Source organism: Pseudomonas sp. S3_A03 (genome assembly GCF_054668275.1).
This window is the reverse complement of the sequence record NZ_CP162753.1, coordinates 1,266,522-1,324,192: the sequence shown is the minus strand read 5'-3', so window position 1 is coordinate 1,324,192 and position 57,671 is coordinate 1,266,522. Positions and strand designations below refer to the sequence as shown.

The following is a 57,671-nucleotide window of genomic DNA, read 5'->3' as shown; positions in this document are numbered from 1 at the left end:
GCTTTTTGTTGTGCTTGCCGGTCAAGGATGATCCCCAGGCGTGCGGCATTGCCTTTATGGCGGTGCAGGCCGGTTGCCGCCGACAGGGCGTGGCGCGGGGCATGATGCAGGACGTGCTCGCGCGCTACCCCCATGCCGAACTGGCCTGTGCGGTGGAAAAGGTCGCGGCCTTCGAAGCCATGGGTTTCAGGTACGCGCTGCGCGCGGCACCCAAGTGCTGATGAACACCCGCGACTACGCCACCGATGGCTTGATGGGCGTGCTGGATGTCGCGCCGATCTACAGCTCGCTGGAGGTGCGCCAGATCCACACCTACCTGCTGCAGAAACACGGCAAGCGCGCCATGGTGGACGCTGAGAAACAGCGGGATCGGCACCTGGATCAGTTGACGCGTAAAGCCCGGTTGTTCGTGCAGTCTCGCGGTTGAGCGCGTCTGGTCAACGCGCTCAAGCCCCGCCGCGTTTTACTCAGCGATTGAAACGTTCTACCAGCGCGTATTGAGTGGCGGCGGTGTTGGTCAGCTCTTTGCTCAACCCGGTGGATTGATGGGCTTGCAGCGAGGTCTGGTCGGCCAACTCGGCGATGGTGGTGATGTTGCGGCTGATCTCCTCGGCGACGGCACTTTGTTCTTCGGTGGCGGCGGCGATCTGGGTGGTCATCTCCGTAATGTGCGACACCGCTTCGCTGATGCCCACCAACGCCTGATCCGCTTCCAGCACCCAGGCCACGCCTTCCTGGGCCTGGCGTTGGCCGTTTTCCATGCTGAGCACGGCATTGTTGGAAGACGCTTGCAATTGGGTGATCAGGGCGTGGATCTGCGTCGTGGACTGCGAGGTGCGCTGTGCCAGTTGGCGCACTTCATCGGCCACCACGGCAAAGCCACGGCCTTGTTCGCCCGCGCGGGCGGCTTCGATGGCGGCGTTGAGCGCCAGCAGGTTGGTCTGATCGGCGATGCCTTTGATCACGTCCACCACGCTGCCGATTTCATCGCTGTCGCGGGCCAGTTGCGCCACGGTGGCGCCCGTCTCGCCGACCACGGTAGACAATCGCTCGATGGCCTCGCGGGTATCGCGCGCCACTTCGCGGCCGCGGCCGGTCAGCACGTTGGCTTGCTGGGTGGCGTCGGCGGTACGTTGCACATGGCTCGCGACTTCCTGGGTGGTGGCCGCCATCTGGTTGACCGCCGCCGAGACCTGTTCGGTTTCGACGCGCTGACGGTCAAGGCCCCTGGAACTGGCGGTCGCCAATTGATCGGATTGCCCGGCCAGCGCGCTGAGTTGTTCGGCACTGTCCTGTAGGCGCGTGAGGCAGGTTTTCAGGCGTGCATGCTGGCTGAGGAATGCTGTTTCCAACCGCGCTTGAGGGCCGCGTGCGTCGCTGTACATCTGGGCGATCAAGGCATCCGACGTCGAGGGTTCGACCCCCTCCAACAAACGCAAGGTGCTGCCTTGGCGCCAGCGTGCGCAGAGCATGCCCACCGGTACCGCGACGGCCACCGCCACGGCGATGGCGGCCGGTGCGCTGAGGAACAGCCCGCCGAGGGCGCCGGCAACACCGGTGACGGCATAGGGCGCGCAGCCTAAAAGCGCCGGCAGCCAGGCATCCTGCAGCGAAACGCCGGATTTGCCTTGGCCCAGGCGTCGATACAGCGCCTGGGCGCGACGGATTTCGTCGGCGCTGGGCTTGACCCGCACCGACTCGAAACCCACCACCCGGCTGCCTTCGAAGATCGGCGTAACGTACGCGTTGACCCAGTAATGGTCGCCGTTTTTCGAGCGGTTCTTGACGATCCCCATCCACGGCAGGCCTTTTTTCAGCGCACTCCACATGTGCGCAAAGACGGCCGGGGGTACGTCGGGGTGACGCACGATGTTCTGCGGGGCGCCGATCAGGTCGGCTCGTTCAAAGCCACTGATCTCGACAAAAGCATCGTTACAGTAGGTGATGCCACCCTGCGTATCGGTGGCAGAGATAAGTTTTTGCGATGGTGCGAGTGAAATTTCGCGTTGTGTTACGGGCTGGTTATTGCGCATTCCGACTACTCCCTGGTTGCACCCAGTGCATCGGCACTAACCGGCAGAAGATTAATGCACATGGGCTATTTCGCCCGCCATTGGTCAAAAGCCTGAAATCAGTCGACGAAAAACCTCATAATGGCCGCCATTTTTGTTTAGCCCGTATTCTGGTGTGCCCCCATGGAAATCAAGGTCAACTTTCTCGACAACCTCCGGCTTGAAGCCAAGTTCGATGACTTCACGGTGATTGCCGACCAACCCATTCGCTACAAGGGCGATGGTTCGGCGCCGGGGCCATTCGACTATTTCCTCGCTTCGTCGGCGTTGTGCGCGGCGTACTTTGTGAAGTTGTACTGCCAGACCCGCAATATCCCCACCGACAATATTCGCCTGTCGCAGAACAATATCGTCGACCCGGAAAACCGCTATAACCAGATCTTCAAAATCCAGGTGGAGTTGCCGGCGGATATCTCCGATAAGGACCGCCAGGGCATCCTGCGCTCCATCGACCGTTGCACCGTGAAGAAAGTGGTGCAGGCCGGGCCGGAGTTTGTGATCGAGGAAGTGGAAAACCTCGACGCCGATGCCCAGGCCTTGTTGATGCCCGGCAGTACCTCGCAAGGGGGGCACGTACATTGCCGGCAAGGACCTGCCGCTGGAGCAGACCATCGCCAATATGTCGGGGATCCTCGCCGGCCTGGGGATGAAGATCGAGATCGCCTCGTGGCGCAATATCGTGCCTAACGTGTGGTCGCTGCATATTCGCGATGCGCACTCGCCGATGTGCTTCACCAACGGCAAGGGCGCGACCAAAGAGGGCGCCTTGGCGTCGGCGCTGGGCGAGTTTATCGAGCGGCTCAATTGCAACTTCTTCTATAACGACCAGTTCTGGGGTGAGGAACTGGCCAACGCGCCGTTCGTTCACTATCCGGATGAGCGCTGGTTCCAACCGGGACCCAACGACGAATTGCCCAGCGAAATCCTCGACGCCTACTGCCGCAAGGTCTACGACCGCGAAGGCGAGTTGCGCGGCTCGCACCTGTTCGACACCAACTCGGGCAACGAAGCGCGTGGCATTGTTTCGCTGCCGTTCGTGCGCCAGTCGGATGGCGAGGTGGTGTACTTCCCGTCCAACCTGATCGAAAACCTTTACCTGAGCAACGGTATGAGCGCGGGCAACACCTTGGCCGAAGCCCAGGTGCAATGCCTGTCGGAGATCTTCGAGCGGGCGGTCAAGCGCGAAATCATCGAAGGGGAATTTGCCCTGCCGGACGTGCCGGCCGAGGTGCTGGCCAAGTACCCAGGCATTGTGGCGGGCATTGAGGGCTTGCAGGCCCAGGGCTTCCCGGTACTGGTCAAGGACGCGTCGCTGGGCGGTGAATTCCCGGTGATGTGCGTGACCTTGATGAACCCGCGCACCGGCGGCGTGTTTGCCTCGTTCGGCGCTCACCCAAGCCTGGAAGTGGCGCTGGAGCGCAGCCTTACCGAACTGCTGCAAGGCCGCAGTTTCGAAGGCTTGAACGACTTGCCGCAGCCGACCTTCGAAGCCCAGGCCGTGACTGAGCCGAACAACTTCGTCGAACACTTCATCGATTCCAGCGGCGTGGTGTCGTGGCGTTTTTTCAGCGCGCAGTCGGAATATGAATTTGTCGAATGGGACTTCTCGGGCGAGGGCGAAGACTCCAACGCCCAAGAGGCCGCGACCTTGTTCGGCATTCTCCAAGGCATGGGCAAAGAAACCTATATGGCGGTGTACGAACACCTCGGCGCCACCGCCTGCCGCATCCTGGTACCGGATTACTCGGAAATCTACCCGGTGGACGATCTGATCTGGGACAACACCAACAAAGCGCTGTTCTTCCGCGCCGATATCCTCAACCTGCACAGCCTTGACGAGGATGAGCTGCAAGCGTTGGTCGAGCGCCTGATCGAAAGCGAGCTGGACGACTACACCGACATCACCACGCTGATCGGCATCGAGTTCGACGACAACACGGCGTGGGGCCAACTGACCATCCTGGAGTTGAAGCTGCTGATTTTCCTGGCCTTGAAGCAGTATGAAGAAGCCAAGGAATGCGTAGAGATGTTCCTGCAGTACAACGACAATACCGCCGAACGTGGGCTGTTCTATCAGGCGATGAACGCGGTGCTGGAGATAGAACTGGACGACGACCTAGAACGGGCGGATTACGCGGTCAACTTGCGCCGCATGTTCGGCGATGAGCGCATGGACGCAGTGATGGGGTCGGTGGACGGCAGCGTGCGGTTCTACGGCTTGACGCCGACCAGCATCAAGCTGGAAGGGCTGGACCGGCATCTGCGTTTGATCGAGAGCTACAAAAAGCTGCACAGCGCGCGGGCTCGCGTCACCTCGGCAGGCTGATGTAGGCGTTTCAACAATGTGGGAGGACGCAAACCCCTCCCACATGGGTTCCTGGTTGCCCGCGGGGCTAGCTGAGCAGGCTGTTCAGTTGAGTCCGGGTCGCGTCGCTGGCGCTTTGCAGCGGTGCCCGCAACTCGCTGCCGATCAAGCCCTGTAACGCCAGGGCGGCCTTCACGGGGGCCGGGTTGGGTTCAATGAACAAGGTGTTGATCAGCGGCAACAATGCGAAGAACGTGGCCCGCGCTTGGACCCATTGGTTATCCCGTACTTGCTGGCACAGCACCACGAACTCTTCGGTGCGCACATGGGCCGACGCCGCAATCGCCCCCGTGGCACCCAGGCACAGGGCGTTGAAGATCTGCACATCCTCGCCGCACAACACGTCCACTTCACTACTGGCCAACAGCGCCAAGGTATTACCCAGGTTGCCGCCACAGTCCTTGATCGCCACGATGCGCTCATGGGCGACGATGCTCAGCAAGGTGGCCTGCTCAAAGGTCGCGCCGGTGCGGTAGGGAATATCGTAGAGAATGATCGGCACGCTGGACGCATCCGCCACGGTGCGAAAGAACGCCGCAAGGCCGGCCTGGGACGGGCGGATGTAACTTGGCGCCGGCACCAGCAAGCCCGCCACCGGGCGCTTGAGGATTTCGCTCTGAAACCCCAACAACTCAATCTGATTATTGCCTGCCAGGCCCATCACCACACGGTGCGCGGGCGCCACTTGCAACACCGCATCCAGCACCGCCAGTTGTTCCTCTCGGCTGAGCGCGGCAGCTTCGCCGGTGGTGGTGCACACCATGATCCCGGCCACGTGCTTTTCCAGCAGATGGCCGACCAGCCGGCGCAGGCCGATGAAGTCGATGGCGCCGTGATTGAACGGTGTGACTACGGGAACCCAGATACCTTGAAACGATGACATGCATTTTCTCCTGAGGATGGACCAGTCAAGTCACCGTCAGAAGGGCAGGGGCAATTGTGCAAGGGGGAGGGAGTCCGCGCTCAATGTCCTGTCAGCTCATCTGACGGGACAGCGCGCCCCGGTCACATGAGCGACTGTTTCTTCGATTTGAGGGCGTGCGCCACGCAACCTTGCGCCTTGGCAACCGAGCCAATGACGTAAAGGTTAACCCACGTGGTTGCGGACATAAGCTGACACACCCTGAAGAAGGGCTCCATCTTCAGGGGATGTCAGCAAATGTGTCAAGTATGACCTGCTGAATGCCCAGCCACGGCGGCTTCGATGGCGGCAATGTCGATTTTTGTCATGGTCATCATCGCTTCAAACGCACGCCGAGCTATTTGCGGATCGGTGTGTGCCACCGCATCCGTCAACACGCGAGGCGTGATTTGCCACGACAACCCCCACTTGTCCTTGCACCAGCCGCAAGCGCTGGGCTGGCCGCCGTTGTCGATAATGGCGTTCCAGTATCGATCCGTTTCGGCCTGATCATCGGTGGCGATCTGGAACGAGAACGCCTCGCTATGGGTAAACATCGGGCCGCCGTTCAAGCCGATGCAAGGGATGCCCAGTACGGTGAATTCGACGGTCAGTACGTCGCCTCGTTTGCCGGACGGGAAATCACTCGGCGCCCGGCGTACGGCGTTCACCGCGCTGTCGGGGAAGGTCTTGGCGTAAAAGTTGGCAGCCTCCTCGGCGGTGCCGTTGTACCAGAGGCAGAGGGTGTTTTTAGCAGTCATGTTGGCTCTCCACGGAGTGAGTGGTCCCAGGAGTCTAGTTTTTTCAGGTCCTTCGTGGCATCAAGTGGCGTGAGGCGGCTGGACAATGCGCGCGTTGGCTCTGCAAGCGACTTCGCGTTGAAACCACAGGCATAACCCCGCGTAAATGCCGGGCGTCCATTTGAGCAAACACAGCTAGGCGCGGGTCGATGCAATCGCCCAAGCTAGTGCCTGGCGTATATCCAGGAGCCTTTATCCAGTGTCTGACTTGCCGAGCAATGCCGCCTACAGCAAACGTTTCGATGCGGTACTCGCCTTTATCGAGGCGAACCTTGAAGGCGACCTGTGCGTGAAGACGTTGAGCCGTGTGGCGAATTTTTCGACGTTTCACTTTCACCGGCAATTCACCGCGTTCGTGGGCGTGCCGGTTTCACGTTATGTGCAACTGATGCGACTACGGCGCGCGGCGCACGGCTTGTCTTCCAGGGGCTGATTATTCGGTGCTGGACGCCGCCGTTGGGGCGGGCTTCGAAAGCCCCGAAGCGTTTTCCAGAGCATTCAGGCGGGCGTTCGGTATGGCGCCGAGCGCCTTTCGAAAACGACCGGATTGGCACGTGTGGAACGCGGTATTCGCCATCCCTCATTTTTCCAGGAGCGTTGTCATGCAGGTAAGAATTGTAGAGTTTCAAGCCGTCAGGGTTGCCGTCCTCGAGCACTGCGGTGCGCCAGCGCGGGTGAGTGAAAGCGTGGGTCAATTTATCCAGTGGCGCCTGCGCAGTGGACAGTCGCCGGTGGCATCCAGTCGCAGTTTTGGTATTGCGTTCGGTAACCCTGATACGACCCCGGCCGATGAGTTCCGGTTTGCGATCTGCGGCGAAGTGCGCGAGGCGGTAAGCGCGAATGAGTTTGGCGTGACTGAGCGCGTTATCCCCGGCGGGCGTTGCGTCGTGGTGCGGCATACGGGCTCGCCGGATCACATCGCAGAATCGATTTATCCGATCTATCGCGATTGGCTGCCCGGCAGTGGCGAGGAGCTTCGCGACCACCCGCTGTTCTTCGATTACCTGAGTGTTTTCCCCGAGACACCGCAGGATCAGTGGCAGACCGATATTTACGTGCCGTTGCAATCGCTTTGAGCTTGCAAATGACACAATGTGTCATTAGTATGCGCCTTGTGTCTTTCCGGGCTGGTCGGATAAGGCATTGACCCCTGGTAGCCGTGCGGCCTGCGCTCATTTTAAAGGTGAAGAATTGAACGTCCATTTTCTGGTGCATGAGTCTTACGAAGCCCCTGGTGCATTTGAAGGCTGGGTAACCGCTCGCGGTTATCAAGCGACGTATTCGCGCGTCTACCCTGAATGAAGCGCTGCCGGCCGATGCGGGCTCATTCGACCTGTTGGTGGTGCTGGGTGGCCCACAAGACCCGGCGACTACGCCCGCACAATGCGCGCATTTCGACGCCGCGGCCGAGTGTCAGCTCATTCACACCGCCATTTTGTCGCGACGCGCTGTGGTTGGGGTTTGCCTGGGGTCGCAATTGATAGGCGAGGCATTGGGGGCCGCTTTCGACCACAGCCCCGAGAAGGAAATCGGCAAATTTGCGATTTCCCTGACCGCTGAGGGGTTGGCTAATCCAAAGTTTTCGCACTTTGGAAGCACCTTGGACGTCGGCCATTGGCACAACGACATGCCAGGGCTTACCCCGGATGCCAAAGTCATTGCCCACAGCGAGGGTTGCCCGCGTCAGATCGTCGAATACACGCCTTTGGTGTATGGCTTTCAATGCCATATGGAACTCACCAGAGACGTCGTGGAATTGTTGATCCAGGCCTCTGAAGCGCAATTGCGAACGCTCACCGACCACCGCTTTGTTCAGCAGCCCGCCGAGTTGCGAGATAACGATTACGCTGAAATGAACCAGAAGCTGTTTGTGTTTTTGGACAAGCTGGTCGCCGATTACCAGGCAGGATGAAACCAGGGGTAGGTCGCGCAGTCTCGCCGGTGTTCGACATCGTTGAGCGGCAACGCGCGAACCTAACGCAAGGGCAACGGCGCTGCGCCTTTTTCCTCCGAGCCCACGTCATGCAGGGAAATTCTCGACGTCTCCGGCAACGCCAACCCGCCGGCCAGCGCCAGCAACGCCACCGCGATCAGATAAAACGCCGGTGACAGGTTGCTGCCCGTGGTGCTGATCAACCAGGTCGCCATCAGCGGCGCGGTGCCGCCGAAGATCGTATAGGCCATGTTGTAGGTGATCGCCGAGGCGGTATATCGCGTACGGGTGGGGAAAGTTTCCGACAGCAACGCCGCCGTGACCACCCCACATAACACCGCACCCACCGCCAGCAACATCACGCCGACGACCGACGCCGCGAACGAACCGGAACTGGCCATCAAGAACGAGGGGTACACCACCACCATCAACAATACGCACGCTGTCATCACCGTGACCCGACGCCCCACTCGGTCCGAATACAGCCCGGCCAGCGGGCAAATGGCCGCTGCGAAAATCAGGGCAATCAGCGACACCAGCAACGCAACCGCCCGACTCAGCCCGCCCGCCACTTGCAGGTACGTCGCGAAGTAGGTGGTGAACATATAAAACGACAGCGCCGTCAGCGATACAAAAGCGCCCAGGCAGCAGATCGCCGCAGCATGGTGACGCAGGGTGTCCTTGAGCGGCGAATGGGCGACCGAGTGTTCCTGTTTCACGGCCTGGAAGGCGGGCGTCTCATCCAGTTTCCAACGCAGGTAAAGCCCCACCAGACCCAACGGTGCGGCGATTAGGAACGGCAGGCGCCAGCCCCAACTGCCCATCGCTTCGCCAGACAATGACGCTTCAAGGGCATACGCCACCACTGCTGCGGCGGCGAAGGCCGAGAACGTCGACACCGGCACGAAGCTGCCGTACCAGGCGCGTTTGTCGCTGGGCGCGTGCTCCATCAGATAGGCACAGGCCCCGGCGTATTCGCCCCCGGCCGAGAAGCCCTGAGCGCAGCGGATCAGCGACAACAGAATCGGCGCCGTGACACCGATGGCAGCGTAGGTGGGGAGCAGGCCGATCAAGGTTGTGGCGCCGGCCATCAGCAGGATCGTCATGGCCAGGGTGCGCTTGCGGCCAATGCGGTCGCCGAGCATGCCGAAAAATCCCGCCCAGGGGCCGAAAGGCGAAGGCCACGGCAAATACCGCGAAGGTCTTGAGCAGCGCCGCGCTGGCATCGCCGCTGGGGAAGAACTGCTGGGCGATGGTGGTGGCGAGGAAACCGTAGACGGCGAAGTCAAACCATTCGACGAAGTTACCGATGCCGGCGGCGATGATCACCTTTCGCAAGGTTTGGGGGCTGACCTGTTCGGTGGAAGGGCTCGTCATGGGGGAACGCCTCGGGATGCGCCAATAGAGCGCTGATTATCCGAGGCGGCGCTCAGGTGGCGACGTTCAAAAGAGGCCTCTGCATAGTCAGCAGCGACCTGATGGGCTCGATCCAGGCAAGACCTGCGCCTTGACGGGCGGGCGGGGCGACGTGCGATAAGTCAGCAGCACGATGGCCGTCACCACAATGACACCCCCCAGCATCTGCCCGACGCTGAGCAGTTGGTCGAGCACGATCCAGCCCATCAGCAGCGTCGCCAGCGGCTCAATGTTCATGACCGGCGCGTTTCGCGGCATATCCAGGCGAGGTACCGACATGAACAACACGATAAAGGCGGTGCCATACAGCACCACCAACGTGGCCAGCGCCAGCCAGCCGGTCGCGGTTGCCGGCGTGTCGAGGCCGCCGGGCAGCGCGCCACTCAGGCCCGCAAAGTTGACGCTGGCGAACACGATGAAGATCGTCAGCAGGCTGCGCACGGAACCGCGTACCTGGGACAACTTGTGGTCGGTGATCCACAGCGCGCAGGTAAATACCCAGGCGGCGCAGAAGGCCAGGGCGACGCCGACCAGCCATTGCGGGCCATTGCCGGCCTCGCTCGACAGGCGCCCGGGCACGTCCAGTACAAACACCAGCCCCACCAGGATCAACCCCATCAGCAACGCAGTGCGAGCAGTGGGGCGCGGGCCACCAATGCCCAGGTAAGCAGTGCCAGCAACATCGGAAACACGTTGGCTACCAGCAACGCCAGCGCGACCGGTATACGGGCTACGGCGGAATACAGGCACAGGCTTTGAGTGGCGATGAGCAGGCCCAACAGCACTTGCCAACGCCAGGCACCCGGCGGCAGGCGCAGACTTTGGCGTTGCCACAGCACCCACCCGGCCAGCACCAGCAACGTGCCGCCGGAGCGCAGCAAAATCGCCAGCAGCACACCGGCGCCATCGTCAAAGGCAACGCGCGCAGCGACATGATTGCCGGCGAAGGCGCAGCCCATGCAGAGCAGAATCAATACCGCGATAGGTCGGGAGAAGAGAGCGGGGGCAGGGGTGTCATGATCAGAACTCGGGCAATGGCGCCATTGTCGAGAATGGCTATTTATTGTTAGGTTGTCGTATGACTTGAGGGGCTTTTTTTAGCGCGTTTGGAGGGCAGGGGCAAGGAGGAATTTTAGAGTGCGGCCTTAATGCTGGGCATTTTCGGCTTTTTTTGCTGGGTTTTATGCGTGGTTTGTTTGGCGGGGATAGATAAGGCTGAGCCAGTTCTGTCCTAGAGGTCGTACGACTTCAAGAACTGGCTCTTACCGCGTGGCTAGACCTCCTTGAACCTCGCCGTCTGGATTCCGGGTGCGCCCTGGGCAATGCAGATGACCGAGATCTGTGGTCGATTCCCGTCTCTGAGGAGGTAACGATCATTCACCGTAGGCCCGGTCAGGGGAAGGCAGTTTGGAACATCCCAAAGAAGCGTGCCTGCACTTACGTAAGGTCCGCCGTTGGCAACGACTGTGTTGGTCGCTGAGCTATACACTTGCGTCATAGTGGTATCCATCCCTTTTGCGTTATTAAGAAGCGGGGCCCAGTGCCGAACCCACCGTTGCAGGCTATGACGGGCGGTCGAATGTCGGTAAGTATCGTTACCGTAACGCTACTTGGGATAAGGGCCCAGGGAGAACGCATTGATGGACGTATCAAAGTGAATGCCAGCCTGATTCTGTGCATCGAACGGTACTTGCAGGTATCGACTGAGTTGGAACGTTGAGCTCACGCCAACCGAGGCGTAGGAATACGATGAGTAAGCGAATAGAGGGTGAATACGCTGGTCGGCAACACACTGCCGCTACTGATATCGCTGCCTACCAACGCCCATACAACCGCTGTTGGCTGTGAAATATAGCGAGTCTGAAAGCGGTTCAGCGTGAAGAGGTTGAGCGCTGACGGCGTGTCGGGTTTGCCGGATGCGCTGTCGTAAATATAGAGCGCCAACCCCGTGATCAACGCCTGCGAGTCGGGGGGAGCATCGTAGTAGATACCGATACTGCCGTCCTTGCCTTTGCCGTTTCCATTAATTTGCACGCCGTTGAAGACATAGCTGTTGCCATAGGCGACGGGGCTTGTCATGCCCATATTAATCACCTCGACAGAGGCGACGGTGCCATTGGCTATATAAAGGTTGGCGTCCTGTTCAATCACCAGGTTCATCGAGTCGCCGATGGGGGGCGGTAAAGTGATCGCAATGACGGTGTTATTCGCCTCGGAGGCCGGGTTGGGCACGGCGATGACAATCGATTGATTATTGGCATTCAAAAACTTCCTCGCATCGGTATCCAGGTAGAGGGTGAGCTGTAATGTCCCCGCCTGGCTAATGAGGGCAAACAAGCCTGCTGCAACGCCTGCGCATAACCGAAGCCACGGCTTGTATCGAGCCACGGGACACCTCTACAGGAATAAAAAACCCGTTTGCGCTGAAACGCAAACGGGCGATACTCAGTCATTAATCCCGATCAGCCGCCCGAGTTAATAATGGTGCCAATGGTCGACCCTGAGCTGACCGGAGACACCGACGGCGTCCCGGCCAGGTTGGTAATGGTGTAAGTGCTCGCCAACACTTGCAGATCGTATTCGATGGTACTGGCGGAAAAAGAGAAGGTGCAGCCCGGCGCCGAGACTACGGCCTGTACGTTACCCGACTGCAGGTTTTGCTGTGCGGCTACCAGCAGGATGTTTTCCAGTGGTTTCATCACGATCGAGCCCTGAGGGTTCAACGTGAAGGCACAGAACGGCAGGTATTGGGTGCCCGAGGGAGTGGTCACGAGGCCCGCAAGGCCCACCGTCAGGGGCGGGGTACCCGAAGGGCGATTATTGAACAGCCCCAGGCTGTCGGCGGGCACGCTGGCGACGCCGCCAGAAACGAAGGTGCCGTCCTGATTGAAGGTTTGCGCACTGCCAAGTGGCAACGCGGTGGAGATCGACTGCATTTGAATCGTCGTATCGGCCGCGATGTTACCTTGGGTGGTGACGTACAGCTTGTACATAGGCTGGTAGTCGATATCGACTAACCCGAACATAGTGCCGAACGGTACAGCGAACCACGTCGGTACACCCGTGGTGAGTTGGTTAGGACCTACTGCGCCCTTATAGGCCAACAGGTTGTAACCCTGGGTCTGCAACTCCTTGAGTACGGCCTTTTGATCGGCTGAGTTGAAGTCAAACTCTATCGTGAACGTCGTCATTTTTTCACCGTTAATCCCTAACGCATTAAAGTTTGTCAGCCGCTTGATCCGCGCGACTGTTTAGTTGAATCACCGGACTGTTTTGCGCATCCCGGTGATTCAATTCGCAGGTTAGGGAGAGGTGTCAGCAAGGGTAAGTATCGTTACCGTAACAATGCGTCGCCGTTAAGTGGCCACGGCGCGCCCTGGTGTTACACCGCCGTCTACCGCAAGAAAACCCTGGAGGGCATGACAGATTGACGACGCCAGTTCCTGTTGATGGGCGATCGCGGTGTAGGCCGCGCGATTGAATTGTTCCGACCAGGCCACATAGCCGGTTGTCACGTCGATCAAACGCACGGACGTTCTAACGCGCTCTGAATCAACATGAACGCTGCCTTCCAGGCGGTGACCAATGCCCTCATGCGCAAACGCGGCAATGGTTTTATCGGGCGCGTAAAGGGTGCGAGTGCCTGCATAATCGACGATTATTTTTCGTCCCAGGTTTTTGTATAAGTGGTGGGTCAATTCTTCGTGCAGCCCTTCGGTAAAACAGAGCCAGCCTGCGTTTGAAGAAAGACATTTGAAGGGCAGATACAAAACACACTGGCGGTTTGAGCGCCGTCGAGATTGATCGAGCAGCGCTGGAAAGTCGGCATGTAACACCCCAGGGGAATCACTATTCTCAACTTCGCGTCTGCACCGTAAGTGGCATAGTAATTCTTCAATTTCGCCCTTAAGCGGCCCACTTGAACGCGAACCACCGGGTCGTCCCCCGTGCTGTACGAAACCGGGTTTCGGTCAAATACACCGATGCCAATGGCGTATTCACTGGTATCCCGCACGGACTCCCGAATCGCCTGTTCAACCAGGTAAGTCAGCAAGCGACTCATACGTGGGGAGTGCTTGAATATATCACTGGATAACAAGATGTCTCTGGCGGACCTGATATCACATGGTTCAACAAGGTCTCGACCCAAATACGTGAGACGTGTATCAGTCATAGCAAAATTTCCTCTGCGTCCGTTCATAGAAAAAGTGCTTGCATGCTAAATGACTGAGTTCGATACGCTCCTGCGCAGCCTGGTATTTGCCAATTAGCATGGTTCACAACGGCTGCCCATTGCGCTCGAATCAAAACGTTTTTGTGAATGTCTATCGCCGTCAAACTGCTTTTCAACTTGCTCCGGTAGTCTAGTCCCTAATCGACCGCTGCCTAAGTATCTTTACCGTAGCGCGCTCCAGGTTCGCCGCCGGCTACTCACGGGCGAAGCTGTCGAGGTTCAGCGGGCTGTGCAGCCCCGCGCGGGACACGCCCGCTCACCCCAACAGCCTATTGGCCCCTGGATTTTTCGCTCAGCGAAAGTTGGGTAGATACCTATGCCTATCGGTCAGAACGTGTACTTGGCCGTCAGCATCATGTTGCGTGGGTTGCCGTAGGCGTCGCCGCCGTAGTCCGCGGAGTTAGCGATGGTGGAGTAGTAGCGGCGGTCGAAAATGTTGTTGGCGTTGAGTTGCAGGTCTATGTGTTCGTTGACCTTGTAGCCGGCCATCAGGTCGGTGACGGCATAGGCGCCCTGTTGCAGGCGGTAGCTGCTGCCATTTGCCAGTGCGATGTCGTTGTACATGCGGCTCTGCCAGGAGATGTTGCCGCCCACGCGGAATTTTTCCAGCGGGCCCTGAAGGTTGTAGCGGGTGGTCAGTTTGAACAGGTGCTCCGGTGTGTCGGTGTCGAACTGCTGGTTAACCTTTTGCGGGTTGGCGTCATCTTTGATGGTATGGGTTCGCGCGTAGGTGTAGCCACCGCCGACCTGCCAGTTGTCGGTCAGCGCGCCTTGCAGTTCGAAGTCGATACCCTGGCTGCGGATCTCGCCGGAGGCTTCGTAGCACTCGGTCTGTGGGCAGTTTTGCACGGTCACTTTGGTGGCGCGGTTTTGCTGGTCGACACGGAACAGCGCCACGCTCGCATTCAGCGCGCCACCGAGGTATTCGCCTTTGATGCCGACCTCGTAGTTCTTGCCGACAATCGGCTTGACCGGCGTACCGGCGGTGTCCTTGGCTCTCTGCGGGGTAAAGATATCGCTGTAGCTGACGTACACCGAATGTTGGTCGTCCAGCTCGTAGATCAGGCCCGCGTAGCGCGTGAGGTTGCGGGTGACCTTGTAGTCGCTGGCGTTGCTGCCATGGGCGTCGTAGTCATACCAGTCCAGGCGCCCGCCGAGGATCAGCTTCAGCGGGTCGGCCAGGCTCAGGCGCGTGGTGAGGTAGAAACCGTCCTGGGTGGTGATTTCACGGGTGTCGGTGGTATGGAGAAAGTCCGGTTTGCCGGCTGTCAGCGGCCAGTAGCTGTCATACGGGCTGTAGTCATGGGTGGTCATGTCGTAGATGCGCCGGCTGGCGCCCACCACCAGTTCATGGGTGCGCCCGAACGCCTGGAACGGGCCGCTGGCAAAGGCATCGACGCCGGCCTGGTTTTCATCGTAGGCGGCCTGGTAGACCGTGCGCGCCAGCGTCTTGTCGGCGGCCCAGCGCGATTGGTAAGAGCCGGAGAACAGCGCATTCTGTTCGGCGTAGTTGGCGTTGATTTGCAGCTTCCAGTCATTGGCCAGTTGCTGGCGCAGTTCGGCGAAGACGGTGTTGATTTCCTGGTCTTTGTTCTCCCAATCGGTGCCTGGGTTGTAGGCGCGCGGCAGAGTCCAAATGATGGCCGTCCCGACCGATCATGGAGGCGCCCCAGAAATAGTTGGTTTTGTCCTTTTGGTTCGAATAGCCGAGGGTCAGGGTGGTGTCCTCGCTCAAGTCGGCCTCGGTGACGGCGTAGAACAGGCCGTGATACTCCTCGGCGTGATCGATAAAGCTGTTGGCGTCGCGGTACGAGGTGACAACCCGGCCACGCCAGGTGCCGCTGTCATTGAGCGGGCTGGAGGCGTCGAGTTCGCCACGGTAGTCGTCCCAGCTGCCGGCGGCCCCAGTTAGGGTGACTTTCTGTTCATCCAGCGGGCGTTTGCGGATCAGGTTGATGGCCGCCGAAGGGTTGCCCGCGCCGGTCACCAAGCCGGTTGCGCCGCGCACGACTTCGACGCGATCGAACATCGCCAGGTTCGGCTGGGCGCCGACCGATGCGCCTTTGTAACCGCTGGGGATGCCGTCATACATGAGGTTGTCGATGTCGAAACCGCGTGCGGTATAGGACTGGCGGCCAGGACCATTGGAATAGTTAAATTTTTCACGCCCATTCGGCAGGCTTTTTGCCACTACCTGCCGAAATTGGCCGCTTCAATCGCGCTGTGGAATCGCCACCCGACTCGTCGCTTTCACCTCGCGCAACGCCAGGCTCGACTGGATCGACGCAATCCCCAACTGGCGCCTCAGCACGCTCTCGACAAACTCGCTGTAGCTGTCCAGGTCCTCGGCCAGCACTTGCAACAGGTAATCCGCATCGCCGGTGATCTTGTGGCACGACAGCACCTGGGGCAGGTCCCGGACCACGGCTTCAAAGGCATCCGGCGCGTGATCGGTGTGGATGGCAAAGCGCACATGCACAAACGCCATGATGTCCAGCCCGAGCATCTTGCGGTCCAGGTTGGCCTGGTAGTCCTTGATCACGCCTTCTTCCTCCAGGCGTTTGCGCCGACGCCAGCAGGGCGTGAGGCTCAGGGCCAGGCGCTCGCTCAGTTGGGCGTTGGAAATACTCGCATCCTCCTGCAACAGGGCGAGGATGGCGAGATCGGTGTCGTCAAGAGCGACCTGTTTGGTTTTATTTTTCATAAATGGCTGCCAAAAGGGTAAAAACACCCGATAAAACTACCAGCGCCGGAAGTAAAAGCAAAGAAAGCCCCGCATCCCCAGAACAAAATGGAGCCTGTCTTTTACTGGCGGATGTACACACATGCTGACTGTTTTTAGCGATGCCCACCGTTTGCACCATGGCACCGAATTGAAAGATGGCGTGCTCAAGCCTTCGTTCGAACAACCGAGCCGCGCCGACACTGTTCGTGACCGCGTGCGGCATGTGGGGTTGGGCGACATCATCGTGCCGCGCACGTTTGACCGCGCCTGTTACGTCAATGCCCACAGCGAACGCTATGTGGCGTTCCTTGAAACCGCGTGGGCCGAGTGGACGGCCATCGGCCGCAGCCATGACGCGCTGCCGCTGGTATGGCCGGTACGCGACCTGGCCAACCAACACGTGCCGGATTTCATCGACGGCAAATTGGGCTTCTTTGCCATGGATGCCGGTTCACCGATCACCGCCACCACCTGGAATGCGGTCAAGACCAGCGCAGACATCGCGCTCACCGGCCTGGCCCTGATCGACGAAGGCCACCACAGCGCCTTCGCCCTGTGCCGCCCGCCCGGCCACCATGCGGCGCGCGAATACATGGGTGGTTATTGCTACCTCAACAACGCCGCGATTGCCGCGCAACAGGCCATTACCCAGGGCGCCCGGCGCGTCGCGGTACTGGATGTGGATTTCCACCACGGCAACGGCACGCAGAACATTTTCTACGACCGCCCGGACGTGCTGTTCATCTCCCTGCATGGCGACCCGTCGGTGTCCTACCCCTATTTTTCTGGCGCACGCGCTGAGCGCGGCAGCGGAGCCGGGGAGGGTTTCAACCTGAATTATCCGCTACCCAAAAACACCGCCTGGGGCCACTACCAAACCGCCCTGGCCGATGCGTGCCGGCAATTAATCGACTTTGCCCCTGAAGTGCTGGTGATCTCCCTGGGCGTGGACACCTTCAAGGACGACCCCATCAGCCACTTCCTGCTCGACAGCGAGGACTTCATCGGCATGGGCCAGATCATCGCCGGTGTGGGTGTGCCGACGCTGTTTGTAATGGAAGGCGGCTACATGGTCGATGAGATCGGCATCAACGCCGTCAACGTACTGCACGGTTTCGAAAGTAAAACCGCCGGATAACAACAAACGCTCCACCGCTTTTTTCTGCCAAAACTCAAAAACATAACAAGAGGTTTTGTGATGAAAAGCAACCACGCCCGGGCTTTGCGAAAAGCCTGCGTTGCAACGCACCCTGAGCAACCGCCATATCCAACTGATGGCCATGGGCGGTGCGATCGGCACCGGCCTGTTCATGGGCTCCGGCAAGATCATCGCGCTGTCGGGTACTTCGATCATCCTGATCTACATGATCATCGGGCTGTTCGTGTACTTCGTGATGCGCGCCATGGGTGAGCTGCTGCTCTCCAACCTGAATTTCAAGAGTTTCGCCGACTTTGCCGGCGCCTACCTGGGGCCGCGTGCGGCGTTCTTCCTCGGCTGGTCGTATTGGCTGAGCTGGAGCGTGGCAGTGGTGGGGGATGCGGTGGTGGTGGGCGGGTTTTTCCAGTACTGGTTTCCCGACGTACCGGCCTGGATGCCCGCCATGGGCATGTTGCTGACGCTGTTCGCGATTGAACGTGCTGACGGTCCGGTTGTTCGGTGAGGTGGAATTCTGGTTCGCGATCATCAAGATCGTGGCCGTGGTCAACTCTGATCAGCGTGAGTGCAGTGCTGATCGCCAGCTCGTTTGTTTCGCCCACCGGTGTCACCGCGTCCCTGGCTCACTTGCTGGACAAACAGGCAGCGTTCCCCAACGGCCTGTTCGGGTTTTTCGCCGGGTTCCAGATGGCGATATTCTCGTTCGCCGGCACCGAGCTGATCGGCACCGCCGCCGCCGAAACCCGTGCGCCCGAGAAGACCTTGCCCAAGGCGATCAACTCGATCCCGTTGCGCATCATTCTGTTCTACGTGCTGGCCTTGGCGTGCATCATCGCGGTGACGTCGTGGCAGCAGGTGTCGCCGAGCAAAAGCCCGTTCGTGGAGTTGTTTCTGGTGGCAGGGTTCCCGGCCGCGGCGGGCATCGTCAATTTCGTGGTGCTGACCTCGGCGGCATCGTCGGCCAACAGCGGGGTGTTTTCCGCCAGCCGCATGCTGTTCGGCCTGGCCGACTTGGGGGATGCACCGGGGATTTTCCGGCGCCTGTCGCGCAGCAGCGTGCCGTTTATCAGCCTGGCGTTTACCACCCTGTTGATGGTGCTCGGCCTGGTGTTGCTGTTCGTGGTGCCGGAGGTGATGACCGCCTTCACTATCGTGTCGACGGTGTCGGCGATCCTGGTGATTTTTACCTGGTCGACCATCCTGGCGTCCTACATCGCTTACCGCAAAAACGCCCGGACCTGCATGCCAGCTCCGTCTACAAAATGCCCGGCGGTGTGCCGATGGCCTGGTTCAGCCTGGCATTCCTCGCCTTTGTGCTCTGCCTGCTGGCGTTGCGCCCGGATACGCGCCTGGCGCTGTGCGTGATGCCGGTGTGGTTTGCCTGGCTGGCGATTGCCTTCCAGTTTTCACGGTTCAAGGCTGTCGGCGTGGCCAACCCGGTCACCGGTGATGGGCGTCAGTGACTGGCGTGGCGAAGGGCGCGGGCGTTTGCTGATCAGAACGCCATGCGCAAGCCGAGGGTGCCTTGGCGGCCATTGTCGGCTTGGCTGTCGAGGTTGCGCCTGTACCCGGCTTCGCCATAAATGCTCAGGTGTTCAGCGACCTTCAATGTGGCACCGACACTCACATCGAGGGTGCTGGCCTGCTGTTCTGTATCAATAGCGGTCTGCCCCTCAAACGTGGCGGTGTTTTGCCCGGCGCGGCTGTGCCACACATTCGCCCGCGCGTACGGCTGAAACGGCAGGCTACGCCATTGATAGTCGCCACGCAGGCGTACGCCAAGGCGTGTCGTGAGCGTGGTGTCGGCCTCGTACGACACGCGCGAAATGCCGTCGTTCTGGCTGTCGAGGCGGGTTTTGCCGACGATCACTTGTGCCTGAGGCTCCACCACCCACTGGCGGGTCACCGGCAACGGCCAGCCAATTTCAGCGGACGCCGTGAGGTTATGACCGCGGGTTTTCATCTTCACCCCACGGTTCGACTCGTTGTTGCCGTTGAAGCGCGTCCCCATCAACACCAGGTCGAGGTAAGCCTGGTTGGCGCCGATCAACGTCCAATAAACCCCCAGGCTGTCGCCGCGCAAGGTGGTCTTGCCGGCGTCCTTGTCCTGCCAGCCACCGTTGAAGCCTTTGACATTGCCTTTGAGCGTGCTGTGGCCAACGAAGAACCCGCTGCGTTGCACATGACCGTTTGCAGTGGTGCCGGCATACATTTCACTGCCCACTTGGAAGCCGAACAGCGAACGGTCGAGCGTCGGGCTGACCGTGCCGGCAAAGCTCTGGCGCGCGCTGCTGCCATAGACCCGCCCCCAACCGGCCTGGAATGCACCACTTTGCCGTTGTTGGCTCTGGTCGCCCATGCGTTCGTGGAAGGTGCCGAGCATGCCGCGCACCATCTGCTCGGTGGCGGGGAACAGGGCGGCGTAAATCGACACTTCCGGCCGGTAAAGCGGCGTCGGCGCGCCCCCCGTGCTGGCCGGCAGCGGCGGGGTGCCTGGCGCGGGGACGACTTGCGGGGCCGCCGGCAGGGTCGAACGCAGGTAGAAGTTATCGGCGGTGCCGGGCGTTACGCCGCCCTGGAACAGGTGATATTCATACGCACCGGCCGACAAGGGTGCCGCAAGGCTGAAGGCCGTGGCGCTGCTGGTGGCACCGTTGAGCGCCTGCACCACCTGGATGCCATCCTGCAACGTGGCGGCGCCGGCGCCGCCTGCGTTGATCACATTCAGGCGGGTGGTGCCGTCGAGGCTGCCCTGGCTCACCACCAATCTATCGCTGGGCGAGCCGTCGCCGTCGAGCCGGCTGTTGAGCGCGAGCCGCCCGCCATTGCCGGTGTAATTTCCGTTGATCGTCAGGGTATCGCCAGTGCCCGCATTGGCGGCAGCCATGTTGATAAGGCCACTGTTGTTGACGTTAACCCGCTGGCCGGGTGTAAACGCTTCGATTACGCCGGTAGCGGCCTGCAGCTCACTCGTACTGTCGAGGTTCAGCGTACCGGTGCCGGACGCGCTATCGCCCAGCTTGAGCGTGCCGCCCAGGAGACAGTTGCGCGCCGTTGCGCATGTCAATGGTTTCCCAGTTGGGCAACACGGCCGGGTCGCCGGCTTGGGTGTTGTCCAGGGTCAGCGTGTCATTGCCCAGGCCGCCGTCAACCCACTGTGCCGCAGCCAGTTGGGCACGCGTCAGGTTGTGCAACGACGCGGTGTCGTCACCCGGCCCTGCCATCACCGGGGCGTGGAGGTTGCCACCCGTCCAGGTGAACCGGTCATTGCCGAAGCTGAGCAACACTTGGCCCTTGACCTCACCCCCGGAGACGGTCACACGGTCGTCGCCGCCGCTGACGCTGATATTGCCGCCAATAACGCTGGTGCCCGACACCTCGATGGTGTCTTTGCCGAACCCGGTCACCAGGTTGCCGACAATGGTGCCTGCGCTCATCTTGAACACGTTGTCATCGAGCTTCATATCAACCCGCCCGATGGTGCCCCCGGTCATAGTCCCATGGTCACCGTCTTCAAAAGCCCCGGTGATGGTGCCGCCGCTGATCTCAAATTCGTCCAGGCCGTCTCCCTGGGCGAGTGAGGCGATGGTGCCGTCAGTCATGACAAAACGGTCCTGGCCCGAACCCTGGACCATCGCGCCGGCCTTGCCGCCGCTCACCTCTATCACGTCTTTGCCGTCGCCCTGATGCACCTCCCCCGTGATGCTGCCCAGGTCCAGCCGAAAGAAATTGTTGCCGTGGCCCTGGTCGAGGTTGCCATCGATGCCGCATTCGGGCCGTTCACGTTGACCCTGTCGTTGCCGTCGCCATAGCTCACGTTGCCGGCGATCCGACCCGTCGCGGTGAGCGTCAAGGTGTTGTTGCCGCCGGTATCGGTAAAGCCCGGCGCCGTGGCGCTGTCGCAGTTGGATATGTCATCGCCGGCGGTGTTGTTGACGCTGCACGCCCCCCGCGAGGCTAATGGCCACGTCGCCAATGCAAGCGTCAACGCAATACCCAGGTACAACGAAAGTGTCCGTGTGCGCATGATCCGTCCTCAATCGAGGTGAATAGTGCCCCAGCGCCTGCAAAGGCAGGTGCGGGCCAGACCATGACAACGTCACGCGCGATACGGAACAGGGACTGCGGGTTACCTTTCGAAAACACCGGCCAATGCAAGGGGTTGGCATGGCTTTCTCGACTGCACCTTACCTGTGCAGCACTTTTTGCACCTTAGCCACACATCAAGCAGCAGGCTACTGTCAGAACTTACAGGTCTAGACGAGTGGCGGGCTGACGGGAGCCGCTCGGGGAACTCCCGCCTACCGTCTACAAAAACACGATCTCATAGGGCTCGCGCATGCGCTCAAGCAGCACCTGCGCCAATATCGGCGGCAGGCCGATCTCGGGGTCGCCCATCAGTTGGCTGGCGTAGGCGTGGGCGGCGTGGAGCTTGCGTGCCACGGCCCAGCTGTTCAAGCGCACTTTGCGTGCACGGTGCCAGGGATCGCCGCGCTCTCGCGGGCGGGCCAATGCCAGGCCCGGATCGGTAACTCATAGAGCTGTGCGCCTACCTGGCTGCACGCCTGGGCACCGGCGCGGCCAACGGCATCGTGGTCGGCGTTGCCGTCATCGCGCCAGGTGGTAAACACCACGTCGCCCGGTTGCAGGTAACGCGCGATAAACGGGCTCAGTTGCGCTTCGCGGGCCGCCAGGGCGTTGTCACAAAAACCGCCACGTATCCACTTCAAGCTGTGCAACGGCATGCCCAGGCGGCGCAGCGCTTCGGCGCTTTCCTGGGGGCGCACCACGCTCAAACGGCTGGCCGGCCACACCTGGGAACCAGGGTGGCTGGCGCTGCCATCGGTGATGGAGATCAACTTCAAGGGGGTGTTCCAGGGTGCTGAGCAATTGCAGCAGACCGCCGCAGGCCAGCACTTCATCACCGGGGTGAGGCGCGATGACCACCACGCGTGCGCCGGCGGGCACCAGCGAGGCAGTGGCGATCGGCGGGATTTGCGCCAGTTGCGGCGCGCTGTTCCAGATTTGTGCGGGGCCGCGACGGCCTTCGCTTAAGTAGGCAGGCTTCATGGTGTTACATCCTTGTCGATTGATGCCGGGTCGTGCCCCCGTTGACGGGACGACACTCTTCGTATTCACCACAGACTCCGCCGTGGTGGGCGCATGGCCATTCAGTCCTGAATGACCAGCAAGGCGTCATCGGCATAGTCAAGTATCCAGGGCTTGACCTTCAGCACACTGGTTTTTTTCAGGGCGCCTGCATCAAGCTCTTCAAATAATCACCAAAGCCACCCTGGGCACGGGACTCCAGGCGTGCGCTGGTGGTCGCTTAGGGGGCATGGCTCCAGGCGATGGAGGCACCGCAGCGTTCCAGATCGCGCACCAGTTGAGCATCTTTCATGGCACGCCAAGGGTTTCGAAGCCACCCGCACGTATCTACGCATCCGCGCTCACCCCCAGGTTGGCGCCGTGGATGTGCCGATGCCCGTCGCGTGCCTGGTAGTTCTGGTGATAGCGGATCTGCGCGGCGGGGTCGAAATCTTCATGCCAGGCTTGTACCGTCACCGTGCCGCAGACCGCGTCGGCCTCAAGCGCGAGTTGTGCCACCAGCCAGTCCGGCGCGACCCGGCTGTCGGCGTCGGTGCAGGAAATCCAGCGCGCACCTCGGTCCAGCAAACTGCCGCACCGATCCCGCGTACCTGGCCGACATTGCGTGCTTGTACTTCCAGCCTGCTGTACCGGGTACGCCTGGGCAATGACCGCACCGGCGTCGCTGCAACTGTCGAGCACTACCAGGATCTGTACCGTTTCGCCCAGCAAGCCTGGATGGCGCGCCGCGATCATCGCGGCGTCCAGGCACTCGGCCAACAATGCTTCTTCGTTGTGTACCGGGATCAGAATGCCGATCATCGCAGGCCCTCAAGGGCTGGCGACCGAAGTACCGTCGCGGCACCACAGGTCGAGGAGAAAGTCGTGTTCGTGATGGCTGGCGACTCGTGGCATGCCCAGCCGTTGCTCAAGCAGGGCATGTACCTGCTCGGCAGTCTGCGGGCACCCCTCGATAGGTGGGCGCCAATGGCAGGCGAGCAATTGGCCGTCGTCGCTTAAAGAGGCGAGGGCGCGTTCTATCACGCGGCACAGGTCGTCGGCATCGAGGTAGTAACACAACTCGCTGAGCACGATCAGCTCCAAATCGCCCCGCAGGCCACTGCTCGGGCAAGCGAGCCTGCCGCACCTGCGCGTGGGGCACACCCAGCAGGCGGTTGCGCGCCAGGTTGACTGCCGCCGTGGCGGTGTCGCAACACAACAGTTGGTCGCAACGCGCGGCCAGTTCAACGCTCAGTTCGCCATTGGCGCAACCCGGCTCGAAGATCACGGCGTAGCGCGGGCGCGTCAGCATCGCCAGGGTCAGGGCACGCTTGCGGCGCTCATACCAGCGTTGGCGGAATGCCCAGGGGTCATCGCTTTCGGCAAACAGCCGGTCGAAATATGGGGTGGCCACACTCATACGAATACCACTTCAAAGGGTTGCAGCAAACGCTCCACCACATAGAGGCGCCAGCACCGGCGCAAGGCCGATCTGCGGGTCGCCTTCTAACTGGCTGGCGAAGGCATGGATAGCGTGGCGCTTACGGGCCACGGCTTCGCAGGTCAGGGGATTTTGCGTGCGCGGTGCCAGGGCACCAGGCGGTCTTCGGGGGTCGCCCAGTGCCAGGTCCACACCGGCAGCTCGTACAGCGTGGCGCCCACTGCCTGGGCGGCCGCGGCACTGGCCCGCCCCACGGCTTCGTGGTCGCAATGGCCGTCTTCGCGCCACGTGGTGAACACCACATCGGTGGGTTTCAGGTAGCGCTGGATAAACCTCATCAACTCGTCTTCGCGTGCGGCGACGTTGCTGTCGGCAAAGCCTGCGCGCAGCCACTTCAAACTGTGCAAGGGCAGCCCCAGGCGGTGCAGCGCCTGCGCCGACTCCTGCGGTCGCACCACGCTCAGGCGCTCCGCCGGCCAACGTCGGGAGCCTGGGTGGCTGGCGCTGCCGTCGGTCACCGAAATCAGTTGGATGGGCCTCCCAGTGCGGCCAGCCCCTGCAACAGGCCACCGCAGCCGAGCACCTCATCGTCTGGATGGGGGCGATGATCACCGCGCGATGGCCCTCGGGCACCAACTGTTCGACGCTGATCAGCGCAAGCTCGGCCATGCGCGGCGAGGTTTGCCAACGATGCAGCGGCGTACCTTGGCCGACAATCGGGTTGGGTTTCATAGCTGCCACCTCCCTGAGGGCGCGCCGGCTACCTGCTCACCGAGGCCGGCAAGATCACGTTCGGCATGGCTTTGGCGCATGTACACCGGCAAGTCCGCCATCAACTGGGCAAAGTGCGGGTCCTTGCAATACGGCCCGGCACCGAGCGCGCGGCCGACATGGTGAATCACGTGCTCCACGCTGTCTTCGATGCACGCCCGCGCTTGCTGAGCCAGTTGCCGGGCATCGGCGATGGGCGCACGGTCGATGCACGCAGCGCTTGCGCGCAACACGCACGCGGCGCTGTGCAGTGCCCTGTCGACGGCGCCCAGATGCGCAAGCGCGTGGGGTTCAGGGCGTTGGCTGCAATGCGCACGCAATGCCTCTGCAAGCTGTTGCGCCGCGCCGTACCAGCACGCGGCGACGCCGATCCCGCCGTGCCAGAAACCAGGGCGTGCGAGGTAATCGCCTGGTCCACCTACAGCAAGGCCTGCGGCCTCATCGAAGACAATCTCGACACTGCCCGTCGCCGCCATGCCCACCGCGCACCAGCCTTCATCCGTCACCGTAACGCCTGGCTGTTGCATCGCAACCGCCACCAATTGCTGACGGTCCGTTTCATCCCAGGCGGTCAATAACCCATGGCTCACCACCGCCGCACCGGAACACCAGGCTTTGCGCCCCAGTACCCGCAAATGCTCACCCTCACGGTACACCCGCACCTTGGCCGTTGGCGGCTCGGCGGCCCACATTCCCCACGTAGTGCCTGGCGGGGGAGGGGCTGTCGAGTTCGGCCATGATCGCCAGCGCGTCGGTATGGCCTTCGAACAACTTGCACAGGCGCACATCATGCGCGGCCACCTCGGCCAGGCGTCTGAAACGCTCCAACGTCTGGCCACTGCCGGGCAATGGCAACCGATCCAGGCCCTCTGCCTGAAGGGCCTCCAGCGCCCGGCCGAGGGCTTGCGTGTCCGAGTAGCCCTGGTATTTAAGGCATCTGTGCACGCCTGTCTCACACCTCGTCTTCGCGCTGCAGCTCAAACAGCAACAGCGAGCGCCCGGTCACGGCATATTCGTGATCGAATTCAAAACGTTCCTGGCCGCGCACGGCCGGGTCATTGGTGTCGAGCATGCAGCTCCAGCTTTCACCTTCGGGCACCGGCGGCAGGCGGAAGTTGACCATGTCGTGGTGCGCATTCACCACCAGCAACAAGGTGGCATCGGCGCCGGCACGGCGGATCCCGGTTTCCTGGGCGCGGCCATCCATCAGCATGCCCAGGCAGCGGCCCTGGCTGTCCTGCCATTGTTCGGTGGTCATTTCGCTGCCATCGGGCGCAAGCCAGGTCACGTCCTTCACACCGATGTCTTCGTTGTAGTCACCCACCAGGAAGCGCCCGCGACGCAAGATCGGATATGCCAGGCGCAGTTTGATCAAGCGCTTCACAAACTTGAGCAACGACTTGCCGTCATCGTCCAGGTCCCAGTTGACCCAGCCGATCTCGCTGTCCTGGCAATAGGCGTTGTTGTTGCCGTGCTGGGTACGGGCGAACTCATCACCGGCGACGATCATCGGGGTGCCCTGGGCCAGCAGCAGCGTGGCGAAGAAATTGCGCATCTGGCGCAGGCGCAGCGCGTTGATGTGCGGGTCGTCGGTGGGGCCTTCGACGCCATGGTTCCAGGACAGGTTGTTGTTGCTGCCGTCCTGGTTGTTTTCGTCGTTGTCCTCGTTGTGCTTGTCGTTGTACGACACCAGGTCGTGCAGGGTGAAACCGTCGTGGGCGGTGATGAAATTCACCGAACTGTACGGACGCCGCCCTCGATGGTTGAACATCTCGCCCGAGGCGGTCATGCGCCCGGCGAAGTCCGCCAGTTGGCCGTCGTCGCCTTTCCAGAACGCGCGCACGGTGTCGCGGAAGCGGTCGTTCCATTCCGCCCAGCCCGGCGGGAAGTTGCCCACCTGATAGCCGCCGGGGCCGCAGTCCCAAGGCTCGGCAATGAGTTTGAGCTGGCGCAGTATCGGGTCCTGGCGGCAGGCGACGAGGAAGCTATGGCGCTCGTCGAAGCCGTCGCGGTAGCGGCCGAGGATGGTCGCCAAGTCGAAGCGAAAGCCGTCCACATGCATCTCGGTGGCCCAGTAGCGCAGTGAGTCTGTCACCATCTGCAGCACGCAGGGGTGGCTCAGGTCCAGGGTGTTGCCGGTGCCTGAATCGTTGATGTAGAAGCGCTTGTCGTCGGGCATCAAGCGATAGTACGAGGCGTTGTCGATACCGCGCATGGACAGGGTCGGGCCACGCTCGTTGCCTTCAGCGGTGTGGTTGTAGACCACGTCGAGGATCACTTCGAGCTTCTGCTCATGCAGGTGCGCGACCATTTCCTTGAACTCGGCGATCTTGCCGCTGGCCAGGTAGCGTGGGTCGGGGGCGAAAAACGCGATGCTGTTGTAGCCCCAATAGTTCGTCATGCCTTTTTCCAGCAGATGCTGGTCGTTGACGAAAGCGTGGACCGGCAACAGTTCCACCGATGAAATACCCAACTGGCGGATGTGCTTGAGCACGTCGTCTTCCATCAGGCCGGCGCAGGTGCCCCGCACCGATTCGCCCACCGAAGGGTGGCGCATGCTGATGCCGCGCAGGTGGGTTTCGTAAATGATCGTGCGGTCCCATGGCACCCGCACCGGCTGGTCGTTGCCCCAGGTGTGCGCCGGGTCGATGACCTTGCACTTGGGCACGAAGGGCGCGCTGTCGCGTTCGTCGAAGCTGAGGTCGTCGTCGGGATGGCCGATGGTGTAGCCGAACAGCGCCTGCGACCATTTCAACTCACCCACCAATTGCTTGGCGTAGGGGTCGATCAGCAGTTTGTTGTGGTTGAAACGATGCCCGTTGGCCGGGTCATACGGACCGTACACGCGGTAGCCGTAAATCAGCCCTGGGTGGGCGTCGGGCAAGTAACCGTGGAAGATCTCGTCGGTGTATTCGGGCAGTTCGATGCGCTCCAGTTCAACTTCACCGGTGTCGTCGAACAGGCACAGTTCGACCTTGGTGGCATTGGCCGAGAACAGCGCAAAGTTGACGCCCAGGCCGTCCCAGGTGGCGCCAAGGGGGAAGGGCAAACCTTCACGAATCCGCGACGGCTCGCTGCCCGGCGTCGATGGGGTTTTATGGGGTTTGCTCATTGAGTGTTGCTCCTGCAAGGGTCTTTTTCCGGGCCGAACGCGGCCGTGCTGACCAGGGGTCAGTTGAGAAATCTGAAACGTGGGGTCACCTCCTGCCGACTGCGTCGGGAGGAGGGTTATGGCGCTATAAGGGTCAGGGTTTGGGCTTTTTCGGCGCGGCCGGTTTTTTCGCTGGCGGCGGGGCCGGTTTGCTGGCCGCCGCCGGTTTGGCTTTCGCTGCGGCGGGCTTGGGCGCCGTCTTCGGCTTGGCGGCCGGTTTTGGCTTGCTCGGTGTCAGCGCTTCGGATTCGGCCAACTTGCGCGCCATCTCCCAGTGGCGCGCGTCCTGGCCATGGGGTTTGCCTTCAGACTCCCAGATCTGATGCGCCAGTTCGCGTATGCGTTTGTCTTCGGTACTCATCGCAATGCTCCTCACAGAAAATTTTCAGCTTTCTTGATCATCAGGATTGATAAAGACATTGACCGGGAAATCCCCCAGGGCAGTGCTGATCAACAGCTCCTTGTCTGGTGTGACTGCGCCTGTATGAAAAAGTCCCTTCCAGTTTTGAGTTGGCGCGGCGAACGGTAATTTCAGCCGGGTATCGCCCCAAACCTGCGCATTGATCTGTGGACGCACACCATTTTCCAGCAGTGAATGGGGCCAGCGCGGCACCACCACTAGCAGGCGTTTGCCCTGATGTTCGCGGCAGAATGCGACCACCCGTTCGGCGTGTTGCCCAACCACCTCCAGCGGCGTGTAGCGGCCCTGGCGAAACAGCAGCGGATGGGCCTTGCGCAAGGCCAGTACCTGGGCGATCAACGCCTGTTTGATACGCCCGTCACGCCAGTTGAACAACAGTTCGCCGATATCCGGTGGGGTATTCAGGGCGTGTTGCCGCGCCTTGAAATCCACCGGGCGACGGTTGTCCGGGTCCACCAGGCTGAAGTCCCAGAACTCGGCGCCCTGGTACAGGTCCGGCACCCCCGGCACCGTGATGCGAAGCAAGGATTGCGCCAGCCCATTGAGCGCGCCCGCCGGGGCAATCGCCTGGGCCGCCGCGCCGATCGCGGTGCGCAAGGGGCGGCCTGCGTCACTGAGCAACAGGCGCGACAGGAACGCTTCGACACCGTGCTCGTAGGCCTCGTTGGGGGCGCTCCAACTGCTGTGCAACTTGGCTTCGCGCAGGGCCTTTTGTTGCCATTGCCACAGGCGCTGCTGGTAACCCGCAACGTCATCGGTGAGGTCCAGCGGCCAACTGCCCAGCAACACCTGGTACAGGATCAACTCATCGCCCGCCGACGGGCTGGCCGCGTCGCTGCGCAAAGGCTGTGCAAGGGCGCGCCATTGCTCGACCTGTTCGGCGTACCAGGCGGCGCACTCACTGAGTACCGCCAGGCGCGCGCGGGTGTCTTCGCCGCGTTTATGGTCGTGGGTGGCGGTGGCGAGCAAGTTGTCCGGGAAGGCGTGCAAGCGCTGCTGGTTGACCGCGTGGAACTCGGCCAACGGCGCGCTGAACCGCTCGGTGCAAAAGCCCACGTCGTTACGCGACAGCAGCACCGCAGAGCGGTAGAACGCGGTGTCTTCCACGGCCTTTGCCGCCGCCGGCGACGTCAGTTGCTGGAAGCGTACGCAGGCATGCTTGAGGATCTTGCGCTCACGGCCCACCGGGCGCTCACGCCAGGGCTGGCCGCCGAGCCATTTTTCCAGGTGGTCGAGCACCGGCCAGTCGCCTTCGCTCAAGGTGCCGCGCGCGCCTTCCAGGGCTTGCTGGAAAACCTGGTCGTCGGCGGCGCTCCGGCCACGGGCGCTGATATAGGTGCGGTACACCGGGAAGTGCACGATCAGTTCCTGCAACGCGCGGCGAATCGCACCCAGGGTCAGGTCGCGGGTCATCACGTCATCGCGGGCCACTTGCAGCAGGGCCTGGGCCACGCTTTCAAAGTCGCCGCCCAGGGAGCCGTTGAGGATCTGCTGGCGCGCCAGCCAGGCTTCTTCGATAAACGCCGAGGGCCGCTCGCTGTGGCGCGTCCACACGTCGGCCAGGGGTTCGAAGCCGTCCGGGTGGTGCTGCAACAGCGACAGTTGGTTCATGAATTCGTAGCCGGTGGTGCCGTCCACGCACCAGTCTTCGCGCAGGGTTTCACCGTCGCCAAGAATCTTCTCGACGAAAATCGGCAAGTGCCGCCCAGGCGCCAGTGCATCCACCCGGCGCCGCAGCTTGCGGCAGTAACCGCGTGGGTCGGCCAGGCCGTCGATATGGTCGATGCGCAGGCCATCCACCAGGCCTTCGCTGATCAGCTCGAAGATCTTGCCGTGGGTGGCCTCGAATACCTGCGCGCGTTCAACGCGCAGGCCGCCCAGTTCATTGACGTCGAAGAAGCGGCGCCAGTTGATATCGTCCGCCGCCGTGCGCCAACTGGCCAGGCGGTAGCTTTGCTGTTCGAGCAGATGATGCAGGCGCTCGAAGCCTTCCTGTTCGCGCCCGTCGAAGCGCGCCAACCGTTGTTGGATGGCCGGCAGTACGTCGCTGGCGTGCTCGGCCAAGGCCTGCTTGAGCACGGCCGCCTGCGCATACGCATCGTTTTGATAGGCCAGGGCGGCGAATTGCTCAGCCAGCGGTTTGAGCGGTTCATCGCTGCCCAGAATCAGCGCGTAATCGCGTGGGCAGATCGGGAAGCGGTGTTCGTAGTGCTGCGCATAAAACGCTCCGTGTTCGGCATCGAACTGCAGCGTCAGCGTGCCGGCCTGCAAGGCTTCGCCATAATCGCTGCCCAGAAACGGCATCAGCAGTTGGCCCTTGAGCAAGGGGTCGGGCGAGTGCCACTGGATATCGAAAAATTCGCTGTAGGGGCTCAAGCGGCCCCACTCGAGCAGGTCCAGCCACCACGGGTTATCGGCACCGCCAACGGCCATGTGGTTGGAGACAATGTCGAGGATCAAGCCCATGTCGTGTTCGCGTAACGCGGCGACCAGACGGCGCAACGCCGCTTCACCGCCCAACTCGTGGTTGACCCGCGTGGGGTCGACCACATCGTAGCCGTGCATGGAGCCGGCGCGCGCACTGAGCAGCGGCGACGCATACAGGTGGCTGATGCCCAACCGGGCAAAATACGGCACCAGCGGTACCGCGTCGTCGAGGGTAAACCCCTTATGAAATTGCAGGCGCTGGCTTGCGCGCAGTTCGAGTGTGTTCATCGGTCACGCTCATAGGCCTGGTTGCGCGCGACGGCCAGCAGTTCGAGGCGGCGCGCGGCACCGGCATTGTCGAGCAGGCTCGAGGCTTCACCCGCCAGGCGCCGGCGCCAGTTGGGATGGGTGTCAGTGGTGCCGGGCAGGTTGGCTTGTTCTTCCACGCCCAGCGCATCCTCTAGCGGCAGCAGCACCAGCGGCGCGCGGGTGTGGCCGAGGTAGCGCACGCTGGCGTCGATCATGTGGTCGGTTTCGTTGCGGACCTCTTCCACGAAATTCTGCGGGTCCTGGCTCAAGGCCTGGCGCAGCGCCTGGCGTTCGCGCAGGCGGTGTTCGCTCCATTGCTCCACGGTGGGCGCATCGATCAGGCCGAGCTGGATGTTCCAGTCGATATCGCGGCTGTGCCACCAGCCGTTGAGCGTGGGCAGATCGTGGGTGCTGGTGGTGGCCAGGGCGTTGTCCGGCCAGTCGAGGATAGGTTTGAACCGGCCGTCGTGGTCTTGTTCGAACAGCAGCACGCGCATGCCCAGAATCGAGCGGCCGATGAGTTTTTCGCGCAGGCCATCGGGTACCGTGCCCAGGTCTTCACCGAGCACGATGGCCTGGTGGCGATGGGATTCCAGCGCCAGCAGCCGCAGCATGTCGTCCACCGGGTAATACAGGTAGGCACCTTCGCGTGGCGAGGCGTCCATGGGGATCACCCACAGGCGTTGCAGGCCCATCACGTGGTCGATGCGCAAGCCGCCGGCATGGGCGAAGTTGGCGCGCAGCATCTCGATAAACGCGCGAAAGCCATTGCGCTTGAGGCCTTCGGGGGAGAACGCGGAAATGCCCCAGCCCTGACCGGCGCGGTTGAGGATGTCGGGTGGCGCGCCCACGGTCAGGTCGGCCAGCAGCTCATCCTGGCGGCTCCAGGCCTGGCTGCCGCCGCCGTCGGCCCCCACGGCGAGGTCGGCGATCAAACCGACGCCCATGCCGCTGCCTTTGGCCGCTTGCTGGGCGCGTTGCAGGCAGCGGGCGATCAGCCATTGGGTGAACGCGAAGTAACCGATTTCGTCACGGTTTTCCTCGGCGAACTTCGCCAGCGCCGGGCTTTGCGGGGTGCGCCACGCCTCGGGCCAGTGGCGCCAGTCGAGGTCTTCGCCTGCGGCTGCACGGGCCGCTTGCACGGCCTCGAAGCGACAGTGGTTTTCCAGGGCTTCACCGCCGGCCTGGCGGAAGCTCAGGAAGTCGGCATGTTGCGGGTGCTGGCCGTGGCGGAAGTCTTCATACAGTGCCCGCAACAGGCGTTGCTTGGCATTGGCGGCGGCGGCCCAGTCGATCAGGCTGCCCTGTTCCAGCGTGTGCAACGCCTCCACCAGGCCGATGGCCTCGATGGCGTTGCGCACTTCGCGTTCGCCAAGGATGCACGCCGGCGAGGCATACAGGCTGTTGAGAAACAAGCGGCTCGATGGCGAGTAGGGGCTGTAGCGCGAGGTGTCGGCGCTGAACATCGCGTGCATCGGGCTGATCGCCAGGGCATCGGCACCGCGTTCGGCGGCTGCGCGCACCAGGTGTTCCAGGGCCAGGGTATCGCCGAAGCCACCATCGCCCAGGCGACGCAGTGAATACAGCTGCGCGCTCAGGCCCCAGGCACGCGCGGGTTGGCTGTCGACCGCTTCGGCCACGCTGTAGCAGTGGCTGGGCGCAACCGCCAGGGTGAAGGTCTGATCGTTGACATGCACCTGGTGATAACCCAGGGCGATCACGCCGGGCAGCACCGCGTTGCTGTCGAGCCTCAGCTCCAGGGTTTCACCGTTTTCCAGGCTGACGCGGCACAGGGTGTCGGGTTCGAAATAGTGCGCCAGGTCAAGGCCGTGGCCGCTGTCCACGGTCAGTAAAGGTGGCAGCTGTTTGGCCTGTTGAGCCTGTTCCAGTTCATGCAGGCTCGCGTCGATCTCGGCATCGGTATCGGCCGGGTGGCCGAGGCCTTTGAGGACGGCGCGCAGGGCGTCGGGTTGCACACGTTGCGGGCGGCCGTTGGCGTCGATCCAATCGACGGCCAGGCCCGCGCGGCTGGCGAGAGTTTCCAGTTTCGCTTCGCTCAAGGGTGTTCTCCAACAGGGGAAAGGCTGACGCGTGCGCTGTACGGCGGCAGTTGCGCGCCTTGGTCGGCAGGCGTCGCAAAAATGATCGGCTGCGTTGTGGTGTGAGCCACCGCCGCTGCACTCAGGTTGATGTCGATTTGCAGCACGCGGCCGTTGCCCAGGCGCCAGCGCGCGGTCACGGCAGCGTTTGCCAGCACCTGCGCGCCCAGTGCGACGCTGCCGGGCAGGTGCGGCACGAGGTGTTCGCGGCGCAGGCCGAGCAGATGGCGGTAGAACTCGGTGTGCGCGTTATCGGCCAACGCCGGGGCTGATTGCGCAAAGGTGGACAGGGCGTTCGGGTCGGGGATGCGCGCACGGCGCTCGGGGTCGTGGAACGCGGCGAAATCGGCGAATTCATTGCGTCGGCCTTCACGTACCGCTGCGGCGAGATCGCCGTGGTGGTCGGTGAAAAACAGAAAGGGCTCGCGGGCGTTGCTCTCATCGCCCATGAACATCAACGGGATCATCGGCGACATCAACAGCAATGCGGTTGCGGCCTTGAGCGCGTCGGGCGAGCAGAGTTGATGCAGCCGTTCGCCGAGGGCGCGGTTGCCGATTTGGTCGTGGTTCTGCAAAAACGCCACGAAGGCAGTGGGCGGCAATGACGCGCTGGGCTCGCCGCGAGCGTGGCCATGTCGGGTGGCCTGGCCCTGATAGATAAACCCTTCGCCCAGGCAACGCGCCAATTTGGCGGTAGCGTCTGTGGCGAAGTCGCTATAATACGCATCGGTTTCGTCCGTGAGCAGCACATGCAGCACGTTGTGGAAGTCGTCGTTCCACTGCGCGTCAAAGTCCTGCTGCAACAGGCTGGCCTGGTTCAGCTCGTTTTCCAGGACCAGCCACACATGTCGACCGACGTCGACCTGTTCTCGCACGCGGTGTGCCAGTTCCTGCAGGAAGCCGGGGTTGTCGATCGCGTGCACGGCGTCCAGCCGCAGGCCGTCGAAGCGGTATTCGAGCAACCACATCAAGGCGTTGTCGAGAAAGAAATCGCGCACTTCGCGGCGGTTGAAGTCGATACCCGCGCCCCACGGCGTGTGGATGTCCTCCTGGAAGAAGCCTTTGGCGTACTGGCCCAGGTAATTGCCGTCGGGGCCGAAGTGGTTGTAGACCACGTCGAGGATCACGGCGAGGCCGTGCCCATGGGCGCTGTCGATCAGGTGTTTGAGTTGCTCGGGTGTGCCGTAGGACGATTGCGGTGCGTAGGGCAGTACGCCGTCGTAACCCCAATTGCGCTCGCCGGGGAACTGCGCCAATGGCATCAGTTCAATCGCGGTAATGCCCAGCTCGGCCAGTCGTGGCAGGTGTTTCTCGACCTCGGCGTAGCCGCCCAGCGCGCCGACGTGCAGTTCGTAAATCACCGCTTCGTGCCACGGCCGGCCATGCCAGTTGGCGTGTTGCCAGGTATAGGCAAGGGGGTCGACCACCAGGCTCCAGCCATGTACGTCTGAAGCCTGGGCCCGGGAGGCCGGGTCTGGCACATCCCGTTCGCCGTCGATGTTGTAGCGGTAGCGCGTGCCCGCCGGGCACTTTATTTCAACTTCAAACCAACCATCGGCCTGGGGCAGCATGGCGATGGAGTTGCCGTCTTCCAATTCAACGCTGACATAAAACGCGTCTGGCGCCCACAAAGCAAAACGCGTGTGTTGCGCGTCCAGCATGATTGCGCCGTGGGGCCAGGTTTCCATATTCCGTAATGGCATCTATAGAGACCTCCCTTGATTACTTGGTTTGTTTCCCCAGCGCTTTAGCGACCAGTTGTTCATACAGTTCGGCGTAGGGTTCCACCGCCTGGCACCAATTGAAGGGTTGAGTCATGGCCCGGCAGCGCATGGCATTGAGCAGGCCGGGGAAGGCAAACACCTTGAAGGCGCGACTGAGCGCTTCTTCGTAGCTTTGTACCGTGGATTCATTGAACAGGAACCCGGTTACGCCATCCTCGATGGTGTCGGCCAGCCCGCCGGTATTGCGCGCTACCGGCAGTGAGCCGAAGCGCTGGGCGTACATCTGGCTCAAGCCGCAGGGCTCGTAGCGCGAGGGCATCAGCAGGAAGTCGCTGCCGGCGAACATGCGGCGTGCGTCGGTCTCGTTGAAGCCGATGCGCACACCGACCTGGCCGGGGAAGCGCAGCGCCAGTTCGCGCATGGCCTGTTCTTCTTCCGGCTCGCCCCGGCCGATAATCGCGATCTGGCCGCCGTTTTCGACGATGAAGTCGGCGACCGCTTCGGTCAGGTCCAGGCCTTTTTGGTAGACCAGGCGCGAGACCACGGCAAACAGCGGGCCGGTGGAGTCATGCAGGCCGAACAACTCGCGTACATGGGCGGCGTTGATCGCCTTGCCTTCCCAGTCGCCGATATTGAAGTTGTGGACCAGATGCTCGTCGGTGGAGGTTTCCCAGCTTTCATCGATACCGTTGGGGATCCCGCTGAGCAGGCCTTGCTGGGTCTTGGCGGCGAGGAAACCGTCGAGGCCGCAGCCGAATTCCGGGGTGGTGATTTCCTGGGCGTAGGTGGCGCTCACCGTGGTGATATGGCTGGAGTACGCCATGCCGGCCTTGAGGAACGACATTTTGCCGTAGAACTCCATGCCTTCCTGTTGCAGGGCGTGAGGCGGAATGCCCAGCTCCGGCGTGGAGGCCAGGCTGACCACGCCTTGGTAGGCCAGGTTGTGAATGGTGAACAGGGTGGGCGTGCGTGACCCACGCCAGTGCATATACGCCGGGGCCAGGCCGGCGGGCCAGTCGTGGGCGTGCACCAAGTCCGGGCACCAGTGGATCTGCGCCAGGTTGGCGGCCATGTCGGCGGCGGCCAGGCCCAGGCGGGCGAAGCGAATATGGTTGTCGGGCCAGTCGCGGCCGTTGTTGGCGCCGTAGGGCGTGCCTTCGCGCTCGTAGAGCTCGGGGCAGATCAGCACATAAATGACCAGGCCGTCCTTGAGGTCCATGCGCCCGATCTTGCACGGCGGCAGCGCGGCGTGGCCACCCAGCTCGCCGATGATATGGATCGGGTTGTCGCTTTCCATCACCTGCGGGTAACCGGGGATCAGCACGCGCACATCATGCAGATGCGCCATGGCGCGGGGCAGGGCGGCCGATACGTCGCCCAGGCCGCCGGTCTTCACCAGGTCGGCAAATTCAGACGTTACAAACAGCACTTTCTTTCGATTGGGGTTATGACTGGACACCGGCCGCACCGTGTTGAGGTCGACTAAAGGGGTCGACCCGCCAACTGGCTGACTAACACGTTCTCCCTGAATACTTGCTGCGGCACTGATCATAATTCTCTCCACGTGTTGGTCGGCTAATGGCCCGCTGCCATTAGCTCCGATGACCGCATCCTGCGGCCAGGCGCACAAGCGCATTACGAACTGGCAAGGCGTATGCCAGCTGCACGGTTAGCTTAAAAAGATTGGATGGACGGGCATGTAGCGTGAATCGCGGTGTGCTCGCCTTGCCTTAAAACTTGACCAAGGGCCGAGTTGAAAAGTTTAGTTTTTTTGCGGGGTTTTTGTTTTGAAACGGACCCATCGGTCATGAGTCTAGGACAGATCCCAGAGCCTGTAGGGTTTCTGGAAGGTTTTTGTAGGACAAAAAACTTGTAACCTTATGCAGCTTTATAAAACGACCTGCATCCGAGACGAGGCAGCTCTGTTGCGCCGGGTCGTGAAGCGGCCCCAATTCGGGGCCGTCACGCCGGTGGAGAGGCACTGTGTGCAGGGCAACAGCAGTGCGCGCGCACTTAAAAGGTGCATCAGCCGAGCAGGCGAATCGGCGACCCTTGGGCCCACGCCTGGATATTCTCAATCATCTGCCCATAGAACTGCCGGTAGTTCTGCTCGCTCACATAGCCCACATGAGGCGTGGCCAGTACATTCGGCAACTGGCGGAAGGGGTGGTCCGACGGCAATGGCTCTTCGCCATAAACGTCCAGCGCAGCCCCTGCCAGACGGCCGCTCTGCAACGCCTGCACCAGCGCCGGTTCATCCACGATCGGCCCACGCGCGGTATTCACCAAACGTGCGCCGGGCTTCATCCACCCCAACGCCTCGGCATCCACCAGGCCACGGCTGCGCTCGCTGAGCACCAGGTGGATGGTGAGGATATCGGCCTCTTCGAACAGCGTTTTTTTGCTGACCCAGGTCACGCCCGCCTCGGCCGCGCGCGCGGGCGTGAGGTTTTCACTCCAGGCAATCACGCGCATGCCGAACACTTGGGCAAAGCGCGCGACCTTCTGGCCAATGCTGCCCAGCCCCAGGATGCCCAGGGTCTTGCCATGCAGGTCGCCGCCCAGGCCCACCTGCCAGTGGCCGGCCCGCAGGGAATTGGCCTCGGCGAGCAGGTTACGGCTACTGGCCATGATCAACGCCCACGTCAGTTCCGGCGCCGCGTGTTTATAGCTGTCGGTGCCGCAAACCTGAATGCCCAGGCGCTTGGCGGCGGGAATGTCGAGGGCCGCGTTGCGCATGCCGCCGGTCACCAGCAGCTTGAGGTTGGGCAGGCCCTGCAACAGCGCCGAGTCGAAGGTGGTGCGTTCGCGCATGACGCAAATCACCTGGAACCTGTGCAAGCGCTCGATCATCACGGCGGTGTCCGCCGGGTAATCGTGCAGAAAATGCACCTGGCCCACGGCCTTGAGCGCCGACCAATCCACCACGCCACTGGCCACGTTCTGCCAATCATCAATGACTGCGATCTGTACCGACATTGCCCTTGCCTCACAACGGTTGGATTAAAGCGCGTTCAAACCTTGCAACAGCGCCGTGTGGAATTTTTCCGGCGCTTCCATCTGCGGTGCGTGCCCCAGGCCGGTGAATTCCACCAGGGTGGCGCGGGGAATCAGCTTGGCCACCTGTTTGCCCAGCCTGTCGTAGTGACCGATGCGGGCCTTGACCTGTGGCGATGCAATATCTTTATTGATCGCCGTGGTGTCGGAAGTGCCGATCAGCAGCAGGGTGGGCATCTGCAGGTTTTTGAACTCGTAGTACACCGGCTGGTTGAGGATCATGTCGTAAATCAGCGCCGAGTTCCATGCAACCCGCTTGCGCCCGGGGCCCGTGGCGAGGCCGGCGTACATGTCCACCCAGCGCTCGTACTCGGGCTTCCAGCGCCCCACGTAATAGGTGTTGAGTTGGTAGTTGCGAATCCCCTCGGCGCTGACGTTGAGTTCACGCGCGTACCACTGGTCCACGGTGAGGTAGGGCACGCCCAGGGCTTTCCAGTCTTCCAGGCCGATGGGGTTGACCATTGCCAACTGCTCGGTCTGCTCGGGGTACATCAGCGCGTAACGCGTCGCGAGCATGCCGCCGGTGGAGTGCCCCAGGAGGGTGGCCTTTTGAACGCCGAGCTTTTCCAGTAATTGATGGGTGTTGCTGGCCAGTTGCTGGAAGCTGTACTGGTAATAGGCGGGCTTGCTGGAGGTGCAAAAGCCAATCTGGTCCGGCGCGATCACCCGGTAACCGGCGTCGCTCAGGGCTTTGATCGAACTTTCCCAGGTAGCGCCGCAGAAATTCTTGCCGTGCATCAGCACCACGCTGCGGCCATTGGGGTTGCCTTTGGCAGGCACGTCCATGTAGCCCATTTGCAGGGATTGGCCCTGGGATTGGAAGTTGAAATGTTTCAAGGGGGTAGGGGTATTTGAAACCTTGCAGTTCAGGGCCGTAGGTGGCCGCAAATACGGGCGTGACGCTGGTTGTGAGCAGGCCGACGGCACAAACGGTGCGGCGTAAAGACATGGGCGAGGGCTCCGAAAAAAGGGTCTTCGGATGCTGTTGCGAGGCGATTAACGGGGGATTAACACCCAGTGCAAGGTCACGGCGGCGAGCACTGCGTAGCGCAGGCTTTTGGCCAGCGTCACCAGCAGCAAAAAACGCCACAGCGGTTCACGCATCACACCGGCCACCAGGGTCAGCGGGTCGCCGATGATCGGCAGCCAACTGAGCAGCAGCGTCCAATGCCCCCAACGCTGGTAATGAACACGTGCTTTTGCAAGTTGCGTGTCGCTGACCGGAAACCAGCGCCGTTGCTTGAAGTGTTCCACCCAGCGCCCCAGCAGCCAATTGACCAGCGAGCCGAGTACGTTGCCCAGCGTGGCGATACCCAACAGCCACCACAGGCTGTAATGCCCGCTGACCAGCAGGCCGACCAGCACCGCTTCCGATTGCAGCGGCAGCAGGGTCGCCGCGCCAAACGCGGCCAGGAATAGCCCGAGGTAACCCATCAGCACCGATCAGCGCGCCGGGTAATCGGCCACCACCACATCGTTACCGTCGCGCGTCAACCCGATGACTTGATAGGCCTCGCTGCGCCCATCCACTTCCATGCCGGGCGAACCCATCGGCATGCCGGGTGCCGCGATGCCGAGCAGATCGTCACGTTTGCGCAACGCCAGCACCTGGTCGGCTGGCACATGGCCTTCAACGAACTTGCCGTCGATCACGGCGGTATGGCAGGAGCCCAGGCGCGGGACCACGCCCAGGCGTTGCTTGACGGCGCTCATGTCGGCCTCGACATGGTCATTGACCTTGAAACCGTTGCTTTGCAGGTGGCTGATCCACTTTTTGCAGCAACCGCAATTGGCGTCACGGTGCACGTCGATAGGGATCAGCTCTGCGGCCTGGGCCAGGTTGGTGGTGAACAGTGCACAAAGCAGGGCCAAACGTAGTGGGGTTTTCATCGTGGTGTCGTCCGATTTCCAGGCAGTAAGGCGGGCATTCTCCCTGCTTTTATCGGTGTGACGTCAGGGTAATGTTTCAAGATTATACAAAAGGCGGGTGTTCCAGCCGATGCTTGAGCCGGTCCAGGGCGGTGCTCGACAGGTTGAGCATGCGCTCATGCAGGCTGGCCAACTGCAACTCGGTTCCATAGGTCAGCACGCGCTTGAACAGCGTGCCGTCAGCGCAGGGTTGCAGGACATAGTGGATCGAACCGTCGACGGCCATGGAGGTAAACACCGTCTTGAACTCATCGGGGCGGCGGGCGATTTGTACGCGATAGCTCATGGGTACGCGGATACCCAACAGGTCGATCATTTCGGTAAACCGCGCACCGGCGCAGAGGGAGCCGGTGGTGCCGGTGTCGGCACTGAGGGAGGAGGGGTGCCATTCGTGCCAGCGATCCGGTTGAGTCACATAGTCATAAACGGTATCGATGGGGGCGTTGATAATGCGTTCCTGACTGATCCGCTCCAAGCGGACCGACTGCTCGACAGCGCGCATGGCACACCTCCTGTGTTGCAACTATGAGCTGTCAGAATAGCCCTACTCCCGTGCTTTGCACGGGAGTCTGGATGCCATTGATCAGCGCACTTTGAAGCGGCTCATCAGGCTGATCACCCGGCCATTCGCGTCGAGCAGACTTTGCGTATTGGTTTCAGTGGCATGGCCGCTTTCCACCAGTTCTTCGACCATATGCCTGATCTGCACCATGCTGCGGTTGATCTCCTCGGTCACCGCGCTTTGCTGCTCGGCGGCCGTGGCGATCTGGGTGCTGAGGTTGTTGATATGGCTCACGGAGCCGGCCATTTCATCCAACCCGGTGTTAACCCGCGCCGTGGCGTCCGCCGCCGATTGGCAACTGGCCTGGGTGTTTTCCATGGCCGCCACCGACGAACTCACGCCGCTGGTCAGCCGCGCCAGCATTTCATTGATCTGCGACGTGCTGGCCTGGGTGCGCGCGGCCAGGGCGCGCACTTCGTCGGCCACCACCGCAAAGCCTCGGCCTTGCTCACCCGCCCGTGCGGCCTCAATGGCGGCGTTGAGCGCCAGCAGGTTGGTCTGCCCGGCAATCGCACCGATCACACCCAGGGTCTCGGTGATGCGCGCGGCGTCCTGGCGCATGTTTTCCACGCTTTGGGTGGCGCTGGACACTTCGCCGATCAAGGCGCCGACGCTGCTCGACGCTTCCCCCACCACCACGCGGGAGCGGTCGGCATGCTCGTTGGCGCGTTGGGTGAAGGCGGCCGTTTCGGCGGCATTTTGCGCGACGGTGTCGGCGGTGGAACTCATCTCGGTAATCGCGGTGACGGTCTGATCGGTTTCCGAGGCGTGGCGCACCAGGATCTGGTTGGTGTGCGCCGAGGTGCGTTGCAATTGCTCAAGGCCCGACGACATGGCGCCAGTGGCCTGGGTCACTTCGCCGATCATGTTTTGCAGGTACACGATAAAACGGTTCACCGAGTGACCAATCGCGCCCAGTTCGTCTTCGGCGCGGATGGTGATGCGTCGGGTCAGGTCGGCGTCGCCCGTGGACAGGGCGTCGATGTTGGTTTTGAGAGTCTTCATGCGCTGCACCAATTGGCGGATCGCATACAGCGCCAGCAGCACCAGCAACACCACCATGGGGATTTGCAACAGGGCCAGGCTGCCGAGCACGTCGTCACGCTGTGCGGTGATCAGTGAGGTGGGCAGGGCGGTGGCGAGGAACCACGGCGTGCCTTCGATGGGGCGCATATAAAAAGTGCTGGCGACGCCGCCATTGTCGAATTCGCTGCGTTGCAAGGCCTGGTCGCGATGCGCCAGGGCTTTGCTGACCTGGGCGGCAAAGGCTGATGTGCCGGTCAATTCGCTGATGTTCTTGAGCACTACCGGGCTGCTCAGGCGCGAGCTGTTGCTGATGATCTTGCCGTCGCCTTCGACGATCAGCATTTGCCCGCCGATGTCCTTTTCCTTGCTGGCCACCAGGTCGTTGAAGAAACCCAGGGTCACATCGATAGTCGCTACGCCATACGCGGCGCCGTCGCGCTGGATCGCCATGGCGCAGTTGGTGCGCGGCTCCTGGCTGGCGTCGTCCTTGTAGGCGGCGGCCCAGGCGCATTGCCCGCGCGGTGCGGCGAGGCCGCCTTTGTACCAGCTCTGGTCGTAATAGTTGGGCGCCGGGTCACTGTTCCAGAAGGTGTTCACCATCAGCTTGCCCGACGCGTCGCGGTGCCAGAACGTACTGTGCTTGTTACGCCCCGGTGTGCGTTGGTTGGGCAACGGCCAGATGCCGCCGCCAAACACTTTGAGCTCACCGTACTGGTCCACCAGGCCGGGCAGGACCTTGTCGATGGCGTCGCTGTCGAGCAGGGGTACGGTCTGCGTGATGGTGCGTTGCTGGGCCTGAACCTTGTTGAGCTCGCCCTTGATCCGTTCGGCCACCTCGGCGACGCGGTTGAGCACCACCTGTTCTTCGGTGTGACGCAGCGTCGGCGCGACCAACTGGCCGATGCCGACGACGGTCAATACGAACAGCACCAGGACGAACAGCACCAGAAACAGGGTGTAGCGGGCTTGGATAGAGCGCAGTGGGGGCATGGGGCCGTCCTTACGAAGCGTTATTGTCGACGCGGCTTTATTAGAGCTTCGTAAGGCTATCGGCCCGGCGCACGGGAGCTTTAGGTACGTGCGTACAAGAAAGTCGGAGCGCCGCGCTCCTCAGATATCCAGCATCGCCATGACTTCTTCGGGGTAGCGCAGGCCTGCGGTGGCGTCGGCGGGGAAGATCGCTTGCAGCGCCCCCAGCTCGGCCGGGCTGAGGCTGATCGACACGGCCGCGACGTTCTCTTCCAGGTACTTGCGCTGCTTGGTCCCCGGGATCGGGATGATGAAGTCGCCTTGCGCCAATACCCAGGCCAGCGCCAGTTGCCCGGCCGTTACGCCTTTGTCCGCCGCAAGGGTTTGTACCTGTTTCACCAGTTGCAGGTTTTTGGTGAAATTCTCCCCCTGAAAGCGCGGGTTGAAGCGGCGGTAGTCATCGGCACCGAAATCGTCCGGGCTTTTCAGCGCGCCGGTGAGAAAACCACGCCCCAACGGGCTGTAGGGCACAAACGCGATGCCCAGGCGTTGGCACGTGGCGAGGCAGCCGTTGTGCTCCTGGTCACGGCTCCACAGTGAGTATTCGCTTTGCAGGGCGCTGATGGGGTGCACCTTGTGCGCCCGTTCCAGGGTCGCGGCGGACGCTTCGCTCAAGCCGAGGTAACGCACCTTGCCCTGTTGCACCAGCTCGGCCATGGCGCCGATGGTTTCTTCGATGGCCACTTCAGGGTCGATGCGGTGTTGGTAGTACAAGTCCAAGGTGTCGACGCCAAGCCGTTGCAAGGTGCCGTTGATGGACTCGCGGATGTACTCGGGGCGGCCATTCACACCGCGCAGGGCCGGGTTGGCCGGGTCGCGCAGGATGCCGAATTTGCTCGCCAGGAACACCTGGTCGCGCTTGCCGGCAATGGCTTTGCCGATCAGTTGCTCGTTGGTGTGAGGGCCGTACATGTCGGCGGTGTCGAGAAAGTTCACGCCCAGCTCCAGCGCGCGGTGCAAGGTGGCGATGGCTTCGGTGCTGTCGCTGCCGGGCGTGTAGAAATCGCTCATGCCCATACAGCCGAGGCCGATGGCGGAAACACGTGGGCCGTTTTTACCGAGTTGACGAGTGTGCATGGGTGCAGCTCCTTTGGATGACGGCATCATTGTTACGCTCGACAGAATCGGGATAAACAGGCTAAAAGCACTATCACTATTCGTAATATCTAAACAATAAGCCGGGGTGCCGCCGTTGGACCGTTTTAATGCGATGCGCGTGTTTACCCGGATCGTCGAGCTGGGCGGGTTCGCCAAGGCCGCCGACAGCCTGCAACTGCCTCGCGCCTCGGTGACGATCCTGATCAAACAATTGGAAGCGCACCTGGGCGTGCAGCTGTTGCAGCGCACCACGCGCCAAGTCAGCCCGACCCTCGACGGCGCGGCGTATTACCAGCGCTGCGTGCAGTTGCTCACCGACCTGGAAGAAACCGAGGCGGTGTTTTCCACCCAGCGCCAGAACCCGCGCGGCACTTTGAGCATTGATATGCCGGCGGGCATCGGCCGCTACCTGGTCATCCCGGCGCTGCCGACGTTTACCGCGCGTTACCCGCACATCGCCTTGGAAATCGGCCTCAACGACCGCCCGGTGGACCTGATTCGCGAGGGCGTGGATTGCGTGTTGCGCGGCGGCCTGGCCCTGGACGAATCGCTGGTGGCGCGGCCCTTGGCGATGATGGATCAAATCACCTTGGCCAGCCCCGCCTACCTGGCGCGCATGGGCGTGCCCGAGACCCTGGACGACCTGGCCCGGCACCAGATGGTCGAGTACGTTTCCAGCGCCAGCGGCAAACGGTTTGGCTTGGAGTTTGAAGTGGGCGGCGAACTGCGCGCGGTCAACCTGCCCAAGGTGGTCGCGGTCAACGGTGCGGATGGCTACTTTTGCGCCTGCGAGGCCGGGTACGGGTTGATCCAGGCCCCGTACTATCACGCCGTGCAACGCTTGGCCCTGGGCGCGCTGGTGGAAGTACTGCCGCAGGTGGCCGTGCCGAAAATGGCGCTGACCGCGCTGTACCCGCCGCATCGCCAGTTATCACAGCGGGTGCGGGTGTTTGTGGATTGGCTGGTTGAGCTGTGCGCCACGCCGGGTACCGGGTTGCAACGTTAAGGCGCAAATCGGTCAGTTTGCCTTCCGAATCCCTCTGTTGGTCATAGCGGCTGGTGCCTTTGGCTGCCTGGACTGCATCCTCATTGTCGATATCAAGGTGCTCGACAAACACATCGGCAATGGCCTGTGTTCGTGCGCTTGCATAGCTCAGGGGCACCGGCAGTGGGGCGGCTGCGGGGGCGGCGTTGAGCCATTGAGCTTGGCCGACGCGGGTGGGGGTGAACTTTTCTATCGGATAGACCCGGTTGGAGGTGCGCTGCCGTTGCTGGGTCAGCTCGGTGCCTGGAACCCCGGTAATGGCCCCCTGTTTCAAATCGATTTTATAAACGGTTTCACCTGCCACGCCGGTGGCTTTAACCAGCAGCGTTTGGTTTTTTTCTTCGAGTGTTCTGCCGAATAAGCCCGTACCCAGTGTGTAGGTATTGTTTTGATAGAACTCGAGCTTGGCGTATTCCAGGTTTTGCCTGTCGGGCAGCGGCAGTTGAGCGATCAGGTGTTTGATCGTCGCAGTGATGCCTTTTTTGCGCGAGTCGATCGCCTGATTGAATTGCTCGTTGAACGTGGCGTTTACGTCGAGTGCGACGAGCGTACGTTGCCGCTCAGGGCTGAGGGGGAATGGCCATGACAGCCCGCCGCCGAAACTGCCCAAGGGATGTTCCAGGGCTCTGTTGAACACGGCCCCTGCCAGGGCCGTCAATGCAAAGTGGCTGGTGGGTAGCGCCAGGCCTCGGGACCGGAGGTAATCCAGCAGGGTAACGGAGGCATCGGCTTGGCTGCGCTCCGGTGAAGCGGGGTCGATGATCATGGCCGTTGCTTTCAACGCTGCCAGGATCGCCTGGGGCGTTGCGTTTTCTCCCAAGCGTGTGGCGATCTCATTGAGTTTTTGCCCCAGGGTTTTGAGGTTTAGTCTGTCGCCCAGCAGGCGTGGCAGGCCATCGCTGAATCCGGCGTCGGACGAGCCAAAGCGTTTTATCGTCTGTAAGATACGAATTTGCCGACCCGATGCCTCGCATGTTCGGCGATCATTCAGTGCATACACTTTCAGCTTCAGGACCCCGTCATGACCCAAAAGCAACGCTTGAAATACTCGATTCTGATTTCCCTGGTGGTACTGGGATCGATGTTCGGCCTGTCCTACCTGCAGAACACCGGGGCTATCAGCGAAAAAACCTTCCAGTACATCGCCATTGCGATTGCCGTGGTGGTGGTGGTGATCAACGGCGTGATGCGTCGCAAGGTCAAGCCTAACCTCTGAGTCAGGCGCGGCCTTCGAGCACTTTGGCGGCCTCTTCATGGAGGCTGTAGCTCTTGTCGGTGTTGAGGGTGATCACGCCCTCGCTGCACAGGCGCTTGAGCACCTCGCGCACACTGAGAAACGACAATGGAATGCCCAGCTCGAGCAAATGGCTGTGCACGCCGCGCACCCCAAGGGTGCGCTGGTTGCTGGCGGCGGTGAGCAGGGCATCGATGACCTTCAGCCGAATCAGGCTGGTACGCAAACCAAAACATTTGAGCAAATGGCGGATACGCTGGTTGCCTTGCTGTTCGGGCGTTTTACCGAACGCTTGCGCGCCGCTGCCGAAATTGGCATCGGCGGCCGTTGAATGTCCTTCCGTGGGCACTGTCGGGTTGTACATGCAAAAACTCCTTATCAGAGCCTGATCAGGAAAATGATGGCGCTCTTAGTAACTAAGACGAACGAGCGAGCGAAATCATGAAGTGAAGGATGTAGAAATTTTGTCGGTATCGGTTTTGTCACACAGCCATCGCCCTGAATAAACCGCGCTGGCGCTAAATTCTTCCCGGTTGATTGCGTTCTTACGGTGGGGTGGTTGCCCCTTGTGAGGGTGTTCAATTTGACGGTGGAGTCTGCGTGATTATTTCCAATCGGGTGTCCAGGGTATGTGTGACGGGTGTGTTGCTGGGGCTGAGCCTGGCCGCATCGGCGCGGGAGCAGGTGGCGCAGGCGTCGGCGGATATCCGGCGCACCAGTTTCGGCGTGCCGCACATCCGCGCTGACGATGAGCGGGGCCTGGGCTTCGGCATCGGTTACGCCTATGCCCAGGACAACCTGTGCCTGCTGGCCAATGAGGTGGTCACGGTGAACGGCGAGCGGGCCAGGTACTTCGGCCCCGAACAGGCGACCCTCGAAGAGCGCAACAACCTGGCCAGTGATGTGTTTTTTACCTGGCTGAATTCGCCGGGTGCGGTTGCCGCGTTCTGGAAGGCGCAGAGCCCGCAGATCCAACAGCGTATCGAAGGCTACGTCGCCGGTTACAACCGCTACCTGAAAGAGCAGGGCGCCCCCGCGCAGTGCCAGGCGACGTGGGTGCGGCCACTGGTTGCCGAGGATCTGGTCAAGCTGACCCGCAGGCTGTTGGTCGAAGGCGGTGTCGGCCAGTTCGCCGAAGCCCTGGTCGGCGCCACGCCACCTCACGCCACCGCCGCCGTGCACACCGGCGCCAAGGCCTTTGAACTGGCCGCGGCCAATCAACAACGCTTCAGCCTGGACCGCGGCAGTAACGCGGTGGCGGTGGGGCGTGATCGCTCGTTCAACGGGCGCGGCATGCTGCTGGCCAACCCGCATTTTCCCTGGGTAGGCGGCATGCGGTTTTATGAAATGCACCTGACCATTCCCGGGCAACTGGATGTGATGGGCGCCGCGTTGCCGGGCTTGCCGGTGGTGAACATCGGCTTTAACCAACACGTGGCGTGGACCCATACGGTAGACACGTCCAAGCATTTCACCCTGTACCGATTGACCCTGGACCCCAAGGATTCCACGCGCTACATGCTGGATGGCAAGTCCGTTGCAATGGATAAAACTTCGGTGAACGTGCAGGTCAAACAACCCGACGGCAGCGTTAAAGCGGTGAACCACACGGTCTACAGCTCACTGTTCGGCCCCGTTGTGCAATGGCCCGGCAAGCTCGATTGGGACCGTCACACGGCTTTCAGCCTGCGCGACGCCAACCTCGGCAATGACCGCGTGCTGCAACAGTGGTACGCAATGAACCGCGCGGCCAGCCTCAAGGCGTTGCAAAACTCGGTGCACACCCTGCAAGGCATCCCGTGGGTCAACACCCTGGCCGCCGACGACCAGGGCCAGAGCCTGTACATGAACCAGTCGGTGGTGCCCAACGTCAACGCGGCCAAACTCGCGCAATGCAGCGACCCACGCGCCGGCGTGCAACTGATCATGCTCGACGGCGCTCGCAGCGCCTGTGCCTGGGACATTGACCCGCGCGCCGCCCAGCCCGGCATCTTCCCAGCCGAACAATTGCCGCAACTGGAACGCACCGACTATGTGCAGCATTCCAATGATTCCGCCTGGATGGTCAACCCCCAGGCGCCGCTTGCCGGGTTCTCTGCGGTGATCAGCCAGGACAACATCAGCCTTGGCCCGCGCGCGCGGTTTGCCCTGCAACGCCTGCAATCCCTGGCCAAGCAGCCGATCACCGTTGCGGACCTGCAACACATGGTGATGGACAACGAGGTGTACCTGGCCGGCCAGGTCATGCCCGACCTGCTGCAGTTCTGCGCCAGACAACTGGGCACCGATGCGCAGGCGTTGAAGCCGTTGTGTGCCAGCCTCCAAACCTGGGACCGGCACGCCAACCTCGACAGCGGCATCGGCCTGGTGCACTTCATCAACTTGATGGAACACCTGCAGCAACTCCCCGACGCCTGGCGCGTAACCTTCGACCCGGCGCAGCCCCTGACCACACCTCGCGGCCTGGCCATCGACCGCGAACCCGTGGCCAACGCCTTGCGCGAAGCCATGCTGGCTTCCACGGCCGACGTCGCCAAACGAGGCCTTGGCGCGCAGAGCCACTGGGGCGATGTGCAACGCTCCGGGCAAACCCCGATCCACGGTGGCCCGCAGGAACTGGGCGTCTATAACGCGATGCAAACCGTGCCCCGCGCCGACGGCAAGCGCGAAGTCGTCAGCGGCAGCAGCTACCTGCAAATCGTCACCTTCGACGACAAGGGCCCCCAGGCCCAGGGCGTACTGACGTTCTCCCTGTCCAGTAACCCCGCGTCGAACTATGCCAAGGACCAGACCCAAGCGTTCTCCGAGAAAAAACTGCGTTCGCTGCCCTTCACCGAAGCCCAGATCAAGGCCGACCCGCACTATCAATTACAGCGCATCCAGGAGTAGGCCATGCACGCAAACCCTTGATGCCGCTGCGAAATATTTTTGAAATCAAGGGGTTGCAGGCATTGGCAAATGAGTACATAATGGCGCCCATCGAACGCAACGAAGCATTAAAAACTTCAATGTATTCAATGAGTTAGAGTAGAGGTAGGGCTTTTTGGCCCACTCAAGTTTTTATGCGGTGAGTGCCAGTGGTAAAGGCATTGATCGTTTGAGGCCGAGTAGCAAAATGGTTATGCAGCGGATTGCAAATCCGCCTACGCCGGTTCGATTCCGACCTCGGCCTCCACTCTTAAAAGCCCCGCAGCGATTGAGCTTGCGGGGCTTTTTTTATGCCTGCGGATTTTGTTCGGCGTGTGGATTGGGACAATCCTGGGACACCGACACCGTTTGCATGTCCCAAGGCTGATCGGCAAAATCCGCTGCATGGCGACTATCGAACAGCGTCCCAATGGGACATGGCGGACCAAGATCCGCAAAAAAGGATACCCGGCACTTTCGGCTTCGTTCGACATGAAGGCGGAGGCACAGCGGTGGGCTTCTGAAATCGAGGGGGATATGTCGCGCAAGCGCTTCGTCGATACCAGGGAGGCCGAGACCACTACTGTTGCGAAGGCTTTTGAGCGCTATGCGCGGGAAGTATCTGCGCAGAAGAAGGGGGCTCGCCAGGAGCTGACCCGGATAAAAACGTGGTCCGAGGGGAGGTATGGCGGTAAGTCGCTGGCCGAGCTACGGTCATCTGACCTTGCCGAGTACCGCGATTCACGACCCAGGTAGCTGGCTATGCCGAGCAGGCCGGCGGCCTGACTGGCATCATGTTTGCCAACACTCCGTGCCCAAACAACCTTGGCCCCAACGTCTATAACTGCACGGACCGACAGACTGCAGCGCAATACGACTGGATTCTTGTTACGCCTTATCAAAATTCCTGGGTAGATTATGGCGGCGGTACGTTTGGCGCCGTTTCCTACTACAAGGATACAGACGGGATTGTTCACCTTCGTGGCGCGATCAAGTCTGGGACCGTGCCAAGCATTGCGTTTGTCCTGCCGCCAGGATTCCGGCCTGCCAGTACTTCCTACCACGCTTGCGTGTCCAACAACTCATTTGGGTTTGTGGCCATTACGCCAGGTGGGAGCCTGACGCCGCAGGTTGGTAGCCCTGTCTACGTGTCGCTTGATGGGATCTCATTCAGAGCAGCATGACGAAGTCGGGCGCCCGCTTTCCATTTTGGGTAGGCGGGCAGCCCAATGCGCGCGGCGTAGCAAGCATGGAATGTTACAAGCAAATACTGTAAATTTCGGCCCTCTCGGAAAAGCTATTCAGAAAATCGAAGGTGCCTATGGATATGAGTCAGCGGAAGACAACTTCAGTAAGTTCCAAGCGTTGGCGGTATAAATCTCCGATAGTTATTGTTTTCGCTATTTTTGCAATTAGCCTTGTTCCAACGCTTCTAACTATATTCCCATGGCCATCAGCGAAAGTTGAGCCTGTTCAGGAACTTCGAAAGCTTGAGGCTTTCCCTGACATGTGGATTGGTAGTCCTATTGATGTTGACAAGAACTATGCGAAATTTGAGAAGTGGTATTCCGATAACCTGGGCCTTCGGGATTTAATGATTCGTGGAAAAAACGAACTGGACTATCAGCTATTTAGATCGTCGTCGAGAGTGTATTTCGGTAAGCACAATGAGATCTACGGTAGAAATCTTATTGATCGACAAATTCCAGCAATGGAGACGATGTTAAGAACCCAGGAAAACAGAGATATTATTCATCATGGGATCGTAGAGTTTTCCGATGGAATGAAGGCTCTAGGCGTTACTGTGTTGGTTGTGACTCCGATGCAGAAGCCGTATTTCTATAGTGGCCGTCTTCCTTTTTTTGCGCCCGCTCTACCGGTGAAAACTAACTTCATGAAGCTTTACAAGGATCTGATGGCTGATCCTCGGTTGCACATGGTGAATGTCTACGGCATTTTGAGTGCGATCAAAGACGACTATAAAATATTTTATTCGCAGGACTTCCACTGGACTGAGGCTTCTGCGCTCTCGGTCTCTAAAGAAGTGGTCAACCGAATCGCCGCGCTTGAGGGTGCTGGCGATAAATGGGATCACGCCATAAAGATTGAAGAGAAGCCCTACGTCGGCTCTGATGCAAGATTTTCGGCTCGCCTCGATTCTTCGCGCACAGTCACAGAGCCATTTATCGTTACTGATTGGCCCGTGGTTCATAAAAAAATACAGCTCGACCCTAAAGCCACGGGCTTTGAATTTGAGACGGATGACTTGACTGATAGTGGGCTGCTGCCCGCTACTTGTTTGTATGGGAATAGCTTTAGTGATGGGATGATTCAGTCGGGTATTTCTGAGTATTTCCAGAAGTTTACGAAGATTGATCGAGGCAGGCCATTATCTGATATGCCTAATCTAGTTGTTGGCAGGTGTAAGTATTTGGTCGTCCAGATGCTGGATATCTCTACTGGCTACTGGATGTCTTACAAAAAGTAGCGCTCCAGCCAACACAAGAAATCACAAAGAGCATTCGTATTATGGTTTTCTCATCACCAGCATTTCTGTTTATATTTTTCCCTTTGTTTTATGGGCTGTACTTTCTAACGCCTAAGTCGCTTAGGAATGGCCTGGTGCTTGTCGCTAGCTTCGCATTCTATGCGCTTGGAGCTGGAGCCCTTACGCTGGTAGCGATGCTATTGCTGCTTCTTAACTGGATGGTGGCGGGGGGCGTTATCTCGGCTGCTTGATTCAGATAATAAGGCGCGCGCCGCAATGCTGTTGTTTGTTCTTGCAGTTGTCGCGAACCTTGCGCCTCTAATATTCTTTAAATATTTAATATTCTTCGCGCAGGTAGTAAGCGATGCGACCGGTATTTCTGCGCTATCCGTAGTGGGCGGCTGGAATATTGCTCTGCCGCTTGGGATATCCTTTTACACGTTCCACTTTATTTCATACCTCGCTGATGTTTACCGTCGGCAAATTTCCCCTGAAAGAAGCCTGCAAAAGTTCGCTATTTACATATTCCTGTTCCCCCACCTTATCGCCGGTCCCGTGGTTCGATTCTCCGAGGTCAAACAGCAACTAGACGTAAAACGCCGGGCCCTGGTAAGCAGCGACATCTTTTGGGGTATGGTGATTTTTGTTATCGGCCTTGCAAAGAAGATTCTGATTGCCGATCCGTTAGGCTCTGTTGTTGATGCCGTGCATGCGCCAGGGCATGTGCTTACCACGTACTCGGCATGGCTGAGTGCATTCTGCTATTCCTTCCAGATCTACTTCGACTTTTCCGGATACACAGACATGGCCATAGGCATGGCCAGAATGATGGGGTTCCGCTTCCCTCGAAACTTCAACCGCCCTTACGCCGCTCACAGCGTCACCGAGTTCTGGCAGCGCTGGCACATGACGCTGTCACGTTGGTTCCGCGACTATGTCTACATCCCGCTGGGCGGGAACCGCACCACCTCATTCAAGACGTACCGCAACCTGTTCATTGTGTTTGGCCTGTGTGCGCTTTGGCACGGTGCTGCCTACACGTTTCTCATATGGGGCTTCGGGCATGGGCTCCTGATCGCCCTGGAGCGCGCTGGAGCCTTGAAAACTCACAAGTGGAAGATGGCCAGCCTGCCCGTGTTCATCTTCGCGACTCTGCTGTGGGTGCCGTTCAGAGCGGAAAGCGTGTCTCAGATGGGGTCGTTCTGGCGAGCTATGACAGGTCTGGATTCCACCATTCCTTTCTGGTCGGCGGCCGATATGGGGCTTGCTGATATCAAGGTAATTTTCCTGCTCACGCTTTCCTTTGTGATCTGCCTTGTTGGCGACAAGCTGTTTTATCGTTTGCGTGGGCGCAGCTTCAAGATGCCTGTCACAGCAGGCCTCTATGTGTTCGTGCTTTATGTACTATCGTGTATTTCAGTGGTGGAGCGCGGATTCAATCCATTCATCTACTTCAAGTTTTGACGGGAAGGTGTACGTCGGCAGGACGCCGGGAAGGGTGGGGACAATCCTGGGACACTGGATGTCCCATATATCCCTGCATGGATATACAGCATGAGTTGCACAAAGCCAGTAAATACGGGTACTTGAGTCTAAAGGCCCAATGAAATAGGGGCCGGTTAACGGACTGCAAATCCGCCTACGCCGGTTCGATTCCGACCTCGGCCTCCACTCTTAGAAACCCCGTAGATTAACGTCTACGGGGTTTTTTATTGTCTGGGATTTGGTCATCGCTTTCGCAACCCTGTCTTTTTTGTTTGGAAATTTGGGACGCCTTTATCGGAATGGCGCCCCTCGATTGGACGTAGCATTGTGCTCAAGAGTAAGGGGCTTGAGCATCCACTAACGTCCGATTCTGTTGAAAAAGTCGTAGTTACGGTGCAGTTCCCGGCAACTCCTGGCACCACTTGATGGAACGCAACGCTTCCTCGGCAGGCACAAGCGCGTAGCGCGAGTAAAACATTGCTCCACTGAAACGACGGCCGTCGACTTCACCCAAGGTCTGCCCATCCGTGAAGTCGACGGTGCTGAGTTGATCGGCGATGTAATACACCTTTCCATTTTCGACGGTGATATCGAAACGCTTGTTAACCATACCGCTGATGATGGGGGGCGAGGTGGAGGCGACGCTGTGCTTGCCGGCGGGAATGCCGGCCTTGAAAAAACTACCGGAAGGCAAGCTGCCGATGGCGCGGCCATCGACCTGAATGGTCGGGGCCACCCCATTACCGATGCTGGCCGAGGTGCGATAGAAGTACACCGTGGCCTCATCCGCACGGGGTTCAGCCGGTGATGTGAAGAACGGTTGGCCTTTGAGGTCCGGACCGCCGATGCAGCCGGTCAGTGAGGCCAGGGCGGCGAACAGGCCGACCCAGAGTAGCGTACAGCGCTTCATGGCATGAAATTCCTTGAACGTGGATCAATGGGCGTCGGGTTCGATGACTGTCACCGTTACCGGATTCAGATCTTGCACAGCCCTTTACCGAAGTCAGTGGCATCAGAACTCGGCCAAGGCGCAAAACCGCTCTTCGGCGTCAGATTCACGATGTTGCGGTCCTTGAGCATCGGGTACTTGCGCTTGAGCGCCTGCACCGTGTCCTCGGCGTTGTTCACGTTGGACAGGCAAAAGCGCAGGGCATCGGCGCGCAGATCGCCGATATAGAGGGTTTCCCGGCCTTCACCGAGAAAACCGCAGGCACAGGGCGCGGCATCGATTTTCCGGCGTAATACACGTAATGCCACTGCGTGTACTCATACTCTCCAGGCGGCACTTCATACATGAAGTAATGGCCCAGCACAGAGGGTGATGGCTGATCATCTTCATTGCCCAGCGTCGTCAGCCGTATTGCGGTACCGGGTGCTCCCTGTTGGTCGATTTCAACCACCAGCCCATGGGGCTGCATCATCGGAAAGCTCTCACCAATCGCACCCATGATGATCGCCTTACTCGGGTCCGGTGCGTGCTTACCGTCGTAGCGTGATGTAGCGCACCCGGACAGGAGGGTTGCGCAGAGCGCGACCGCGCCCCAGACGAGATGTTTACTGCTGACTTTCCCTAGCATTGGTCTTTTTTCCGATCAGTAATCTTGCAGTTCGTAGATCCCAGCTGAGCGAACCGAAAACGCGCAAACACAGTTCCACGTTGCCGGCTCGTCCGGTCCTATTGCCCAGCAAGAAAAGCCGTGCCGGTAATGGATAGGTCGCATGCCTGGATGATCGCCCAGCGTGATGCCGTGCCCGAAGGTTCGGTTATCAGCAGGGCGCTCGATAATAGCTTGAAACACTGGCCAGCGCTGTCCCGCCACCTCGATAACGGCGCCGTCCCCATTGACAACAACTGGGCTGGGAACCAGATCCACCCCGTAGATTAACCTCTACGGGTTTTTTTATGGCTCATCGAAAATGGCCGGTCATGGATCAACCATCCCCCTCAGACCGGATGATGCGCTGAGATTTGGCTTCAGCCGCGTACCGATCAAGCTTTTCCTGTTGAGCCGTCAGCAGCGCACATATCTTCGCCAGGGTCGCTGCCGTTGACGGCGGGCTGCCCGCAGTCGGCATCGCTGTCAGCTCTACCACCGCCCATCCGACAATCGCCGCCGCATCTTCCAGATCGTAAAACAACGCCTGTTGCGCGGTTCTGGGGCCGTCGAGGCCTTGTATCAACTTTTTCATCTACGGCTCCGCTGGGGATGTTCAGGCCATTGGCCGCTGGGGAGGGGCACGGCGGTGCGTGCTTTTAGCCTGCGATTAATCCGGGCAAAGAAAAGCCCGCGTTGGGGAGCGCGGGCTAAAGGGGATGTTCACTAGAAGCTGGGTTCACCCTAGGCGCTCGTCTGTGAAAGCTTCGTGAAAGCCTCGCAATTATTTGAACGAGAAGTGTATGGCTGGATTCGACCCTGGCTGTACGGGGCATCGGGCGGCTTAACCCACTACTGTCGCAGGCCTCTCACAGCGTTTGGGTGCCGCCTCATGTTCATGTCTACCAGCCTGCTCTCAGCCTTCGTGCTGTTCGCCTTCGTGTCTTCGATCACGCCCGGCCCCAATAACACCATGCTGTTGGCTTCGGGGGTCAACTTCGGGTTCCGCCGCTCGATGCCTCATGCGCTGGGGATCAGTATCGGGTTCATGCTGCTGGTGATTTCGGTCGGCCTGGGGTTGGGAGAAGTGTTCAAGGTGTTCCCTTGGGCCTATACGCTGTTGCGCTACGTCGGCGCGGCGTATCTGCTTTACCTGGCGTGGAAGATCGCCACGGCGGGGGCGCTGTCCGACAGCCACGATGAACACGCAAAACCCATGACGTTCCTGGGCGCGGCTGCGTTCCAGTGGGTGAACCCCAAGGCCTGGATCATGGCGTTGGGAGCGATTACCACCTATACGCCCGCTGAGGGCTATGTCACCAACGTGCTGGTTATCGCCCTGGTTTTTGCCGTGGTGAACCTGCCCAGTGTGTGCGTGTGGGCAGGCTGTGGCAGCGGCTTGCGCAATGTGCTGAGCGAACCGCGCCGGCTAAGGGTGTTCAATGGGGCGATGGCCGGGTTGCTGGTGTTGTCGCTGTATCCGATGGTGTTTGCCAACTAACGGTCAGACCGGCGAGATGGTCGCCAGCAAGCCGATGCCGATGGTCAACACCAAAAAGCCGAACAGGAATATTGCCATCTTGGTCATACGGCCTCCGAAGGGGAAGGAAGGGGGGATGTGGCCATTGTCCACCCGCGCGGCATTTCGATACAGGCGCAGATAACAACTAAAAAACCATATCAGATGCGCTTCCCACCGTTCTGCTGCGGGCTTTGGCCGGTTGTGCGTTTGTCGAGATCAGGGCGTGAGACAGCCAATGCATTTGCCCCTAAGATGACGCCCATCGCATCAACAATAAAAGTGGGCCAACCCTCGATGGAAAGACGTCAATTCAGCGGTGGCATGAAGGGCAAGAACCTGCGCTACCTCAATGAAACCTCGCAGCCGGCGTCGGTCAGCCGCGTGGGCTTCCTGTTGCTCGAACACTTTTCCCTGCCGGCCTTTACCCAGACCCTCGACACGCTGGTCACCGCCAACCTGCTGCGCCCCGAGCTTTTCGCCTCGCGCACCTACGGTTGCGACGAGGGTGAAGTGATCAGCGACCTGGGCCTGGTCATTCGCCCCGATGCACGCCTGGATGCCGATGCGCTGCATGAAGTGGACTTGCTGGTGATCTGTGGCGGGTTCCGCACCGAACTCAAGGCCGGCGAAGGCTTCATCCAACTGCTGCGCAGCGCTGCCGAACAGGGTATCCACCTGGCGGGGTTGTGGAACGGCGCCTGGTTCCTCGGCCGCGCCGGGCTGTTGCAGGATTACCGCTGCGCCATCCACCCGGAACACCGTCCGGCATTGGCCGAAGTGTCCAAGGCCACCCATGTGACCAGCGAACCCTACGTGATCGACCGCGACCGCCTGACCGCTTCAAGCCCTTCCGGTGCGTTCCATATGGCGCTGGACTGGATCAAGGGTCTGCACGGTAAAGCCCTCGTCGAAGGCATCGAAGATATCCTGGCCTTCGAAGAATCGCGCTACCGGCGCATCAAACCCACCGAAAACGTCAGTGTCAGCGCGCCCCTGCGTGAAGTGGTGAAATTGATGGATTCCAACCTTGAGGAACCCCTGGAGCTGGACCAACTGGCCGTCTACGCCGGTCGCTCGCGCCGCCAGTTGGAGCGCTTGTTCAAGGAGCAACTGGGCACCACGCCGCAGCGCTACTACATGGAGTTACGCGTCACCGAGGCCCGCCGGTTGTTGCAGCACACCGAGCTCTCGCAGGTGGAAGTGCTGGTGGCGTGCGGGTTCGTGTCGCCGAGTCATTTCAGCAAGTGCTATAGCTCGTACTTCGGATATCGCCCCTCCAAAGAGAAGCGGTTGGTCAAGTAAAGTGCTGGTTGATCCATGCACTCCAGCATGGCCTTTTCAAGGAAGACACATGTCTCTTACGCTTTCGGATCGTTATCGCGGCTGCCTGCTGGGCCTGGCCTGCGGCGATGCAGTCGGTACCACCGTCGAGTTCATGCCTCGTGGCACATTCACTCCGCTTACCGATATGGTCGGAGGAGGGCCGTTCAACCTCAAGCCCGGCCAGTGGACGGACGACACCTCGATGGCGCTGTGCCTGGCGGAAAGTCTGCTGCACAAAAAAGGTTTTGACCCGCGGGACCAGATGGGCCGCTACCTGAATTGGTGGAAGTGGGGATACCTGAGTTCCACCGGCGATTGCTTTGATATCGGCATGACGG

37 protein-coding genes, 1 tRNA gene and 17 pseudogenes (2 of these 55 cut by a window edge) are annotated in these 57,671 nt (G+C 60.7%); 18 read left to right on the top strand and 37 right to left on the bottom strand.

What is annotated here, in order from left to right:
* Nucleotides 1–427: pseudogene (locus tag AB4O25_RS05805) on the top strand (GNAT family N-acetyltransferase) (it extends 250 nt beyond the left edge of the window).
* Nucleotides 428–467: 40 nt separating this feature from the next.
* On the opposite strand, the gene AB4O25_RS05800 reads toward AB4O25_RS05805, so the two are convergent.
* Nucleotides 468–1,502: a methyl-accepting chemotaxis protein gene (locus tag AB4O25_RS05800; protein WP_411736591.1), complete on the bottom strand. Its 1,035-nt coding sequence runs from the start codon at nt 1,500–1,502 to the stop codon at nt 468–470.
* Nucleotides 1,503–1,760: 258 nt separating this feature from the next.
* Nucleotides 1,761–2,033: pseudogene (locus AB4O25_RS05795) on the bottom strand (PAS domain-containing protein); the annotation flags it as partial.
* Between the two features lie 162 nt (nt 2,034–2,195).
* On the opposite strand from AB4O25_RS05795, the pseudogene AB4O25_RS05790 reads away from it, so the two are divergent.
* Nucleotides 2,196–4,398: pseudogene (locus AB4O25_RS05790) on the top strand (OsmC domain/YcaO domain-containing protein).
* Nucleotides 4,399–4,465: 67 nt separating this feature from the next.
* Here the strand turns inward: AB4O25_RS05790 and dapA are convergent.
* Nucleotides 4,466–5,320, bottom strand: a complete 855-nt coding sequence (gene dapA / locus AB4O25_RS05785; RefSeq protein ID WP_460150640.1) for a 4-hydroxy-tetrahydrodipicolinate synthase — start codon at nt 5,318–5,320, stop codon at nt 4,466–4,468.
* Nucleotides 5,321–5,601: 281 nt separating this feature from the next.
* Entirely contained in the window at nt 5,602–6,099 is a 498-nt protein-coding gene (locus AB4O25_RS05780; protein WP_017528459.1) for a VOC family protein, read from the bottom strand.
* 238 nt (nt 6,100–6,337) lie between these two features.
* Here AB4O25_RS05780 and AB4O25_RS05775 point away from each other — a divergent pair.
* Nucleotides 6,338–7,214: pseudogene (locus tag AB4O25_RS05775) on the top strand (AraC family transcriptional regulator).
* 263 nt (nt 7,215–7,477) lie between these two features.
* A complete protein-coding gene (locus tag AB4O25_RS05770; RefSeq protein ID WP_460150946.1) occupies nt 7,478–8,050 on the top strand; it encodes a glutamine amidotransferase-related protein in 573 nt (190 codons plus the stop codon).
* Nucleotides 8,051–8,112: 62 nt separating this feature from the next.
* On the opposite strand, the pseudogene AB4O25_RS05765 reads toward AB4O25_RS05770, so the two are convergent.
* The 7 genes and pseudogenes from AB4O25_RS05765 to AB4O25_RS05735 all read right to left on the bottom strand — a co-directional run bounded on the left by AB4O25_RS05765 (nt 8,113) and on the right by AB4O25_RS05735 (nt 16,425).
* Nucleotides 8,113–9,448: pseudogene (locus AB4O25_RS05765) on the bottom strand (MFS transporter).
* A gap of 87 nt (nt 9,449–9,535) precedes the next feature.
* A pseudogene (locus AB4O25_RS05760) lies at nt 9,536–10,446 on the bottom strand (EamA family transporter).
* Nucleotides 10,447–11,209: 763 nt separating this feature from the next.
* Nucleotides 11,210–11,824 (bottom strand): hypothetical protein, encoded by a 615-nt coding sequence (locus tag AB4O25_RS05755; protein WP_460150639.1) that lies wholly within the window; start codon nt 11,822–11,824, stop codon nt 11,210–11,212.
* A gap of 125 nt (nt 11,825–11,949) precedes the next feature.
* Nucleotides 11,950–12,678, bottom strand: coding sequence for a hypothetical protein (locus tag AB4O25_RS05750; RefSeq protein ID WP_017528451.1), 729 nt, complete (start codon nt 12,676–12,678; stop codon nt 11,950–11,952).
* Between the two features lie 165 nt (nt 12,679–12,843).
* Nucleotides 12,844–13,323, bottom strand: coding sequence for a hypothetical protein (locus AB4O25_RS05745; RefSeq protein WP_460150638.1), 480 nt, complete (start codon nt 13,321–13,323; stop codon nt 12,844–12,846).
* Between the two features lie 725 nt (nt 13,324–14,048).
* Nucleotides 14,049–15,912, bottom strand: a pseudogene (locus AB4O25_RS05740) (TonB-dependent siderophore receptor).
* 21 nt (nt 15,913–15,933) lie between these two features.
* Complete coding sequence (locus tag AB4O25_RS05735) at nt 15,934–16,425, bottom strand: Lrp/AsnC family transcriptional regulator (RefSeq protein ID WP_017528448.1); 492 nt, start codon at nt 16,423–16,425, stop codon at nt 15,934–15,936.
* A 121-nt stretch (nt 16,426–16,546) separates the two neighbouring features.
* Here AB4O25_RS05735 and AB4O25_RS05730 point away from each other — a divergent pair, with 121 nt between their 5' ends.
* Complete coding sequence (locus AB4O25_RS05730; RefSeq protein ID WP_135196793.1) at nt 16,547–17,584, top strand: histone deacetylase family protein; 1,038 nt, start codon at nt 16,547–16,549, stop codon at nt 17,582–17,584.
* 100 nt (nt 17,585–17,684) lie between these two features.
* Nucleotides 17,685–19,065 (top strand): annotated as a pseudogene (locus AB4O25_RS05725) (amino acid permease).
* A 32-nt stretch (nt 19,066–19,097) separates the two neighbouring features.
* Here the strand turns inward: AB4O25_RS05725 and AB4O25_RS05720 are convergent.
* The 22 genes and pseudogenes from AB4O25_RS05720 to AB4O25_RS05615 form a co-directional block, all read right to left on the bottom strand.
* Entirely contained in the window at nt 19,098–20,669 is a 1,572-nt protein-coding gene (locus AB4O25_RS05720) for an autotransporter family protein (RefSeq protein WP_460150637.1), read from the bottom strand.
* Nucleotides 20,611–21,294 carry a hypothetical protein gene (locus tag AB4O25_RS05715; protein ID WP_460150636.1) on the bottom strand — a complete coding sequence of 228 codons (684 nt, stop codon included), beginning with the start codon at nt 21,292–21,294 and terminating at the stop codon, nt 20,611–20,613. The genes AB4O25_RS05720 and AB4O25_RS05715 overlap by 59 nt, the downstream gene beginning before the upstream one ends.
* The gene (locus tag AB4O25_RS05710; RefSeq protein WP_460150635.1) at nt 21,267–21,608 is read right to left on the bottom strand and encodes a hypothetical protein; all 342 of its coding nucleotides are present in this window, start codon (nt 21,606–21,608) and stop codon (nt 21,267–21,269) included. The genes AB4O25_RS05715 and AB4O25_RS05710 overlap by 28 nt, the downstream gene beginning before the upstream one ends.
* A 302-nt stretch (nt 21,609–21,910) precedes the next feature.
* Nucleotides 21,911–22,672: pseudogene (locus AB4O25_RS05705) on the bottom strand (PIG-L deacetylase family protein).
* A gap of 366 nt (nt 22,673–23,038) precedes the next feature.
* A complete protein-coding gene (locus AB4O25_RS05700) occupies nt 23,039–23,512 on the bottom strand; it encodes a glycosyltransferase family 2 protein (RefSeq protein WP_460150634.1) in 474 nt (157 codons plus the stop codon).
* Nucleotides 23,509–24,110 (bottom strand): annotated as a pseudogene (locus AB4O25_RS05695) (SAM-dependent methyltransferase). Before AB4O25_RS05695 ends, AB4O25_RS05700 begins: the two are co-directional and overlap by 4 nt.
* A pseudogene (locus AB4O25_RS05690) lies at nt 24,107–24,863 on the bottom strand (PIG-L deacetylase family protein). Before AB4O25_RS05690 ends, AB4O25_RS05695 begins: the two co-directional pseudogenes overlap by 4 nt.
* Nucleotides 24,860–25,883, bottom strand: a pseudogene (locus AB4O25_RS05685) (acyl-CoA dehydrogenase). Before AB4O25_RS05685 ends, AB4O25_RS05690 begins: the two co-directional pseudogenes overlap by 4 nt.
* Nucleotides 25,855–28,014, bottom strand: coding sequence for a glycogen debranching protein GlgX (glgX, locus tag AB4O25_RS05680; RefSeq protein WP_116078589.1), 2,160 nt, complete (start codon nt 28,012–28,014; stop codon nt 25,855–25,857). The pseudogene AB4O25_RS05685 and the gene glgX overlap by 29 nt, the downstream one beginning before the upstream one ends.
* Nucleotides 28,015–28,147: 133 nt before the next feature.
* Entirely contained in the window at nt 28,148–28,414 is a 267-nt protein-coding gene (locus tag AB4O25_RS05675; protein WP_017528438.1) for a DUF2934 domain-containing protein, read from the bottom strand.
* Nucleotides 28,415–28,438: 24 nt separating this feature from the next.
* Nucleotides 28,439–31,189 carry a malto-oligosyltrehalose synthase gene (locus AB4O25_RS05670; protein WP_460150633.1) on the bottom strand — a complete coding sequence of 917 codons (2,751 nt, stop codon included), beginning with the start codon at nt 31,187–31,189 and terminating at the stop codon, nt 28,439–28,441.
* The gene (gene malQ / locus AB4O25_RS05665; RefSeq protein ID WP_460150632.1) at nt 31,186–33,270 is read right to left on the bottom strand and encodes a 4-alpha-glucanotransferase; all 2,085 of its coding nucleotides are present in this window, start codon (nt 33,268–33,270) and stop codon (nt 31,186–31,188) included. Before malQ ends, AB4O25_RS05670 begins: the two co-directional genes overlap by 4 nt.
* Nucleotides 33,267–35,012, bottom strand: a complete 1,746-nt coding sequence (gene treZ, locus AB4O25_RS05660; protein WP_460150631.1) for a malto-oligosyltrehalose trehalohydrolase — start codon at nt 35,010–35,012, stop codon at nt 33,267–33,269. Before treZ ends, malQ begins: the two co-directional genes overlap by 4 nt.
* Before the next feature lie 19 nt (nt 35,013–35,031).
* On the bottom strand, nt 35,032–36,585 hold the full coding sequence (gene glgA / locus AB4O25_RS05655) for a glycogen synthase GlgA (protein ID WP_026067302.1): 1,554 nt from the start codon (nt 36,583–36,585) through the stop codon (nt 35,032–35,034).
* Nucleotides 36,586–37,058: 473 nt separating this feature from the next.
* Entirely contained in the window at nt 37,059–38,012 is a 954-nt protein-coding gene (locus AB4O25_RS05650; protein WP_017528433.1) for a D-2-hydroxyacid dehydrogenase family protein, read from the bottom strand.
* 24 nt (nt 38,013–38,036) lie between these two features.
* Nucleotides 38,037–39,039, bottom strand: a pseudogene (locus AB4O25_RS05645) (alpha/beta fold hydrolase).
* A 47-nt stretch (nt 39,040–39,086) separates the two neighbouring features.
* On the bottom strand, nt 39,087–39,530 hold the full coding sequence (locus AB4O25_RS05640; RefSeq protein ID WP_175404215.1) for a YqaA family protein: 444 nt from the start codon (nt 39,528–39,530) through the stop codon (nt 39,087–39,089).
* A 3-nt stretch (nt 39,531–39,533) separates the two neighbouring features.
* Nucleotides 39,534–39,980: a DUF411 domain-containing protein gene (locus AB4O25_RS05635; RefSeq protein WP_017528430.1), complete on the bottom strand. Its 447-nt coding sequence runs from the start codon at nt 39,978–39,980 to the stop codon at nt 39,534–39,536.
* Nucleotides 39,981–40,062: 82 nt separating this feature from the next.
* Nucleotides 40,063–40,521: an SRPBCC family protein gene (locus AB4O25_RS05630; protein ID WP_017528429.1), complete on the bottom strand. Its 459-nt coding sequence runs from the start codon at nt 40,519–40,521 to the stop codon at nt 40,063–40,065.
* Between the two features lie 81 nt (nt 40,522–40,602).
* Nucleotides 40,603–41,115: pseudogene (locus AB4O25_RS05625) on the bottom strand (methyl-accepting chemotaxis protein); the annotation flags it as partial.
* Between the two features lie 396 nt (nt 41,116–41,511).
* Nucleotides 41,512–42,597: pseudogene (locus AB4O25_RS05620) on the bottom strand (cache domain-containing protein); the annotation flags it as partial.
* A 120-nt stretch (nt 42,598–42,717) separates the two neighbouring features.
* Nucleotides 42,718–43,713 carry an aldo/keto reductase gene (locus AB4O25_RS05615; protein ID WP_065879003.1) on the bottom strand — a complete coding sequence of 332 codons (996 nt, stop codon included), beginning with the start codon at nt 43,711–43,713 and terminating at the stop codon, nt 42,718–42,720.
* A gap of 115 nt (nt 43,714–43,828) precedes the next feature.
* Between AB4O25_RS05615 and AB4O25_RS05610 the strand changes: the two genes are divergently transcribed.
* The 3 genes from AB4O25_RS05610 (at nt 43,829) to AB4O25_RS05600 (ending at nt 45,995) form a co-directional block, all read left to right on the top strand.
* Nucleotides 43,829–44,740 carry a LysR family transcriptional regulator gene (locus tag AB4O25_RS05610; protein WP_116078915.1) on the top strand — a complete coding sequence of 304 codons (912 nt, stop codon included), beginning with the start codon at nt 43,829–43,831 and terminating at the stop codon, nt 44,738–44,740.
* A gap of 37 nt (nt 44,741–44,777) precedes the next feature.
* Nucleotides 44,778–45,140 (top strand): hypothetical protein, encoded by a 363-nt coding sequence (locus tag AB4O25_RS05605; RefSeq protein WP_460150630.1) that lies wholly within the window; start codon nt 44,778–44,780, stop codon nt 45,138–45,140.
* A 660-nt stretch (nt 45,141–45,800) separates the two neighbouring features.
* On the top strand, nt 45,801–45,995 hold the full coding sequence (locus AB4O25_RS05600; RefSeq protein ID WP_017530556.1) for a hypothetical protein: 195 nt from the start codon (nt 45,801–45,803) through the stop codon (nt 45,993–45,995).
* A gap of 1 nt (nt 45,996) precedes the next feature.
* On the opposite strand, the gene AB4O25_RS05595 is transcribed toward AB4O25_RS05600, so the two are convergent.
* Nucleotides 45,997–46,377: a hypothetical protein gene (locus tag AB4O25_RS05595; protein WP_017530555.1), complete on the bottom strand. Its 381-nt coding sequence runs from the start codon at nt 46,375–46,377 to the stop codon at nt 45,997–45,999.
* Nucleotides 46,378–46,613: 236 nt separating this feature from the next.
* Between AB4O25_RS05595 and pvdQ the strand changes: the two genes are divergently transcribed.
* The 5 genes and pseudogenes from pvdQ to AB4O25_RS05570 all read left to right on the top strand — a co-directional run bounded on the left by pvdQ (nt 46,614) and on the right by AB4O25_RS05570 (nt 52,872).
* Nucleotides 46,614–48,902 (top strand): bifunctional acylase PvdQ, encoded by a 2,289-nt coding sequence (gene pvdQ, locus AB4O25_RS05590; protein WP_460150629.1) that lies wholly within the window; start codon nt 46,614–46,616, stop codon nt 48,900–48,902.
* 212 nt (nt 48,903–49,114) lie between these two features.
* Nucleotides 49,115–49,188: transfer RNA gene (locus tag AB4O25_RS05585), tRNA-Cys, on the top strand.
* A 137-nt stretch (nt 49,189–49,325) separates the two neighbouring features.
* Nucleotides 49,326–49,667, top strand: a pseudogene (locus AB4O25_RS05580) (site-specific integrase); the annotation flags it as partial.
* A 574-nt stretch (nt 49,668–50,241) separates the two neighbouring features.
* Nucleotides 50,242–51,408 carry an alginate O-acetyltransferase AlgX-related protein gene (locus tag AB4O25_RS05575; protein ID WP_460150628.1) on the top strand — a complete coding sequence of 389 codons (1,167 nt, stop codon included), beginning with the start codon at nt 50,242–50,244 and terminating at the stop codon, nt 51,406–51,408.
* A 276-nt stretch (nt 51,409–51,684) separates the two neighbouring features.
* Nucleotides 51,685–52,872 carry an MBOAT family O-acyltransferase gene (locus tag AB4O25_RS05570; protein WP_460150627.1) on the top strand — a complete coding sequence of 396 codons (1,188 nt, stop codon included), beginning with the start codon at nt 51,685–51,687 and terminating at the stop codon, nt 52,870–52,872.
* A gap of 409 nt (nt 52,873–53,281) precedes the next feature.
* Here AB4O25_RS05570 and AB4O25_RS05565 read toward each other — a convergent pair whose 3' ends face one another.
* Both AB4O25_RS05565 and AB4O25_RS05560 read right to left on the bottom strand, forming a co-directional pair.
* Nucleotides 53,282–53,803 (bottom strand): DUF2846 domain-containing protein, encoded by a 522-nt coding sequence (locus AB4O25_RS05565; RefSeq protein WP_017530550.1) that lies wholly within the window; start codon nt 53,801–53,803, stop codon nt 53,282–53,284.
* Between the two features lie 65 nt (nt 53,804–53,868).
* Entirely contained in the window at nt 53,869–54,150 is a 282-nt protein-coding gene (locus AB4O25_RS05560; protein WP_460150626.1) for a hypothetical protein, read from the bottom strand.
* 434 nt (nt 54,151–54,584) lie between these two features.
* Here AB4O25_RS05560 and AB4O25_RS05555 point away from each other — a divergent pair.
* Nucleotides 54,585–54,770: pseudogene (locus AB4O25_RS05555) on the top strand (IS66 family transposase); the annotation flags it as partial.
* A 55-nt stretch (nt 54,771–54,825) separates the two neighbouring features.
* On the opposite strand, the gene AB4O25_RS05550 reads toward AB4O25_RS05555, so the two are convergent.
* Nucleotides 54,826–55,083: a hypothetical protein gene (locus AB4O25_RS05550; protein WP_017530547.1), complete on the bottom strand. Its 258-nt coding sequence runs from the start codon at nt 55,081–55,083 to the stop codon at nt 54,826–54,828.
* Nucleotides 55,084–55,380: 297 nt separating this feature from the next.
* Between AB4O25_RS05550 and AB4O25_RS05545 the strand changes: the two genes are divergently transcribed.
* From AB4O25_RS05545 to AB4O25_RS05535, 3 genes are all read left to right on the top strand, one after another.
* Nucleotides 55,381–55,989, top strand: coding sequence for a LysE family translocator (locus tag AB4O25_RS05545; protein WP_026067474.1), 609 nt, complete (start codon nt 55,381–55,383; stop codon nt 55,987–55,989).
* 342 nt (nt 55,990–56,331) lie between these two features.
* Entirely contained in the window at nt 56,332–57,312 is a 981-nt protein-coding gene (locus tag AB4O25_RS05540; RefSeq protein WP_032883602.1) for a GlxA family transcriptional regulator, read from the top strand.
* 49 nt (nt 57,313–57,361) lie between these two features.
* A protein-coding gene (locus tag AB4O25_RS05535) for an ADP-ribosylglycohydrolase family protein (RefSeq protein WP_460150625.1) crosses the window boundary here: on the top strand, nt 57,362–57,671 show its beginning. It continues 620 nt past the right edge of the window; 310 of the gene's 930 nt are visible here — the first part of the coding sequence; it begins with the start codon at nt 57,362–57,364; the stop codon falls past the right edge of the window.

Bases quoted from the DNA above. Each gene is read 5' to 3' on its own strand.
- AB4O25_RS05675 (WP_017528438.1), bottom strand. From the start codon at position 28,414: ATGAGTACCGAAGACAAACGCATACGCGAACTGGCGCATCAGATCTGG.
- AB4O25_RS05565 (WP_017530550.1), bottom strand. From the start codon at position 53,803: ATGAAGCGCTGTACGCTACTCTGGGTCGGCCTGTTCGCCGCCCTGGCC.
- AB4O25_RS05730 (WP_135196793.1), top strand. From the start codon at position 16,547: ATGCTGACTGTTTTTAGCGATGCCCACCGTTTGCACCATGGCACCGAA.
- AB4O25_RS05630 (WP_017528429.1), bottom strand. From the start codon at position 40,521: ATGCGCGCTGTCGAGCAGTCGGTCCGCTTGGAGCGGATCAGTCAGGAA.
- glgX (WP_116078589.1), bottom strand. From the start codon at position 28,014: ATGAGCAAACCCCATAAAACCCCATCGACGCCGGGCAGCGAGCCGTCG.
- treZ (WP_460150631.1), bottom strand. From the start codon at position 35,012: ATGCCATTACGGAATATGGAAACCTGGCCCCACGGCGCAATCATGCTG.
- AB4O25_RS05575 (WP_460150628.1), top strand. From the start codon at position 50,242: ATGGATATGAGTCAGCGGAAGACAACTTCAGTAAGTTCCAAGCGTTGG.
- AB4O25_RS05750 (WP_017528451.1), bottom strand. From the start codon at position 12,678: ATGACGACGTTCACGATAGAGTTTGACTTCAACTCAGCCGATCAAAAG.
- AB4O25_RS05545 (WP_026067474.1), top strand. From the start codon at position 55,381: ATGTTCATGTCTACCAGCCTGCTCTCAGCCTTCGTGCTGTTCGCCTTC.
- AB4O25_RS05700 (WP_460150634.1), bottom strand. From the start codon at position 23,512: ATGATCGGCATTCTGATCCCGGTACACAACGAAGAAGCATTGTTGGCC.
- AB4O25_RS05600 (WP_017530556.1), top strand. From the start codon at position 45,801: ATGACCCAAAAGCAACGCTTGAAATACTCGATTCTGATTTCCCTGGTG.
- AB4O25_RS05635 (WP_017528430.1), bottom strand. From the start codon at position 39,980: ATGAAAACCCCACTACGTTTGGCCCTGCTTTGTGCACTGTTCACCACC.
- AB4O25_RS05670 (WP_460150633.1), bottom strand. From the start codon at position 31,189: ATGAACACACTCGAACTGCGCGCAAGCCAGCGCCTGCAATTTCATAAG.
- AB4O25_RS05595 (WP_017530555.1), bottom strand. From the start codon at position 46,377: ATGTACAACCCGACAGTGCCCACGGAAGGACATTCAACGGCCGCCGAT.
- glgA (WP_026067302.1), bottom strand. From the start codon at position 36,585: ATGATCAGTGCCGCAGCAAGTATTCAGGGAGAACGTGTTAGTCAGCCA.
- dapA (WP_460150640.1), bottom strand. From the start codon at position 5,320: ATGTCATCGTTTCAAGGTATCTGGGTTCCCGTAGTCACACCGTTCAAT.
- AB4O25_RS05570 (WP_460150627.1), top strand. From the start codon at position 51,685: ATGCTGTTGTTTGTTCTTGCAGTTGTCGCGAACCTTGCGCCTCTAATA.
- AB4O25_RS05540 (WP_032883602.1), top strand. From the start codon at position 56,332: ATGAAGGGCAAGAACCTGCGCTACCTCAATGAAACCTCGCAGCCGGCG.
- AB4O25_RS05615 (WP_065879003.1), bottom strand. From the start codon at position 43,713: ATGCACACTCGTCAACTCGGTAAAAACGGCCCACGTGTTTCCGCCATC.
- AB4O25_RS05735 (WP_017528448.1), bottom strand. From the start codon at position 16,425: ATGAAAAATAAAACCAAACAGGTCGCTCTTGACGACACCGATCTCGCC.
- AB4O25_RS05550 (WP_017530547.1), bottom strand. From the start codon at position 55,083: ATGAAAAAGTTGATACAAGGCCTCGACGGCCCCAGAACCGCGCAACAG.
- AB4O25_RS05650 (WP_017528433.1), bottom strand. From the start codon at position 38,012: ATGTCGGTACAGATCGCAGTCATTGATGATTGGCAGAACGTGGCCAGT.
- AB4O25_RS05780 (WP_017528459.1), bottom strand. From the start codon at position 6,099: ATGACTGCTAAAAACACCCTCTGCCTCTGGTACAACGGCACCGCCGAG.